Origin of the sequence: Pseudomonas sivasensis, assembly GCF_021391435.1 — a bacterium.
Lineage (GTDB): Bacteria > Pseudomonadota > Gammaproteobacteria > Pseudomonadales > Pseudomonadaceae > Aquipseudomonas > Aquipseudomonas sivasensis.
This window is the reverse complement of the sequence record NZ_CP090029.1, coordinates 5,129,266-5,186,936: the sequence shown is the minus strand read 5'-3', so window position 1 is coordinate 5,186,936 and position 57,671 is coordinate 5,129,266. Positions and strand designations below refer to the sequence as shown.

Here is a 57,671-nt window from a genome sequence, read left to right as displayed (position 1 = left end):
CGTTCGGCGAGGCTGTTCAGGCGCTGGCGCAATAGCGCCAGTTGACGGCCGGGGTGCTGGCCGGCGAGGCGGGTTTCCAGGCGGATCAGGCGCTCGCGACGGGTATTGAGGCTGCGTTCAAACGCACGGCGCAGGCGCATATCCAGATCATCCAGGCGCTGGGCCTGCTGGCGCAGACGTTCGCCGGGGTGGCGCAGGCGACGGGCCATGCCTTCCAGACGCAGGCGGTCATGGGTCAGGCGGTTACGCATCAGCATGACCAGGCGGCGATGCAGATTTTCCACCTGACGCACCAGATGGCTGGCGTCCGGTGCCAGCAATTCTGCGGCGGCGGATGGGGTAGGGGCGCGTACGTCCGCCACGAAGTCGCTGATGGACACATCGGTTTCATGTCCGACGGCGCTGACAATGGGGGTCACGCAAGCGTCCACCGCGCGGGCTACGGCTTCTTCGTTGAAGCACCAGAGGTCTTCCAGGGAGCCGCCGCCACGGGCCAGAATCAGTGCGTCAAAGCCTCGCGCATCGGCCAGTTTCAGCGCGCGGACAATCTGCGGGATCGCCTCGCGGCCTTGCACGGCGGTCGGGATCAAGGTCAGCTCGATGTTCGGCGCACGGCGGCGGAACACGCTGATGATGTCGCGGATCACTGCGCCGGTGGGCGAACTGATAATGCCAATGCGTCGAGGATGGGCCGGCAGTGGGACCTTACGCTTGGCACTGAACAGGCCTTCGGCGCTGAGTTTTTCCTTCAAGGCATCGAAGGCCAAACGCAGCGCGCCATCACCGGCGGGCTCTACGGTGTCGAGGATCAGTTGGTAGTCGCCACGGCCCTCGAACAGCGAGACCTTGCCGCGCACCTTCACCGCCAGGCCATCTTTCAGCGCCTGGCGCACCCGTGCGGCATTGTTGCGAAACAACGCACAACGTACTTGGGCGCCGCTGTCCTTGAGGGTGAAATACACATGGCCGGAGGCTGGGCGGGCGAGGTTCGAGATCTCGCCTTCGACCCAGATATTGGTGAACACGTCTTCCAGCAACACCCGCGCACGGCCGTTGAGTTGGCTGACAGTCAGGACTTCACGGTCCAGGCCCAGGCGGGCAAAGGGGTCTTTAATCATGGGCGGCAGTTTATAGGCATTCGTGCAAGGTTTGACAGAACTGCTCAACCAACCGGCTCGGCGTCGGTGGGCAGGCCAGGGCCACGGTGCTCAGGCAATCCGGATCGGCCAGCGGTAGAAAGTGCACATTGGCGGGAGCAATGTCCTGCATGGATTTTGGTAATAAGGCAATACCAAAGCCGGCCTGGATCAACTGTAGCTGGGTGGTCTTTCGTGACATGACCCGCGCAGCCTTAGGGAAAAATCCGGCGCGCATGCAGAGCTCGGCCGCCAGATAACTCAGGCCGCCACGCTGTGGGTGGGGGATCGAGATAAACGCTTCATCTTTGAGCTGTTCCAGGTCGACGGGCTCGTTGCTACGTGCCAAACGGTGATTCGGCGGCACAGCAAGCAGCAATTGTTCTTTATATAAGGGCTCCACACGTACCCCTTCACGCTGGCGCAACACCGGCAACCGTAGCAGTCCGATATCCAGCCTACCGTCGGCGATTTCCTCCAGTTGCGCCTCGGATGACAGTTTGACGATGTCCATTGATACGCCGGGGCAACGCTCCAACCACGTGTTGATGCCTTGCAACAAAACGCCGCTCATCGGCACGGTGCTCGAATGGCTCAGCCGCAGGGTGCCGAGTTGGCCGTTGCCGACCTGGGTCGCGGTTTCACTGGCCTTGAGTAGCTCGCTCAGCAAATTGCGTGCCCTCGGGTAGAACGCTTCACCGGCGGCGGTCAGGCGTGGCTGACGCGCGGTGCGTTCGAACAACGGCGTTTGCAGCTGTTTTTCCAGCTCCTTGATCTGTCGGCTTAGAGCCGATTGCGCCACAAACAGACGTTCGGCGGCGGCGCTGAAGCTGCCGCTGTCGGCGATTTCAACGAAGTAGCGCAGTTGGCGAGTGGAAATCACGCGTCATGCCTTTTCGAGATGGGTGGAGGGCTTTGAAGATATTAGTCGCAACCTTCGCCGATGGCTAAAGTGATGGTTATCTCTTTCAAGGAAGACTCCATGAGCCCGCTTGAGCTGATGAACCAGTGGTCGTTTAGCGGTGTGGATTGGCTGGTGATCGGCCTGGGTGTCGTCGTGGCGTACATCGTGTTTGGTATTGCCGGCTTCGGGACGGCGCTGGTGGCGGGGCCTATCCTGATTCTGTTTATGCCGCTGTCGAAGATCATTCCGTTGCTGGTGCTGCTGGATTTTGTCGCGGCCTTTGGCGGCCTGCTGCAAACGCGGCGGGATGTGAATACGTCGGAATTGCTGCGGCTACTGCCGTGTATGGCCATTGGTTGCACACTGGGCGTGGTGTTTTTGCTCAATCTGCATTCGGACTTGTTGCTGCTGTTGATGGGGCTGTTTATCAGCGCCTATGCCGTCTACACCTTGGCAGTAAAAGCCCGTCCCACGCAGCTCGGCAAAGGCTGGTCGATTCCCATGGGCACCGTCGGCGGCCTGTTTGGCGCGCTGTTCGGCAGTGGCGGCTTTTTATATGCGATCTATCTGAACAGCCGATTATCCAAGGACGCGGCGCGGGCGACTCAAAGTGCGCTGATCAGTTGCAGTACCGTGGTGCGCCTGAGCCTGTTCCTGATCGCCGGGGTGTATGCGGATGTGCCTTTGTTGCTGTTGGCGCTGTGCCTACTGCCAGCGATGGGCCTTGGGCTGTGGTTTGGGCGTAGGTTGACGATGCGTATGTCGCGTGAGGCGTTTGTGCGGTTAGTGACGTGGCTGGTGCTGGCCAGTGGCATTGCGTTGATTGGACGGTATCTGAGCACTTGACCGGATTTCTTCAGGGATTAAGCTGCCAGCCTCCCGGGCGTCATCGCGGGCAAGCCCGGCTCCCACAGTTGAGCGCATTCCAATATGGGAGCCGGGCTTGCCCGCGATGACGCCAGAAGCCACACCGCAGGACTCTCATGAACTCCCAAAGCATCCTTGTCCCGAAAATCTCCACCTTGCCCGTCCACGAGCCCCGCGCGCGGGCGATCGTGCGTTGGCTGGTGCGCAAGAACATCATCAAGGAAGAACTCACCACTTGCGGGCGCACCGGCAACCGCATGGCCTACGCCCTGGCCGACGGTGCCCGCGCCGTGGTCCGGCACCCCGAAGCGCTGCCGTTCAACGAGCCGGTCAACGGCCTGGAGATCATCTACAAACGCTGCATCTACACCCCGGCCAAGGGCTTTCTCGAAGAAGCCGGCTGCCCGGAATGTCGCAAGGAGGTCGGCGAGGCGCTGTTTGAAAGCCTGGAAGACTGGATGCCCGGCCACACCGACAACTTCACCTGCCCGCTGTGTGGGCATGAAGATGACATCAATGGGTTTCTGTTCCTGCAGGAATGCGGGTTTTCCAACCTGGGATTCATCTTCAATAACTGGGCAGAGGCGGGGTTCAAGCAAAGCTTCATCGACGAATTCGCCGATTGGCTGGACCAAAAGATCAGTTGGGTTAAGGTCGAACTTTAATCCATCTATCAGTATTACCAAGTTTGTCAGAGTTTTACATTGAGCCCGACAGGGTGCATGTATATAATGGCGCGCTTCCATTTTCCCGCTCGGGAGCCCCCGCGATGCTGCGTATCAGCCAAGAAGCTCTGACATTCGACGACATTCTCCTAGTGCCCGGTTATTCCGAGGTGCTTCCTAACGAAGTCAGTCTCAAGACCCGCCTAACCCGTGGCATCGAGCTGAATATTCCCCTGGTTTCCGCTGCGATGGACACCGTTACCGAAGCCCGCCTGGCCATTGCCATGGCGCAGGAAGGCGGTATCGGGATCATCCACAAGAACATGACCATCGAGCAGCAAGCTGCCGAAGTGCGCAAGGTCAAGCGTTACGAAGCCGGTGTGGTGAAAGATCCAATCACCATCGAAGCCGACGCCACCGTGCGTGATCTGTTCGACCTCACTCGTCTGCACAACATCTCCGGTGTTCCTGTGCTGCACGATGGCGACCTGGTCGGCATCGTCACTTCCCGTGACGTGCGTTTCGAAAACCGTCTTGAAGTCACCGTCCGCGAAGTGATGACGCCTAAAGAGCGCCTCGTGACTGTCAAGGAAGGCGCCGACAAGAACGACGTGCGCGAACTGCTGCACAAGCACCGCATCGAGCGCGTGCTGATCGTCGACGACAAATTCGCCCTCAAAGGCATGATGACCGTCAACGACATCGAAAAAGCCAAGGCTTACCCGCTGGCCAGCAAGGATGACCAAGGTCGTCTGCGCGTGGGCGCTGCCGTCGGTACCGGCAAAGACACCGGTGACCGCGTTGCAGCCCTGGTAGCCGCGGGTGTGGACGTGGTGGTGGTCGATACCGCTCACGGTCACTCCAAAGGCGTGATCGACCGCGTACGTTGGGTCAAACAGAACTTCCCTGACGTGCAGGTCATCGGCGGCAACATCGCCACCGGCGCAGCGGCCAAGGCCCTGGCCGAAGCCGGCGCTGACGCAGTCAAGGTCGGTATCGGCCCTGGCTCGATCTGCACCACGCGTATTGTCGCTGGTGTGGGCGTGCCGCAAATCAGCGCCATCGCCAACGTTGCCGCTGCCCTTGAAGGCACCGGCGTTCCGTTGATCGCTGACGGCGGCATCCGTTTCTCCGGTGACCTGTCCAAGGCCATCGTAGCCGGTGCCTCCTGCGTGATGATGGGCTCGATGTTCGCCGGTACCGAAGAAGCACCGGGTGAGATCGAACTGTTCCAGGGCCGTTCGTACAAGGCTTACCGTGGCATGGGTTCGCTGGGCGCCATGTCCCAGGCTCAAGGCTCGTCCGACCGTTACTTCCAGGACTCCTCGGCAGGCGCCGAGAAGCTCGTTCCGGAAGGCATCGAAGGCCGTGTTCCTTACAAAGGCACCCTGAGCGCCATCATCCATCAACTGATGGGCGGCCTGCGTTCTTCGATGGGCTACACCGGCAGCGCCGACATCGAAGAAATGCGCACCAAGCCAGAGTTCGTACGGATCACCGGCGCCGGCATGGCTGAATCCCATGTCCACGACGTGCAGATCACCAAGGAAGCGCCAAACTACCGCGTAGGTTGAGGCTTCCAGCAAAATGTTAAGTAACCGGGGCTGTTCTTCAGCCCCGAGTTGTTTCTGATTCATTAGACGAGACTGACTTCATGGCCCTCGACATTCACGCCCACCGCATCCTGATCCTCGACTTCGGTTCCCAGTACACCCAACTGATCGCCCGCCGCGTGCGTGAAATCGGCGTGTATTGCGAACTGCACCCGTTCGACATGGATGACGAAGCGATTCGCGAATTCGCACCGAAAGGCGTCATCCTCGCCGGTGGCCCCGAGTCCGTGCACGAAGCCAACAGCCCGCGCTGCCCTCAAGCCGTATTCGACCTGGGCGTGCCGGTCTTCGGTATCTGCTACGGCATGCAGACCATGGCCGAGCAACTGGGCGGCAAGGTTGAAGGTTCCGAGCTGCGTGAATTCGGTTATGCCCGTGTAGATGTGGTCGGCAAAAGCCGCCTGCTGGACGGCATCGAAGACCACGTTGACGCCGATGGCCTGTTCGGCCTCGACGTGTGGATGAGCCACGGTGACAAGGTCACCAAGATGCCGGAAGACTTCCACATCCTGGCCAGCACTCCAAGCTGCCCGATCGCCGGCATGTTCAGCGACGAGCGTCGTTACTACGGCGTTCAGTTCCACCCGGAAGTGACCCACACCAAGCAAGGCGGCCGCATCCTGTCGCGCTTCATCCTCGACATCTGCGAGTGTGAAGCCCTGTGGACCCCGTCGAAAATCGCTGAAGACGCCATCGCCAACGTGCGTGCCCAGGTTGGTACCGACAACGTGCTGCTCGGCCTGTCCGGCGGCGTTGACTCCTCTGTGGTTGCTGCGCTGCTGCACAAAGCCATCGGCGACCAACTGACTTGCGTGTTCGTCGACAACGGCCTGCTGCGCCTGCACGAAGGTGAGCAAGTGATGGCCATGTTCGCCGAGAACATGGGCGTCAAGGTGATCCGCGCCAACGCCGAAGACCAGTTCCTCAACAACCTGGCCGGCGAGTCCGACCCGGAGAAGAAGCGCAAGATCATCGGTCGTACCTTCATCGACGTATTCGATGCCCAGTCCAACAAACTGGACAACATCAAGTACCTCGCCCAAGGCACCATCTACCCTGACGTGATCGAGTCGGCCGGCGCCAAGAGCGGCAAGGCCCACGTGATCAAGTCCCACCACAACGTGGGTGGCCTGCCTGAGGAAATGAACCTCAAGCTGGTAGAACCACTGCGCGAATTGTTCAAGGACGAAGTCCGTCGTCTGGGCCTGGAACTGGGCCTGCCGTACGACATGGTCTACCGCCACCCATTCCCAGGCCCGGGCCTGGGCGTGCGTATCCTTGGTGAAGTGAAGAAGGAATACGCCGACCTGCTGCGTCGTGCCGACCACATCTTCATCGAAGAGCTGCGCAAGGCCGACTGGTACCACAAGGTCAGTCAGGCGTTCGTAGTGTTCCAGCCGGTGAAATCGGTTGGCGTTGTCGGCGATGGCCGTCGTTACGCCTGGGTCGTTGCCCTGCGTGCCGTAGAAACCATCGACTTCATGACCGCCCGCTGGGCCCACCTGCCGTACGAACTGCTGGAGACTGTCAGCGGCCGTATCATCAATGAGATCGAAGGCATCTCGCGCGTTACTTATGACGTGTCGAGCAAGCCGCCGGCGACGATTGAGTGGGAATGATTGGACGTCCGGAATTGTCCGGCACGACCTAGCAAGAAATGCCCTGGAGCCCGCGTAATTGCGGGCTTTTGGCTTTTTGGGTCTGGCAAATTCTGGCAGCTTTGTGCATCGCTAAGACAGTTACTTCATCAACGATACTAACGCTGTATCACATTCTTCCAGTGGGGGGCTAAGCCAGTAGATGCAGGGCATTTTCTGCTCCGCCAAATCAAGGATGGAACATTTATGAAAATACGGATCTGGCTCAAAAGCTTCGCGTTGCTAATGCTGGTGGGCCTGGTGTTGAGTACAACGCTTCACTTCGCGCTTTACCTGCCGTTCATTGTGAAATACGTGGGGGTGGGTAGTTCACTCGGCCAGAAGATGCTGATATTCACTGCCATGGACATCCTTGCTTACCTAGTCTGGGTCTTGCCGGCAGGGTTGTTGTTGATATTCAACTTACGAAAGTCCGCCTACGGTGTAATGCTCATCGTAATACTGACCTCCCTGAAATTCCCAGAGGCTCTTGCGCTGGCGCAATTGCTGATGTGGCTGTGGGCTGTGTGTCTGGTGCTGAGGACTGTGTTGCTGGCGGTGTGGCTAAGCGGGTGCAAACTTCGCGACCTTTATAACTATCACCGTTCTAAATGATTGCGACCCCAGCAGGGCTTCAAGCGAGTTAGAAGAATTCATCCAGCAAGCAGTAAAACCTCATGCGCTGCTCATCAGGCTCAATACCGTAACGCTCGAAAAATGGCTTTACCCATTCCGGCCCAAGGTTACGCCCGATGCTGCGTGCCGCGAGCGCCAAGTCTTGGTATCGGTCGCTGATACCCAGGCGCCCGCAGTCGATGAACCCACTGAAACGGCCGCCTTGCGCCATGAAATTTGGCAGGCAGGCGTCACCATGGGCCACTACCGGATCATGGGTGTTTGGCTGAGTCGACAAGAGTTCGGCCAGCACATCTTCCGCGCTGCGTCCGAGTCGTTCGTCGTCGAAGTCTGTCTCATCGACCAGCCCAGCACGAACGCGCTCCCGCGCGAGCCTGATGCGTTGCTTTAGAGGGTGATCGAAGGGGCATTGCGCGAGGGGTATCTGGTGCAAGGTACTCAGGGCCGTTGCCAGTATGTCGATGGTTTGCGCGGCAGACAGCGTGTTGGCGCTGGCCAGGTCCTGTCCCGGAAGGGCGGTCATTAGCACCCAGTGGTGATGGTTTTCTGTCAGCTCAGCCAGCACGATGGGCGCCGGCAAATTAACCTGCTGGAGCCACCGAAGGCGCTCGACTTCATCCGCAAGCTCACCGAACGCTCCCTGGGGCTCGGCCTTCAGGAACAGGTCTGCACCACAGCCCTGGCTCAGGCGAAACACGTCAGCCCGCGATTCACCGATGGCCTGTTGCTCAATCAGCGCTTGCGGGAACTGTTCACGCCACGCGTTCGGAATATTCACTGTGCTTTCCGTTCTCGGCTCAGCGCCGCGCAATATCCGAAAAGTAAAACTTATCCAACGTATGCCGCGACTCGGTGTACTCGAACTGCCGCCCATCCTGCAAAAACGTCTGGTTGCTCACCACGATCACGTGGCTTTGGCCGTCGAGGTCTAGGTGTGTCTGGTCGTCTTTACTGCGGGGCAGGGCTTCGATGGTGCGTTGGGCGTAGCTGATCTGCAGCTGCAAGGTCTGCTCGATAAACGCGTAGATCGACTGCTCGGCAATTGCTTGGTCCAGGCCAGGGATCAGGTCGGCGACAAAGTGGTTGATGTCGAGAATCACCCGTTTACCACCGATGCGCCGCACGCGTTTGATGCGGGTGATCAGGCTGCCGGGTTCGGCTTCGATGTGTTGCTGCAATGAGCCTTCCAGCGGGAACTGCGTGAACTCGACCACTTCGGTGTGTACGTCATCGCCCAGGTCGGCGTGAGTTTCGTGGAAGCTGACGATGCCACCCAGTTGAAATTCGATCGGGTTGGGCGACAGGACGAAGGTGCCTTTGCCGTGGATTTTTTGCGCAAAGCCGCGTTCCTGCAGCTGCTCGATGGCGCGACGTACGGTGCCACGGCTGGCCTGGTAGCTGTCCATCAATTCGGTTTCGGAAGGAAGGCGCGTACCGCGTTGCAGGCGTTCAGTGGTGATGCTGGCAAGCAGATCCGTATAGATCTGGTTGTATTTGCTCATGTGATGGCTGCTCTGTGCCCGGCTTTCTGTAGGTGAACGGTGCGTTCAAGGCAGGAACCTTAGTGGCAGCGGTGGGGTTTGTCCATTGGGCCTTGGAAAGCGGTAAGCCAATATTTTTAAACTCGTCTGTACGAGTTGTTGCTTTAACTCGTACAGACGAGTACTTTTGGCTTCGGCGTGCTGCCAATGACTGCCCTCAAATAAAAAAATCAAAGTGGAAACCAAGCATGAGCCACGACTATTCAACGATCGCCCGCGAGATTCTCGACAACCTCGGGGGGCGCGAAAACCTTGAGCAAGCTGCCCACTGCGTGACCCGCCTGCGCCTGGCGCTCAAGGACCCAAGCCTGGTCAATAACAGCGCGCTGAACCAGGTCGATCTGGTCAAAGGCTCGTTCTTCACCGGTGGTCTGTTCCAAGTGGTCATCGGCCCCGGCGAAGTGGAAAAGGTCTACGCCGCCCTGCGCGAACAGACCGGCCTCGCCGCTGCCACCATCGCCGACGTAAAGAAGAAGGGCGCCGACAAGACCAACGCCATGCAGCGTCTGGTGCGGGTGTTCTCCGATGTGTTCATGCCGATCCTGCCTGCGCTGATCATCGCCGGCCTGCTGATGGGTGTGAACAACCTGATGGGCGCCAAGGGCATGTTCATCGAGGGCAAGACGTTGCTGGAGGCGTATCCGAACCTGGATGGCCTCTGGAGCCTGATCAACCTGATGGCCAACACCTCGTTCGTGTTCCTGCCGGCGCTGGTGGGCTGGTCGGCGGCGAAGCGGTTTGGCGGCAGTGAAATCCTCGGCATCGTGCTCGGGCTGATGCTGGTGCACCCGGACCTGCTCAACGCCTGGAATTACGGCAAGGCGGTGGCGGGGCTCGACGGCCAGAGCCTGCCGTATTTCGATATTTTCGGCTGGTTCAAGATCGAAAAAGTCGGCTACCAGGGGCAGATCCTGCCGATCCTGATGGCGGCGTATGTGATGAGCGTCATCGAGAAATGGCTGCGTGCTCGCGTGCCCAATGCCATTCAACTGCTGGTCGTGCCGATCACCACCATCGTCGTTACCGGCGTGCTGGCGTTGGCGATCATCGGCCCGGTGACCCGTCACCTCGGCATCCTGATCACCGAAGGCGTGGTCACCCTGTTTGACCTGGCGCCCATGCTCGGCGGGGCGATTTTCGGCCTGCTGTATGCACCGTTGGTGATCACCGGCATGCACCACATGTTCCTCGCCGTGGACCTGCAACTGATTTCCACCCAAGGCGGCACCTTTATCTGGCCGATGATCGTGATGTCCAACCTGGCCCAGGGCAGCGCCGCGCTCGCGGTGTTCTACATGACCCGTAATGCGCGGGACAAAAGCATGGCCTCGACCTCGGCGATTTCCGCGTACTTCGGTATCACTGAGCCGGCGATGTTCGGGGTGAACCTGCGCTTCAAGTTTCCGTTCTATGCGGCACTGCTTGGCTCGGCGCTGGGCAGCATTTTCCTGTCGATGAACAAGGTGCAGGCGTCAGCCATCGGGGTGGGTGGCTTGCCTGGGTTTATTTCGATCGTGCCGAGTGCCATTCCGATGTTTGTGATTGGGATGGTGGTCGCGATGGTGGTGCCGTTTGTTCTGACCTGTGCGTTGAGCATGAAGATTGTTCGGCCGGGTTATCGCGTCGCCTGATCGACCGCTATCGGGGGCAAGCCCCTTCCCACATTTGACCGCGCTCCCCTGTGCCGGCGATAGGGCCCAAGAGGCCGGCACACAATTCAACTGAAGGAACCCAGCATGCAAACCTGGCAACACTCGGTGATCTACCAGATCTACCCCAAAAGCTTCCACAGCCACGCGGGTAACGCCACCGGTGACCTGCTGGGCATCGTGGACAAACTCGATTACCTCCAATGGCTGGGCGTGGATTGCCTGTGGATCACGCCGTTCCTGCGCTCGCCGCAACGGGACAACGGCTACGACATCAGCGACTACTACGCCATCGACCCCAGCTACGGGACCATGGCCGACTGCGACCTGCTCATCAGCGAAGCGGCCAAGCGCGGAATCAAGTTGATGCTCGACATCGTGGTCAACCACACCTCCATCGAGCACGAGTGGTTCCAACAAGCGCGCAGCAGCCTCGACAACCCGTACCGCGACTTCTACATCTGGCGTGACCAGCCGAACAACTGGGAATCCAAGTTCGGCGGCTCGGCCTGGGAATACGAAGCGCAGACCGGCCAGTACTTCCTGCACCTGTTTGACCACACCCAGGCCGACCTCAACTGGGACAACCCCAAGGTCCGTGCCGAAGTGTTCAAGCTGATGCGCTTCTGGCGCGACAAAGGCGTAGGCGGTTTCCGGCTGGACGTGATCAACCTGATCTCCAAGCCTGCCGACTTCCCCGAAGACACCAGCGACGGCCGCCGCTTCTACACCGACGGCCCCAACGTGCACGAATATTTGCAAGAGATGCACCGGGAAGTCTTCGAAGGCCATGACCTGATCAACGTCGGCGAAATGTCGTCCACCAGCCTGGAACACTGCATTCGTTACTCTCGGCCTGAGTCGAAAGAACTGTCGATGACCTTCAACTTTCATCACCTGAAAGTGGATTACCCCAACCTGCAGAAGTGGGTAAAGGCCGACTTCGATTTCCTGCAACTCAAGCGGATCTTGTCTGACTGGCAACTGGGCATGCAGGCCGGTGGCGGTTGGAATGCATTGTTCTGGTGTAACCACGACCAGCCGCGAGTGGTCTCGCGCTTTGGGGACGACGGTGAACACCGCGTGGTCTCGGCGAAGATGCTCGCCACGGCGCTGCACTTCCTCCAGGGCACACCGTTCGTTTACCAGGGCGAAGAGTTGGGCATGACCAATCCGGGTTTCGACGCGATCGAACAGTACCGCGATGTGGAGACCCTCAATATCTATCGCCTCAAGCGCGATGCCGGTGAATCCGAGGCGTCGAGCATGGCCGCGATCATGCAGAAATCCCGCGATAACGGACGCACACCGATGCAGTGGAACACGCAGGCCAACGCTGGTTTCAGCAGTGGCGAGCCGTGGATCGGCGTTGCGGCCAATGCGGCGCAGATCAATGTCGACAGCCAGCGTGATGACCCGGACTCGGTGCTGCATCACTACCGCGCGCTGATCGCCTTGCGTCGTCACGAACCGCTGATTCAAGAGGGCGTTTACTGCGAACTGCTGCAAGACCATCCCCAAGTCTGGGCTTACCTGCGCGAGGGCCACGGCGAACGCCTACTGGTGCTGAACAATTTCTACGGGCAGCCCTGTGACATTCAACTGCCCGAGAGCGTGATCAGTGCGGCGAGCGAGCAGCGTCTGTTGATCAGCAATTACCCCGACTGTCCGCGGCGTACGTCTTCGGTGGTGCTGCGCCCTTACGAATCCTTCGTGCTGCACCTCAAGGACTAAGACCCGTTGTAACCCCCGTATGGGAGTGCGGGGGCGCTGCAAAAAAACATAATAAAAATATCGGAGTGCTTCATGAAAACAACAATAAAGTTGGGCCTCGTTGCATCCTGCCTGAGCCTGCCTCTCGGCGCTCAAGCCCTCGAATTCGCCGGCTATTTGCGTAGTGGCGCGGGGACGTCAACCGGCAGTGGCCCGCAGCAATGTTTCCAACTGCCGGGCGCGCAATCCAAATATCGTTTGGGTAACGAATGCGAGCAATACGCCGAACTGGAACTGCGCCAGGACCTGCTGACCTTTGACGATGGCTCGGTGCTTAGCGTCGATGCCATGGCTTCCCTCTACAACAAGTACGACCGCGAGCTGAAATTCCAGGGCGAGAATAACGGCTCGGCGCGCATGCCGCAGATGTATGCGCAATGGTCGAACCTGCCCGCCCTCAACGGCGGTTCGGTGTGGGCCGGTCGGCGTTACTACAAACGTAACGACATCCATATCTCCGATTTCTACTACTGGAACCAGAGCGCCACCGGCGGCGGCATCGAGGACGTGCTGATCGGCGACCTTAAATACAGCTACGCCATTTCGCGCAAGGACAACCTGTACCAGAAGGAATACGCCACCCGTCACGACTTCAACGTCGCGGGCTTCAAGACCAACCCCGGCGGCGAGCTGGAGCTGGGCTTGAGCTATATCGAGAAAGCCGGCGGTCGCGATACCAACAGCGGCTGGGCACTGACAGCGCAGCACGTGCAAAAACCTTTCCTCGGCGGCAAGAACAAATTCGCCCTGCAATACGGCGAAGGCCCCGGCACTGGCCTGGGCTACACAGGCAATACCTTCCTGGATAAAAGCAGCAAAAGTTATCGCGCCGTGGAGTTCTTCGACTGGCAAGTGACCCCGCGCTTTGGTGGGCAGATCGAGGCGGTGTACCAGAAGGATATTCGCCCCGGCAGCCAGGACCAGACCTGGATGTCCATCGGCGTGCGCCCGGCCTATGCCCTCAGCGAGCAATTCAAACTGGTCACCGAGCTGGGCCATGATCAAGTCGATGCCAGCGGCGGTACGCGCAAGTTGAGCAAATTCACCTTCGCCCCGACATGGTCGCCCAAAGGACCGGATTTCTGGGCACGGCCCGAAGTGCGCTTGTACTACACCTATGCCACCTGGAACGAAGCCGCCAAGCGTGCGGCGAATGAACTGGCGGTTGGTTCGGCGTTATCCGACACCGGGTCCTACGGCACCGCGCGGCATGGATCGAACTTTGGTGTGCAGGTCGAGTATTGGTGGAAGTGATCCCTCTTCTGCCCAATGATTTTTACAGAACCAAACAGCAGGTGACGTCATGACCGCAACTCAACCCCTGGAATTGCTGGCGCCTTTATCCGGCGTGCTGCTGGCGCTGGATCAGGTGCCGGACCCGGTGTTCGCCAGCCGCATGATCGGCGACGGCCTGTGCATCGATCCCACCTCGCAGACCTTGTGCGCACCGTTGACCGGGGTGGTCAGCAATATTCAGAACACGGGGCACGCGGTGAGTATCACCGACGACAACGGCGTGCAGGTGCTGATGCATATCGGCCTGGATACCGTGAACCTGGCGGGCAAGGGCTTCACCCGATTGGTCGAAGAAGGCCAGCGGGTGGAGGCCGGCGAGCCGCTGATCGAATTTGACGCTGACTACGTGGCGCTCAATGCCCGCAGTTTGCTGACCCTGATGCTTGTGGTCAGCGGCGAACCGTTCACCCTGCTGGCAAACGGTGCTGTCGACATCGGTCAGCCGCTGTTGCAGGTATCCCCAGGCGAGCCGATTGAAGCTGCAAGCGAGGAGGAGGGTGATGCGCTGTTCTCCAAACCGCTGAGCCTGCCCAACGCCAATGGCCTGCACGCGCGCCCGGCAGCGGTATTTGCCCAGGCGGCGAAGGGGTTCAATGCGAGCATTTATCTGCACAAGCAAACCCAAAGCGCCAACGCGAAATCCCTGGTAGCGATCATGGCGCTGCAAACCGTGCAGGGCGATATCTTGCAGGTGAGTGCGGCGGGAGAAGAGGCTGAGGCGGCCATCAAGGCGTTGGTGGAATTGCTGGCGCAAGGGTGCGGCGAGCCGGTCGCGGCAACGGTGGCGGTGGTTGAGTCGGTGGTGTCTGCGACTGTGCTGCGAGGTGTTTGCGCATCGCCGGGTTCGGCGTGTGGTCATGTGGTGCAGGTGGCTGAGCCTGAACTGAACATCCCTGAAAAGGGCGCGGGCGAAGCGGTCGAGCGTGCCGCGCTGGCGCGTGCGCTGCGGGCTGCTACGGAAGCGCTGCAAACCTTGCAAGCCAAGGCGGTCGGCAGTGCCCAGGCGGAGATTTTCCGTGCTCATCAGGAATTGCTCGAAGACCCGACCCTGCTGGAACACGCCCATGGCCTGCTCGCCGCTGGCAAAAGCGCAGCATTTTCTTGGCACAGCGCCACGGCGGCCACGGTCAAGTTGTTCCAGGGGCTGGGCAATGCGCTGATCGCTGAGCGTGCAGCGGACCTGGCCGATGTGGGCCAGCGCGTACTCAAACTGATCCTGGAAATTGAGGACCGCGCCTGGGATCTGCCCGAGCGCGCCATCTTGATCGCCGAGCAACTGACCCCGTCACAAACCGCCAGCCTCGACACCGGCAAGGTGTTGGGGTTTGTCACGGTCGGCGGCGGTGCGACCAGCCATGTGGCGATCCTCGCCCGTGCTTTGGGTTTGCCAGCGATCTGTGGTGTGCCCGTGCAAGTACTGGCGCTGGCCAACGGCAAACACGTCCTGCTGGATGCCGATAAGGGTGAGCTGCACTTGGAGCCGAACCAGGCTGAGATCGAACAGTTGAAAGCCGCACGTCAACAACAGGCACAGCGACAGCAGCGCGACGTTGCACAGGCTGCGTTGCCCGCCATCACGCGCGACGGCCATCACGTTGAGGTCACGGCCAACGTCGCCTCATTGCAGGAGGTGGAGCAGTCGCTGACTCTCGGCGGTGAAGGGGTCGGCTTGCTGCGTTCGGAGTTTCTGTACCTCGACCGCAACCGCGCGCCGAGCCCGGAGGAGCAGGCCAGCACCTACACGGCCATCGCCCGCGCCCTGGGCGCTGAGCGCAACCTGGTTGTGCGCACGCTGGACGTGGGCGGCGACAAACCGCTGGCCTACGTGCCGATGGAGGCCGAGACCAACCCGTTCCTGGGCTTGCGCGGCATTCGCCTGTGCCTGGAGCGCCCGGAACTGTTGCGCGAACAGTTCCGCGCGATCCTCGCCAGCGCCGGTCTGGCGCGGCTGCATATCATGTTGCCGATGGTCAGCCTGCTGTCGGAACTGCATCTGGCCCGCAGGATTCTCGAAGAGGAAGCGCTGGCGCTGGGGGTGGGCGAGTTGCCGAAGCTGGGGATCATGATCGAAGTGCCCTCTGCGGCGTTGATGGCAGACGTGTTTGCGCCCCATGTGGATTTCTTCTCCATCGGCACCAACGACCTGACCCAATACACCCTGGCCATGGATCGCGACCACCCACGCCTGGCCAGCCAGGCGGACAGCTTTCACCCGGCGGTATTGCGCTTGATCGCCACCACCGTCAAGGCCGCCCATGCCCATGGCAAGTGGGTTGGCGTATGCGGCGCGCTGGCGTCCGAAGCGCTGGCGGTGCCGGTGCTGATCGGGCTGGGGGTGGATGAGTTATCGGTCAGCGTGCCGTTGATCCCGACCATCAAGGCCACCGTGCGCGAGCTGGACCTGGTCGACTGCCAGAGCATTGCCCGTCAGGTGCTGGGCCTGGAAGAGGCCGCCCAAGTGCGCGAGGCCTTGCGTGGCTTTCACGCGGCGACCGTCGAAACCTCATCTGTGCTGGAGAACTGAGCATGTTGGATAAATTGAAGCAGGCGTTCTGGAAAGCCCTGACCCCGGATTTGATTGCCGAAACGGTCGAGGCGCCGACGCAGAGTCTAGTGTCGGCCGACGTGCTGAGTGCGTTGGGTGGCGCGGATAACCTCACGTCGCAACAGCGTGTGGCACTGACGCGGGTTAGGGTGCAATTGCAGGATGTGGGGCGGTTGGATGAGTCAGCGTTGAAAGCGGCGGGTGTGCCGGGTGTGATGGTGTTGGCGGGAGGTGTGGTGCACCTGATCACTGGCCTACAAGACGACGGTGATCGAATGTGAGCCGTTTGAATGGGGTGTAATTTACTTGCTTTGGTGAGCGGGCTTGTCCCGCGCTGGTTGGTGGCGTTTAGAGCTTAGGGTTGTCTTCCGCAGGCTTGGTCTTGTCCACACCTGGCACATGCAGGTTGCCTTCGACCACCTGGTTGCCTTCCAGCTGCGGCTGCGTCACCCACGTCAGAATGTCGTAGTAGCGCCGGATGTTCGCCACAAAGTGCACCGGCTCACCGCCCCGGGCGTAGCCGTAGCGGGTCTTGCTGTACCACTGCTTCTGCGACAGGCGCGGCAGCATTTTCTTCACATCCAACCACTTGTTCGGGTTCAGGCCTTCTTTCTTCGCCAGGGTGCGCGCGTCGTCCAGATGGCCGGTGCCGACGTTATAGGCGGCGAGGGCAAACCAGGTGCGGTCCGGCTCGGCGATGCTGTCGTCCAACTCATCCTTGATTTTGGCCAGGTACTTGGCGCCGCCCATGATGCTCTGCTTGGGATCCAGGCGATTGGACACGCCCATGGCCTGTGCGGTGTTCTGTGTCAGCATCATCAGGCCGCGCACGCCGGTCTTGGAGGTGACCGCCGGTTGCCACAGTGATTCCTGGTAGCCGATGGCCGCTAACAGGCGCCAGTCGACCTTTTCTTCCTTGGCATAGGCTCGGAAGTGTTTCTCGTATTTGGGCAGGCGCTGCTGCAGATGCTGGGCGAAGGTGTAGGCGCCGACATAACCGAGCACATCGACGTGCCCGTAATAGCGGTCTTTGAGACGTTGCAGGGTGCCGTTCTTTTCCACCTTGTCCAGGTAGCTGTTGATCTCGTTGAGCAGGCTGTTGTCTTCGCCGGCGGCCACGGCCCAGCTCTGGTTGCTGGCGTTGCCCAGGTCGAAGGCCACGCGTACGTTGGGGAAGTACACCTGGTTCATCGCGACTTCGTTGGAGTCCACCAGGGTCAGGTCGATTTGCCCCTCGTCCACCATGCGCAGCAGGTCGACCACCTCAACCGCGTCGGATTCTTCGTACTCGATTGCAGGGTTTTGCTTTTTCAGCTCGGCCAATTGCTCGGCGTGGGTACTGCCCTTGAGCACCATGATCTTCTTGCCCACCAGGTCCGCCGCGTTCGTCGGCCGTGACTGGCCGTTGCGGTAGATGACCTGCGGAGTGACTTCAAGGTAAGGATGGGAGAAACGCACCTGTTGCTGGCGCTGCTCGCTGCTGACCAGGCCGGCGGCGGCGAGCACCGGGCCATTGGTCTTGCCCAGTTGGCCGAACAGGTCGTCGAGGTTGTCGGCAGTCTCGATCTCCAGCTTCACGCCCAGGTCGTCGGCAAAGCGCTTGACCAGTTCATATTCGAAACCGGTTTCACCGTTTCGGTCCTGGAAATACGTGGCCGGGCTGTTCCGGGTAATGACCCGCAATACGCCATCCTCCTTGATTCGCTCAAGCGTGCTGGGTTTATCAACACAGGCGCTGAGCATCAGGAAGAGTCCGGTGGCGATGAGCCATTTGGCGCATCGCGGGCGCAAAGCAGTTGGTGAGAACATCTGCGCAGTATACGCAAACGGCCCACGGCGCCATATCTCGACAGCGGGGGACTTGTCTGCTAGCGCCGCCAAAACTGTGCTGCAGCCCGCAGAAACGTGGCTTGGCGGGCAAATGTGACGGTTAAAATAACTACGCGCAATGCCTTGGATAACGCCCCGATAGTGTGCAAACCGTGCCAACTGACGTCCGGCAGCAGCCAGCGATGCCGTTTCGGGTGCCGTTGGCGATGGTTTACGCTAGAATGCACGGCCTCAAAGCACACCCCTTCCCGAGGCTGTCCCGAAGATGTTGATCCTGCGCGGCGCTCCTGCCCTTTCTGCCTTTCGCCACAGCAAACTCCTTGAACAACTGAGCCAGAAGGTTCCAGCGGTTACAGGCCTGTATGCTGAATTTGCTCACTTCGCCGACGTTACCGGCGTATTGACCGCCGACGAACAGCAAGTGCTCGCACGCCTTCTGAAGTACGGCCCAAGCGTTCCCGTTCAAGAGCCGACCGGCCGCTTGTTCCTGGTTCTGCCACGGTTCGGCACCATCTCGCCCTGGTCGAGCAAGGCCAGCGACATCGCCCGCAACTGCGGCCTGGAAAAAATCCAGCGCCTGGAGCGCGGTATCGCCTTCTACGTTGCCGGCCAGTTCAGCGATGCCGAGGCCGAGCTGATCGCCAGCAGCCTGCACGACCGCATGACCCAGATCATCGTCAGCCAGCTCGAACAGGCTGCCGGTCTGTTCAGCCACGCCGAGCCCAAGCCGCTGACCGCGATTGACGTGCTTGGCGGTGGCCGCGCCGCCCTGGAGAAGGCCAACACCGAACTGGGCCTGGCCCTGGCCGAAGACGAGATCGACTACCTGGTCAACGCCTTCAACGGCTTGAAGCGCAACCCGCACGACATCGAACTGATGATGTTCGCCCAGGCCAACTCCGAGCATTGCCGTCACAAGATTTTCAACGCCAGTTGGGACATCGACGGCCAGAGCCAGGAAAAAAGCCTGTTCGGCATGATCAAGAACACCTACGTGATGCACAGCGAAGGCGTTCTGTCGGCGTATAAGGACAACGCCTCGGTCATCGTCGGCTCCGTCGCCGGCCGTTTCTTCCCGGATCCAGAGACCCGCCAGTACGGCGCGGTTCAGGAACCGGTGCACATCCTGATGAAAGTCGAAACCCACAACCACCCGACCGCGATTGCCCCGTTCCCTGGCGCAGCCACCGGTTCCGGCGGTGAAATCCGTGACGAAGGTGCTACCGGACGTGGCGCCAAGCCAAAGGCCGGCCTGACCGGTTTCACCGTGTCCAACCTGCAGATCCCTGGCTTTGAACAGCCGTGGGAAGTGCCGTACGGCAAGCCTGAGCGCATCGTTACCGCCCTCGATATCATGATCGAAGGCCCGCTCGGCGGCGCCGCGTTCAACAACGAGTTCGGTCGCCCGGCTCTGACTGGCTACTTCCGTACCTTCGAACAGTCCATCACCACGCCCCATGGTGATGAAGTGCGCGGTTACCACAAGCCGATCATGTTGGCCGGCGGCATGGGCAACATCCGTGAAGAACACGTCAAGAAAGGCGAGATTCTGGTCGGCTCCAAGCTGATCGTACTGGGTGGCCCGGCGATGCTGATTGGCCTGGGCGGCGGTGCTGCTTCCTCTATGGCAACCGGCACCAGCTCGGCTGATCTGGATTTTGCTTCCGTACAGCGTGAAAACCCGGAAATGGAGCGTCGCTGCCAGGAAGTCATCGACCGTTGCTGGCAGTTGGGTGACAAGAACCCGATCAGCTTCATCCATGACGTCGGTGCTGGTGGTTTGTCCAACGCCTTCCCGGAACTGGTCAACGATGGTGACCGTGGTGGCCGTTTCGAACTGCGCAACATTCCAAACGACGAGCCGGGCATGGCCCCGCACGAAATCTGGAGCAACGAATCCCAAGAGCGTTACGTGCTGGCCGTCGGCCCTGAAGACTTCGCGCGCTTCCAGGCCATCTGCGAACGCGAGCGCTGCCCGTTTGCCGTGGTCGGCGAAGCCACTGCCGAGCCGCAACTGACGGTCACTGACAGCCACTTCGGCAACAGCCCGGTGGACATGCCCCTCGAAGTGCTGCTGGGCAAAGCCCCGCGCATGCACCGTTCAGCGGTGCGTGAAGCCGAGCTGGGCGATGATTTCGACCCAAGCACACTCGAACTGGCCGACAGCATCGAACGCGTGCTGCATCACCCGGCCGTGGCGAGCAAAAGCTTCCTGATCACCATCGGCGACCGCAGCATCACCGGCCTCGTAGCCCGTGACCAAATGGTCGGCCCATGGCAGGTGCCGGTGGCCGACGTTGCCGTCACCGCCACCAGCTTCGACGTCTACACCGGTGAAGCCATGGCCATGGGCGAGCGTACGCCGCTGGCCCTGCTGGACGCCCCGGCGTCGGGCCGCATGGCCATTGGTGAAACCCTCACCAACATCGCCGCGTCGCGTATCGGCAAACTGTCTGACATCAAACTGTCGGCCAACTGGATGTCCGCTGCCGGTCACCCGGGTGAAGATGCGCGTTTGTATGACACCGTAAAAGCGGTCGGCATGGAGCTGTGCCCGGAACTGGGCATCACCATTCCAGTGGGCAAGGACTCGATGTCCATGGCCACCCGTTGGAACGAAGACGGCACCGACAAGAGCGTGACCTCGCCGCTGTCGTTGATCGTGACCGGTTTTGCACCGGTTACCGATGTTCGCCAGACCCTGACCCCGCAACTGCGCATGGACAAAGGCACCACCGATCTGATCCTGATCGACCTGGGCCGTGGCCAGAACCGCATGGGCGCCTCGATCCTCGCGCAAACCCACGGCAAGCTCGGCAAAGTGGCGCCGGATGTTGACGACGCTGAAGACCTCAAAGCCTTCTTCGCCGTGATCCAGGGCTTGAACGCCGACGGCCATCTGCTGGCTTACCACGACCGTTCCGACGGCGGCCTGCTGACCAGCGTTGTCGAGATGGCGTTTGCCGGTCACTGCGGCCTGAACATCGTGCTCGACAGCGTTGCCGAGGATGCATCCGAGATCAACGGCATCCTGTTCAACGAAGAGTTGGGCGCCGTGATCCAGGTTCGCCAGGACGCGACCCCGGACGTACTCGCTCAATTCAGCGCCGCTGGCCTGGACGACTGCGTGGCGGTGATTGGCCAGCCGATCAACAACGGTGAAATCAATATCTCGTTCAATGGCGATACCGTGTTTGCCGGTCAACGCCGTCTGCTGCAACGCCAGTGGTCCGAGACCAGCTACCAGATCCAACGCCTGCGTGACAACGCCGATTGCGCCGAGCAGGAATTCGACGTGATCCTGGAAGAAGACAACCCGGGCCTGAGCACCAAGCTCAGCTTCGACGTCAACCAGGACATCACCGCGCCGTACATCAAGAAAGGCATTCGCCCACAAGTTGCTGTGCTGCGTGAGCAGGGCGTCAACGGCCAGGTGGAAATGGCGGCGGCGTTCGACCGTGCCGGCTTCAATGCGATTGACGTGCACATGAGCGATATCCTCGCCGGTCGCGTTGACCTCAACGAGTTCAAAGGCCTGGTCGCTTGCGGCGGCTTCTCCTACGGCGACGTGCTGGGTGCCGGTGAAGGCTGGGCCAAGTCGGCCCTGTTCAACAGCCGTGCCCGCGATGCGTTCCAAGGCTTCTTCGAGCGCAACGACAGCTTCACCCTGGGTGTGTGCAACGGTTGCCAGATGATGTCCAACCTCAGCGAACTGATCCCGGGCAGCGAGTTCTGGCCGCACTTTGTGCGTAACCGTTCCGAGCAGTTCGAAGCCCGTGTGGCCATGGTGCAGGTGCAGGAATCCAACTCGATCTTCCTGCAAGGCATGGCCGGTTCGCGCATGCCGATCGCCATCGCCCACGGCGAAGGCCATGCGGAGTTCGCGAGCGAAGAAGCCTTGCTCGAAGCCGACCTGTCCGGTTGCGTGGCCATGCGCTTCGTCGACAACCACGGCAAAGTCACCGAAAACTACCCTGCCAACCCGAACGGCTCGCCGCGCGGGATCACCGGCCTCACCAGCCGCGACGGCCGCGTGACCATCATGATGCCGCACCCGGAACGTGTATTCCGCGCTGTGCAGAACTCGTGGCGCCCGGAAGAGTGGAACGAAGACGGTGCGTGGATGCGCATGTTCCGTAACGCTCGCGTTTGGGTGAACTAAGGTCGTGTACAAGCTTGCCTTCTTTGTGCCCGACAGCCATGTAGAGACGGTGAAAACCGCCGTCTTTGCAGCTGGCGGCGGGCGCATTGGCGACTACGACAACTGCGCCTGGCAAGTGCTGGGCCAGGGCCAATTCCGCGCGTTGGACGGCAGTCAGCCGTTTATCGGCCAGGTTGGCCAAGTCGAAGTCGTCGAAGAATGGAAGGTCGAGTTGGTGGTGGCGGATGCGCTGATCGTGGCTGTTGTGGCTGCGTTGAAGCTGAGCCACCCCTACGAGACACCGGCGTACGAGGTATGGCAGTTGGCGGATTTTTGATTCGTTGACGGCATAAACAAGAAACCCGCTGGCCAGTTTGGTCAGCGGGTTTTTTGTTGCCTGGATTACGGCGCGGGCGTCAGTTGTACCTGGGCGCGTACGGCGTCGATCAAGGTGGTCTGGTAGAGGAAGCGCTGCTGCGCCATGCCCCAGCGATCGATGTAGAACAGGCCCTGGTCATCGACCTGGATCGGGGTCGAGACGATTTCGCCGCTGCGGGATTTGTGCAGCAGGTTGCTTTCGGCCATTGACGGGTGTTCGACCAGAAAGTGGCCGGACACTTTCAGTCGGGTGCGGTCCAGCGGTACGAATGCGGCAGGCTCACGCATGCCAGCCACGCCGACCTTTAGCGTGAAGTCGCTGCGCAGTGCCGTCCAGCGGGTTTCCAGACCTGTCTCCCAGCGGCCGGGGTGGATGGGGGACGCCAGGTTGGGCGCAGCATCGCGGATATGCAGGCTGGCGGCGCCTTGCAGCTCGGCCAGGCCGGGCACTTGCAGGTTGGTGTTGGTGTGGGCGCTGCCGATGAACGCCACCCATTTGTGTGGGCCGTGCGCCGCCTGGTCAGCGTCGATCACCCGTGACGCGAAGTAGCTGAACATCTGGTTGCGCGCCTCTGTGTTTGCGCCCTTGACGTGGTAACTGGCGGTGCAGTCGAGTGCGCGTACACGCAACCCATATTTGTTGGCTTGCTGGATCACTTCGAAGTAGGTGTTGGCGCCACTGTAGAGCGGCATGTGCCCGGCATCCTGGCGTTTGAGGTAGTCCTTGAGCGCGGGCGAAAGGCGTTTGGATTGGCGGAAGGCATCCAGCTCGGCCTGGTGCAGGTCGGTGAGCAAATGTTCGACGTACAGCGTGTCGAACTTGAGCGCCTTGAGTTGCTTCATGTGTTTGATCAGAAACGCCTTGCTCGTCTGCGCGCTGTGGGCCTCGCCGATGACCAGCCCCGCCAGCCGGCTTTCGCTGACAGCGCGCAGAAACGGTTCCGGCTGCGTCTGCCCGCTGAGTCGCGACAGTTCCGGGCGAGCCGGCAGGGTGTGCTGGCTGAAGTACTGCTGTGCATCTTGGGTCAGACGCTCCCGCGTTTTCTTGAACACTGAAAACGCCTTGCGGTGCTCGGGGGCCGGCAGGAAATGACTGTCCAGGCCGTGGGACTGGTATGACTGGGTCTGGATGCTTTCGCGCAGTTCGGCAGCGATATCGTAGTCGCTGTAATGCGTGACCGTTGCCGCACCACTCGACGGGGCTGGGGATTCTACGGTTCGTTCAGGCCCGCGCACGGCCAGGGTGTAATCGGCGGAAGCGTCGCTGGCGTCGATGCGCAAACCCACGGCATGGTCAGCGCCGACATTTTCCACGCGCACAGCAACTGCCTTGTGCAGATCGGCCAAGCCCGGGACTTGATCGGCCGCGCGCATGCGCGCGGGGTCCAATAGGGCAATCCAGCGCTCATCGGGCAGGGCGTCGCTGTCGCCTTGCAGGACTTTGTGCGAGTAGAAGTTGCGCAACGCGGTGCTGCGCGTTGTGGTGGGTGGGGTGTCGCCGAGGTTAAGGGCATCATCCAGGTCGTAGCAGGTCGAGGCGTCCAGTGCCTTGATCTTGATGCCTTTGGCCGAAGCCTTGCGTACCAGCGCCACGTAGGAGAATTCGGCGTTGTCGGCAAAGCCCATTGCCTTGTCGACGAGCTTCAGATGCCGCTCGATGTGCTTCCAGGATTTGCCGCTGTTGAGCTTGTCCAGTTTCAGGCGAAACACATCACCGGGCAGGTATTCGATGTACAGGCGCTTGAAGCCTTTGTTGAGCAGCGCGTCGATGTTCTCGATAAGCACCTGCTGGCCGACACCGCTGCCGGGGATGGCGCCAATGATCAGGTTCGGTGCGCGGCTAAATGCGGGGTTATCGGTGAGCGTGGCCAACGATGTCTCCCGCGTTACGGTAGGTACCTCGGCACGGGGCGCGACGGGCGGCTGCTGGCGGAAAAAGTCCTCGGCGTCGCGGGTCAATTGGCTGACTTGTTGCTGATACACATCGCGCACCGGCTGCAATTCCCGGGACGCCGCAGCGACGGTGACGTGCGGGTTTTGGTACACCCAGTCACCCTGTTGGCGCAGTTGCGCCGTGAGGTCGGGGTTGAGCACCTGCTCCAGTTTGTCCGCGTACTGGGCGGGCATCTCGTAGTGCTTGAGCGCATCGGGGGCCTGCGGGACTTTTTGATACTTCGGCGCGCCGCCAGTCACACCGGTACGGCGCCATACACCTTGGGCATCCGGTGCGGCGAGGCGGGTGGTGGAGACCAGCTTGCCGGTGACCGGGTCGAGGCGATAGAGCAAATAGCGTCCGATCGGGTCCGGAGTCTGATGAGCCCAGAGATATTCGCCATTGAACAGCACCGATTGCATCCCCGCAGGCTTGAGTGGCGCCGGTTCCACGGCGCTGATCAACTGCAGTGTCGGGCTCTGTACTAGGCGCCTTGGGGCCTGGCGCACGGCGAACTGTTGCAAGGTGCCGAGGGCCGGGCGCAGGTCGGTGAACAGCCCGCCGGCGCTGTTGAGCAGGTAACCCATCAAGTGTTCCAGGGCCTGGGCGTTGTCGCCCTGGTGGTAAGCGTGCAGAGCCAGCATGGCGTCCTTGAACGCCAGCGCCAGACCGATGCTCAGGCTCAGCACTGGAAAAGGCGCGGTAGCGATGGCGGCAACCCATTCCACACAGGTCCAGGCGATGCCGCTGATCATCTGAGTGCGGTTGACGGTAGTCGCGTGAACATCATCAATGGTGCGTTGCAGCTTGAGGTCATACACCTCGCGCCGCAGGTCCTGGATCTGGGTTTGCGCGCGTATCGGGTCATAGCGCGGCGGGCTGATGCTGGTTTTATCCAGCCCTTCAGGCAACTGGTGCCGGGCGTCCTCCAGGAATGTGCGCACTCGTCCCTGGGACTGCACCGCGACGCGTTGCACCAGGTAACCGAGCATGCCGGGCAGTTTTTTCAGCAAGTAGTTGAACTGCCTGGCTTCGCGCACGCTGATGCCGTCCGGAGCATTGGGGGTGTAGAGCAGCGTTGGGTCATCGGCATGGGTGAACAGATAGCAGCCGATCACCCAGTCGCCGTCGATGACCAGGCGGTGGATCCCATGGTCGCGGCGGATGGCCGGTGCCGTCTCGCCCATCTTCGCAATACTGCGCTCCAGCCATTCCCGGTCGATGGACGCGATATCCCCCTGCAAGTGAGATTCCAGAGCGGCACTGCGCAATTGCCATTGAGTAATGGCCAGTGTGGTATCGCGGCGCAGCTTGTAGTCCGGGCTGCCGACGTTCAGTAGGCGTGTCTTGATCTCATCGATGTAGCGCTGGCCGATCCAGACGCCGGTGACCGAGCGTGCGACTTTTTCGGCGGTCAATGGGCTCAGGTCGATGCCTTCGGGGCCTTTGAAGCGTGCCGAGCGCGAGAACTTTTCGTCGAGAAAACCGATGCCATCGGCATAGCCGTCGCGATACAGCTGGGTGTAGTTGATGGGCGCAGCCTTAGCCGACCCCGGTGAGTAGGCCCAAACAGTGTCGGGGTCGACATCGTTGCGTGGGCGTCCCAGCAGCTCATTCAGACGGGCGCGCGCCTGCTCATGCAGGTAAGCGCTGAAGCCCGGCACTTGCGCCTCGGACAACGAATAATCGTTGTAGGCGCGCAGACCGCCTTTGGTGTCGTCCGCCAGTTTCATCAGGGTTCGCCGCGTGGTCAGCGGCGCCGCGCGGAACCAGGTAGGCGTGCTGAACTCATCGTCATCCAGGCGCGTGGCCAACACATGGGTGGCCATGGCCTTGAGGCAATCGGCATGGCTGCCGGCGTGTCCGAAGCTGATTTCGCGGTGTTCCTGGGCGTGAAACTTGTAGCTCAGTCCGCTGAGCACCTGTTTCATCTTGGCCCGAAAGCGCAGGGCGACGCGGCTGATCAGGTAATCGGTGAGGGTACCTGGCGGCGATTTGAGGCCATTGTCCAAAGTCCAGCCGAGGATGTGATTCTGGCAGGCAATTTCACTGTCGAACGCCTGGAACTGTCGCTCGCGCGGAGCCTGCGGCGTACACAGCAACACGCGGTCGACGGCGCCGCTGGCGTCGCGCCGGAGCAGCACCCACAGGTCTTGCAGTTGGGCCTCGTGCAGCGCCAGGGTCGTGGCGCTCAGCAATGGATCGCTGCCTTGGCGCACGCGCTGGATCAGTTCGAAATCGTCAGCAGTGAGATGCCCCTGCAGCATTGCGGTGCAGGCCAGCGCGTTGATTCTGTGGTCGAGCATGGCTTCGATGGCCTGGCACAGCTCGGTCTTGGCATGCAGCTGCTTTTGCAGGTCCCTGAAGTCGATACGCGGTTGCAGCGTGCCCATTTGTTGCGCGAGCCAGGCCGGTGTCAGCGCGGCGTAGGTGTCGGGCAGTGGCGCGCCGTCGTAGCTGAGGCTGGTCTTTTCGAGGAAATCGGAACCGGCGTTTTCATCGTCGGGATGCAGGCCGCGCAAGGCCAATTCGACCAGGTCGCGTTTGTGGCTGTATTCACCGATCGGTGTGACGGCGCGGCGGGTGGTCACCAGCAAGCGTTGTGGTTCCAGGTCGTGGATATCCAGGTCATCGCTCAGGCGCTCCAGCCATTGGTGGCGTGCCAGGGTGTACGGCGTGGCCAGGGCGCCGAACATTTGTTCCAGGCGCTGCCGGGACTGGTCGTAATGCTGCAAGTGTTCGGCGAGTCGTGCGCGTTGGGTGTCTGAGGCGCTGCGGTACCAGTCTGGCGCGCTGTGCCGCAACCATCGGTCGAGCAGCAGTTGGGCGCGCCATTGCAGTCGCGCGCCGAGGTCGGGCACGGCGTCGACGATGGCCTGCTCCAGCGCATTGATCAGTGCATGCGCGTCAGTGTGCGGGTTGTCCACCAGGCTCAGGGCGCGGTCGATGTCGGCACTGCGCTTGGCGATCAGTTGGTTGTCGAGGTGCTCGAACAGTGGCCGTTCGCTGATCGGGGTCAATGCCAGCGGCCAGATGGCTTGCGGCGTCAGTGCGCGGTAGTCGGTCGCCAGCATGCCCATGAAGTGAGCGCGCTCGGCGGCGGCGTCCAGGCGTTGGAACAGATCGCTGTTGAGGTCGGCCAGGGAGGCGAAAAATTCAATCCCGCGCGAGGGAGTGAACAGTGCCACGCGGCCAACCGGCGTGCTCGATTGAAGCTCGCTTACCACCGGGCTTGAATGTTCGGTCAGCACAAACGCACCGGCCAGTTCGATGGTTTGCCCCTGGTATTCAAAGGTCAGTGCATACAGGCCGGGGCGTTGCGTGACGCCCAGTGGTACGCGGTCCAGGATCGCCTGCTCTTGAGGGTGGAACAGGCGATCGGCGACCGCGAGTGCGGTTTCGTGGGTCAGTGCGATGTAGCCGGCTTCAAAGGTCATGAAGGATTTGCGCGCTTTGCCGTCGATCTGCTCGCGGCTATCCATGTCCAGCAATTGCGTGTTGAGCGTGGCCTTGAGCGTGGTCAGCAGGGCCTGACCTTCAGTACTGCGCAGATCGCTGTTGTCCAGGTTCTGGTACAGCACGCGGCTGTTTGTCAGGAACTGCTGGCGGTAGTTTTCCAGATGGGTATTCAGGCGCTCCAGGTACGCGAGTGGAGGCGACGCCGGCTGCGTCGGCAGCAGCGGTGCATCGATGTCGAGCAGGTGATGGCCGATCAAGTTGAGTGAGCCTTTGATCTCGTCAAAGGTCAGGGGTGGGGTGGAAGTGCTCACGGGCACAGGCTCCATGCTGAGGATTGGAGCCCTCAGCATGGGCACGACCGCCCCGAACAGGGCGGTAGATAGGTAGGTCAGGCGCCGGCGCGGACTGGCTGGCGAGAGGTCAGGGTCTTGAGTGCGGCGCTTAAGCCTTGGGCCTGCTCGCCGACCAGCAGGTGCCACACACCGGCGTCGATCCGGCTGACACCCTGGCAACCGAGTGCCGTGAGCTGCGCCTGGGACAGCGCGTTTTCGTCGGCCAGGTGCAGGCGCAGGCGGGTCATGGCCACGCATTCCAACTGCACGACATTGGCCTGACCGCCCAGCGCATCCAGCCATTGCTGCGCCACGGTCGAGGCAACGTTGCTGGCTTGAGTCGGCGCAGTGGCGCTGGCAGGTGATGTGCTGACGGAGGTCGGCATCGCCAGACGAATCTCATCGGCAATGCTGTCTGCAAGCGGCCCGACCACTACCTGCAAACTGCCGCCGTTGCCCGGCCGCACGATAGCCATCGCCCCCAGGGCTTTGAGCTCGGCATCCACTGCCTTGTTGCGGTCAACCATGTCCAGGCGCAGGCGAGTGGTGCAGGCACCGACGCTCAGCAGATTGTCCGCGCCGCCCAAGGCACTGATGTACGCCGTGGCGCGCTGGTTGTCGCTCATTGCTTCGGCCGGTGCCACTTGGCCGTCTTCACGGCCCGGGGTTTTCAGGTTGAAGCGGCGAATGCAGTAGCTGAAAACCGTGTAGTAGATCGCCGCGTACGCCAGCCCCACTGGCACTACCAGCCAGCCATTGGTGGACTTGCCCCAGCCCAGCACCATGTCGATAAACCCGCCGGAGAAGGTAAAGCCCAGGTGGATATTCAGCATATTGGTCACGGCCATCGACAGACCGGTGAGCAGCGCATGGATCAGGTACAGGAACGGCGCGAGAAACATGAATGCGAATTCAATCGGCTCGGTCACGCCGGTGAGAAACGAGGTCAGCGCCATCGACAGGAAGATCCCGCCCATCACCTTGCGCCGTTCCGGCAGGGCGTTGCGGTACATCGCCAGGCACGCGGCGGGCAGGCCGAACAGCATCACCGGGAACATGCCGGTCATGAATTGGCCACCTTTGGGGTCACCGGCAAAATAGCGGGTCAAGTCGCCGGTCACTACGGCGCCGGTGGCCGGGTCGGTGAAGCTGCCGAACACAAACCAGGCCATGTTGTTGAGGATGTGGTGCAAGCCGGTGACGATCAGCAGGCGGTTGAACACGCCGAACACGAACGCGCCGATGCTGCCGCTTTCCATCAGCAGCACGCCGAAACTGTTGATGCCGTGCTGGATCGGCGGCCAGATCAGGCCAAAGATCACCCCCAGCCCAACCGCTGAGAACCCGGTGACAATCGGCACGAACCGTCGCCCGCCGAAGAAGGCCAGGTACTCAGGCAGCTTGATGTCCTTGAAACGGTTATACAGCGCACCGGCCATCAAGCCGCTGGCGATCCCGGCGAGCATGCCCATGTTGATGCTGGTGTCCATCACCTTGAGGGTAGAGATCATCACCAGGTAGCCAATCGCACCGGCCAGCCCGGCTGTGCCGTTATTGTCGCGGGCAAAGCCCACGGCGATACCGATGGCGAAGATCAGCGCCAGGTTGGCGAAGATCGCCTGGCCGGCATCGTGCATCACTGCGATGTTGAGCAGGTCGGTATCGCCCAGGCGCAACAGCAGGCCGGCAATCGGCAGGATGGCGATAGGCAGCATCAGCGCGCGGCCCAGGCGTTGCAGGCCTTCGATGAACAGTTGGTACATGGCGGGTCTCCTTTTTCTTGTTGTTGTCAGCTCAGCGGCCAGTGGTGTTGACAGGCTTGGCGTACGGCTTTGGCGCTGCTCAGGTCGAGCAGGCTAAGGCTCAGTTGCCGGCATTGCGCCGCATCCAGGTGGCGGACGCGGTCCTTGATTTCTGCGATTTGCGGCGGGCTCACCGACAGCTCGCTGACCCCCAGGCCGATCAGTGCGGGTGTGGCCAGCGGGTCGGACGCCAGCGCGCCGCAGACGCCAACCCAGCGCCCATGCTTGGCTGCGCCATCGCAGGTTTGTGCGATCAGCCGCAGCAGCGCCGGGTGCAGCGCGTCGACCCGCGCGGCGAGGCCGGCGTGGTCGCGGTCCATGGCCAGGGTGTACTGGGACAGGTCATTGGTGCCGATGGACAGGAAGTCCGCATGTTCGGCCAGTTGTTCGGCCATCAGCGCTGCGGCGGGAACTTCGATCATCACCCCCAGTTCAGGGCGCTGGGTCAGCTTTAGCTGCGCACACAGTTCATCCAGGCGCTGGCGGATCTCCAGCAGTTCGTCGACTTCGCTGACCATCGGCAACAGGATGCGGCAGCGCGCCAACGGTGTGAGTTGCAGCAGCGCGCGCAGTTGCTGGTCGAGCAGTTCGGGACGCACCTGGGCCATGCGAATACCGCGCAGGCCCAAGACCGGGTTGGCTTCGACGGGCAGGGGCAGGTAGTCGAGTTGTTTGTCGCCGCCCACATCGATGGTGCGGATGATCACCGACTTGTCGCCCATGGCATCCAGCACGGCTTGATAGGCCTGGCGTTGCTCCTGTTCATCCGGCGCGGTGCGGCGGTCGACAAAGAGGAATTCGGTACGCAGCAGGCCGACACCATCGGCGCCGTTTTCAAACGCTGTCTGGGCTTCGGCGCTGGAGGCAACATTGGCGGCCACTTCAATGCCTACGCCGTCACTGGTGCGTGCCGGCTGGTGAGCCTGGGCCTGTTGCTGTTGGCGGCGCAGTTTTTGCGCGTCGCGAATCTGGTGCACTTGAGCGTGACGGGCTTCGCTGGGCGCCAGTTCCAGGCGACCGTTGGCGGCGTCCAGTACCACCCGCTGGCCTTGCGGTACGTCGAGGACTTCGCTGCCCAGCGCGACCACGCAGGGCAGGCCTTTGCCGCGCGCCAGAATCGCCACATGGGAGGTCGCCCCGCCTTCGGCCATGCACAAGCCGGCGGCCTGCTGCGCGCTCAGTTGCAGCAAATCCGAGGGCGTCAGTTCATGGGCGCTGACGATGGCGCCAGCGGGTAACTCGAAGTGCCAGGCTTCACCCAGCAAGGTGCGCAGCACGCGTTGTTGCAGGTCGCGCAGGTCGTTGGCGCGCTCGGCGAACAACGGCTTGCCCAATGCCAGCAGCACTGCGCACTGCGCCTGGATCGCATCGCGCCAGGCATGGGTGGCGGCGCTGCCTTGCTCGATGGCACCCGAGGCGGCTTCCAGCAGGGTCGGGTCTTCCAGCAGGGCCAGATGGGCGGCGAAGATGTCTTCTTCCTCGACGTTTTTACGCTGGCGGGCGTGCTCCAGGGTGTTGCGAATTTCACCGCGCACCTGCTCCAGCGCCGTGTCCAGACGTTGCAGTTGTTCGTCGGCCGAATGCTGGCCCGTGTCTGCGGGCAGCTCGATACTGCTCAGGCGAAACAGCGGCCCGCAGACCAGGCCGGGCGCCGCGCAGACGCCTTGCAATACACCGGCTTCGGTATTGGCTCGGCGTGGCGTAACGGCGGCAGGCGCGTGATGTTCTTCTTTCATCGGTGCAGACAGCGCGGCAACCAAGGCCTGCAACGCCGCCTCGCAGTCCTTGCCCCGGCAAGTGACGCGCACTTCGTCGCCTTCGCCGATGCCGAGCCCCATCAAACCGATCAAGCTGTCGCAGGCGGCCGACTTGTCAGCGTAGTGCAAGCGCGCCTGGCTGCTGAATCCCTGGGCCGTCTTGCGGATCAGCGCTGCGGGCCGAGCATGCAAGCCGCCTCGATGGGTGATGTGCACACGGGCGCTGGCTTCTTCGATGGAGTTATCCACAGCCGTCTGAGCGGGCGCTGTCGACCGCGCGATGACCTGCATCAGTGGCTCGCCGACGTTGACGGTTTGCGACGCCAGAGGCAGCACGTCGAAGTGCTCGCCATTGGTTAGGATGATCAGGCTGATAAGGCTCTTGCACTGGCGCGCAATGCAATCCAGGTCAAACCGTACCAGCGCCTGGCCCAGGCTCACCCGGGCGCCCTGTTTGACCAGCAGCGCAAAACCTTCGCCCTTCAGCTCGACGGTGTCGATGCCCAGATGCATCAGCAGCTCGGCGCCATTGTCGGCGCGGATTGTCAGCGCGTGGCCGGTACGCGCGACGTGAATGATCTCGCCGTCGCAGGGCGCATGCAGGCAGTTATTAAGCGGGTCGATCGCAAGGCCGTCGCCCATGGCACCGCTGGCGAATACCTCGTCGGGGACGTTGCCCAGGGTCAGCACCGGCCCACTGAGGGGGGCGCTGAGGGTCACTGCATTATTGTTGTTAGACATGGGCACGGTACTCATCAGGAAAACACGGCACACCACTCAGTGAGTGCGGGTGACTTTGCTCAGGTGGCGCGGTTGGTCCGGGTCCATGCCGCGGGCGACCGCCAGACCGGCGGCCATGACGTAGAAACTCTGGATCGCCAGCACCGGGTCCAGGCTCGGGTGTTCGGCGCGGCTCAGGGTCAGGTCGCGTTCGGCGATATCGTCCGGCGCGGCCAACAGCACGCGGGCACCGCGCTGGCGCATATCGGCGGCCAGGCTCAACAGGCCTGCCTGCTCGGCGCCGCGCGGGGCAAACACCAACAGTGGATAGTTGTCGCCGATCAAGGCCATCGGCCCATGGCGCACCTCGGCGCTGCTGAAGGCTTCGGCCTGGATCGCCGAGGTTTCCTTGAGCTTGAGTGCGGCTTCCTGGGCAATGGCAAAACCGGCGCCACGGCCGATCACCATCAGGCGCTGACTGTCGCGCAGGGCGTCGATGGCGCGGCTCCAATCCTGGCGGGCCGCTTCACGCAGGCCATCGGGCAACGCCTGGCAGGCTTGCAGCAGGTCGGCTTCCTGATTCCAGTGGCCGACCAACAGCGCGCTGGCGCTGAGGGTGGCGATAAAGCTTTTGGTCGCGGCCACGCTGAGTTCCGGCCCGGCGCACAGCGGCACGTGGAATTCACAGGCGGCTTCCAGCGGCGAGTCTTCGGCGTTGACCAACGAGATGCTCAAAGCCCCGCGCTTACGCAGCAGGCGCAGGCTGTTGACCAGGTCCGGGCTTTGGCCGGACTGCGAGAAACCGAACGCCACCTGGCCGCTGACCTTCAACGGCGCTTGCAGCAAGGTCACCACCGACATCGGCAACGACGCCACCGGAATGCCCACATGTTGCATGGCCAGGTAGGCGAAATAGCTGGCGGCGTGGTCCGAGCTGCCACGGGCGATGGTCATCGCCACTTGCGGCGGCTGGCGGCGCAGGCGGCCGGCGATTTCTTCCAGTGCCGGGTTCAGGCGTTGCAGTTGCGCCGCGACGGCGTCACAGGAGGCCAAGGCCTCTTCAAGCATTTTTGAAGACAATGGTTTCTCCTTCGACCATGACGTCGGTGAGTTGCAGGGAGCGGTCCAGGCGCACGCAGTCGGCAAAGCTGCCGGGTTGCAGGCGGCCGCGTTCTTCCAGGCCCAGGTAATCCGCAGGAAATTGCGACAGGCGTTGTGAGGCTTCGCTGATAGGCAGGCCGATCTTCACCAGATTGCGCAGCGCCTGGTCCATGGTCAGCGTGCTGCCGGCCAGGGTGCCGTCGGCCAGGCGTACGCCGCCCAGGCATTTGGTCACGGTGTGGCTGCCCAGCTTGTATTCGCCATCGGGCATGCCGGCGGCGGCGGTGGAGTCGGTAACGCAATACAGGCAAGGGATCGACCGTAGCGCCACGCGTATCGCGCCGGGGTGCACATGCAGCAGGTCCGGAATCAACTCGGCGTACTTGGCGTGGGCCAGCGCGGCGCCGACGATCCCTGGCTCGCGGTGATGCAACGGGCTCATCGCGTTGTACAGATGGGTAAAACTGGTGGCGCCCGCGGCGAGGGCGGCGACGCCTTCTTCATAGCTGCCCAAGGTGTGGCCGATTTGCATGCGTACGCCGCGCTCGCTGAGGGCGCGGATCAGGGCCTCGTGGCCGGCGATTTCCGGGGCGATGGTGATCACTCGGATGGGCGCCAGGCGCAGGTACGCCTCGACTTCTTCCATCAGCGCGGTGTGGGCGAAGTTGGGTTGGGCGCCAAGTTTGCCTGGGTTGATGTAAGGCCCTTCCAGGTGCACGCCGAGTACTCGGGCGCTGCCGGCAGGGCGCTGCTCGCAAAAGCCGCCGAGTTGACCGAGCACGCTGGAGATTTCATCCACCGGCGCGGTCATGGTGGTGGCCAGCAGCGAGGTGGTGCCAAAGCGCACGTGGGTGCGGGTGATGGTCTCGAAGGCGTCGATGCCTTCCATGATGTCCTTGCCACCGCCGCCGTGCACATGCAGGTCGATAAAGCCCGGCAGCAGGTAGGGCAAATCGTTTTGCGTCGGGTCGCAAGGCACGCCTTCAATGGCGGTCACCTTGCCGTGCTCATGCACCAGGCGGCCGCGAATCCAGCCGTGGGGCGTGAGGATATTATCTTCGGACATGGGCAGTTCTCTAAGGCCGCTACTCGGCGGCAAAGTCATATCGACGCAGCTCTGCGACAAAGTCGTAGTAGTCGTTGCGGCAGTAGGTGTCGGTGATTTCAATCGGCGTGTTGTCGGCGGTGTAGCCCACGCGGGTCATCAGCAGCATGGCGGTGCCGGGGGCGATGCCCACCAGGGCGGCGAACTCGTCCGAGGCGTTGACCGCCTGGATATGCTGCAGGGCACGGACGATGGGCTTGCCGATACTTTCCAGGTACTCGTACAGCGAGCTGCCGATGGCTTGCGGTTGCGGCAGCACCGAGGCGGGCATGGTGGTCATCTCAATGGCCATGACGGTGTCGTCGGCTTTACGCAAACGCTTGAGGCGCGCCACTTTGTCGGTGGGCGACAGGGCCAGGCGGATCAGCTCTTCATGGGTCGGCGGGGTGATGTCACGCTCTAGCCATTGGGAGCTGGGCACAAAGCCCTTGAGGCGCAACATCTCGCTGAAACCCGACAGGCGTGAGAGCGGCTGTTCCAGGCGAGGCGTGATAAAGGTACCGGAGCCCTGGCTGCGGCGGATCAGGCCTTGGGCAAACAACACTTCCAGCGCCTTGCGGGCGGTAACTCGCGAGATGCTTAGTTGCTCGCTGAGGACGCGTTCAGACGGCAATGCCTGTTCGGATTTCCACTCGCCGGCATGGATGGCCGCTTCCAGCTTGCGGGCCAATTGCAGGTAAAGCGGCGTGGATTGTTTGTCGTCAGGGCGCAGGGCCAGGATGGGATTCATCTGTCAGGTTTCCGATGCGTTATTGGAGTGTTGTCGCCCGGTATTGGCCGGAAATTAATACCACTTAAATACCATGTCAATGCGGCGAAAACGGTGCAAATCCGGTTTTTATGGCCCTATAACGGGGCTTGGTCTTAAGTGGTATTAGAGAGGTCTTTATAGCGCGCAGAACGGCGCAGCCCGCGCGGTGAACTGGTATTCACCGGCGGGCGCTGTTGAAGGCGGGAAAAATTTTCGAATTATTTTACGAACGGTCGACGATTACGGCCGAATCTCGATCAGGGTGCCGTCTTTGACCAGGGTCCAGACTTCACGCATATCGACGTTGCGCATGGCGATGCAGCCGTCGGTCCAGTCCAGGGTGTGGAACCACTGTTCGGGGTAGTCTTCGGTGTCAGGCGTGCCGTGGATCATGATCATGCTGCCGGGCTTCACGCCTTCGCGGCGCGCGCGGGCGGCGTCGCTGATATTGGGGTAGGAGATGTGCATGGCCAGGTTGAAGCGGTCGCTGGTCTTGCGCCAGTCGATCCAGTACAGGCCTTCCGGGGTGCGGCGGTCGCCCTCTATCAGCTTGTGGCCCTTGGGGTTTTTGCCCAGGGAAATGCGGTAAGTCTTGATCGGCTTGCCGTCGTTGATCAGTTGCAATTGATGGGCGGACTTGAGCACCAGGACTTTTTCGACGGTTTTGCCGCCCAGGGTCTCCACGGTAGAAGCCGGCGAAAGGGTAGCGAACGACAGGCAGAGCAGAGCAAGCAACCAACGCATTAAAACGATTTCCCTTGATGCCGGATTATTATTGGGCGGGCTTGCCCATCGGCGGCACAGCCTCGCTGCGCACCGGGTAGGACTCAAGTCTGCGGTCAGCGAAAAAGCATTCTAAGGTACGTCCCACCGTGCGGAAAGCCAGCTCGGACCAAGGGATGTCGGCTTCGTCAAACAACTGCACTTCAAGGCTTTCGGGGCCTGCGGCGAAGTCCAGGTCGACCAGTTCGGCGCGGTAGAAGATATGCACCTGGTTGATGTGCGGCACATCGATCAGGGTGTAAATCGCCAAGTTGCGCACGCGGGCGCAGGCTTCTTCCTGGGTTTCGCGCGTGGCGGCCTGCTCGACGGTCTCGCCGTTTTCCATAAAGCCCGCGGGCAGGGTCCAGTAGCCGAGGCGCGGCTCGATGGCGCGTCGGCACAGCAGCACTTTATCGCCCCACACCGGCACGGTCCCGGCGACGATATTGGGGTTCTGATAGTGAATGGTCGAGCAATGATCACACACAAAACGCAGGCGCCCGTCGCCTTCTGGAATGCGTTGGGTGACCGGTTTACCGCACTGGCTGCAGAATTTCATGCTGGGGTTCCTGGAAAGTGCGCCTATCTTGGCGTGGCGGGCAGGGGCCTGCAAGTTGTCGTTTAGCGACACCCGCCGGGTTTTGGGGTTGGGCGCCCGCACGCTTTGGTGCATGATGCATGGTAGCCAACAGACCGAGATGACTCATGCTGGACGAGCTACTTCGCCGGGTAAGCAACCACACCCCCCACACGCTGGAAACCGACGGGCGTTTCCCCGAGGCCGCGGTGCTGGTGCCGATTACCCGCAGTGATGAACCCGAGCTGATCCTGACCCTACGCGCCAGCGGCCTGTCGACCCACGGTGGCGAAGTGGCGTTTCCCGGCGGTCGTCGCGACCCCGAAGACCCGGACCTGATTTTCACCGCCCTGCGTGAGGCCGAAGAGGAAATCGGCCTGCCGCCTGGCTTGGTCGAAGTGATCGGCCCGTTGAGCCCCCTGATCTCCCTGCATGGTATTCGCGTCACACCTTATGTCGGCGTGGTCCCTGATTACGTCGAATACCTGGCCAATGATGCAGAGATTGCCGCCGTTTTCAGCGTACCCCTGGACTTTTTCCGACAGGATCCGCGCGAACATACCCACAGAATCGATTACCAGGGCCGCAGTTGGTATGTGCCCAGCTATCGGTTTGGCGAATACAAGATTTGGGGGCTGACTGCGATCATGATCGTCGAGTTGATCAACCTGCTCTATGACGACGCCCAGATCAGCCTGCACCAGCCGCCCAAGAGCTTCATCAATATCTAAGCCATCGTTTGAATGGCAAGCCGTGAGGACACACCATGAAATACCGCCTGGGCGACGCCCGCGTCGAGACGCATCCCAACAGCTGGGTGGCGCCGAACGCCACGCTGGTGGGCAAGGTCAAGCTGGAAGAGGGCGCCAACGTCTGGTTCAACGCGGTATTGCGTGGCGACAACGAACTGATCCTGATCGGCAAGAACAGTAATGTGCAGGACGGCAGCGTGATGCACACCGATATGGGCTATCCGCTGACTCTGGGCACGGGCGTGACCATCGGCCATAACGCCATGCTGCACGGCTGCACCGTGGACGATTACAGTCTGATCGGCATCAATGCAGTGATCCTCAACGGCGCGAAAATCGGCAAGCACTGCATCATTGGCGCTAACTCGCTGATTGGCGAAGGCAAGGAAATTCCCGATGGTTCGCTGGTCATGGGCTCGCCGGGCAAAGTGGTGCGGGAGTTGACCGACGCGCAAAAGCGCATGCTCGAAGCCAGCGCCGCCCACTATGTGCATAACTCACAGCGCTATGCCCGCGACCTGGCTGAGCAGCAAGAATGAACCCGATTGAACGCCCCGTTGGCTCGCCGTGCGTGAGCATTTGCGCGCTGGATGATGACGACATCTGCACCGGCTGCCAGCGCACCGTGGATGAAATCACGCGCTGGAGCCGCATGGACAACGCCGAACGCCGGGTGGTGTTGGGCTTGTGCCACGAGCGAGCGGTGGCGGCTGGGCTGGTGTTTATGGCTTCTGGTAAATCCGGCGCCTGATAGATCGCCATCGGGGGCAAGCCCCCTCCCACACTTAACCGCGTTTAATCTGTAGGAATACGGTCAAAATGTGGGAGGGGGCTTGCCCCCGATGAGGCCCTCCCAGACGACATATTTCAAAATGTGAAGTACCCTGTGCCCCTTGTTCACAGGTCTCTCGCCCCATGCTCTTCCTGATCGCCTACATCAGCAGCGTCGTGCTGATCAACTTCGCTTTCTCCACCGCCCCGCACCTTGACGTGATCTGGTCCGCCTGGGGTGGCCTGGTATTTATTCTGCGCGACATGGTGCAAACCCGCTTCGGTCATGGTGCGATCATCGCCATGTTGGCGGCGCTGGTACTGTCCTACGTCACTTCCGACCCTGCCATTGCCCTGGCCAGTGCCACGGCATTCGCGGTGTCCGAATGCATCGACTGGCTGGTGTTCAGCATCACCAAGCGCCCGCTCCACGATCGCCTGTGGATAAGTTCGGCGCTGAGCATTCCTCTCGACACGTTTATCTTCTTCGGCCTGATCGGCGCGCTGACGCCGGCGGTGGTGGGTACGGCCTTGGCATCGAAATTCGCCGGGGTCACGGTGGTGTGGCTGATCATGGCCTGGCGTATCCGCAAGCGGGCCGTCGCCAACTGAGGCCAATTTTTACAGTTCATGTAAAATGCCGGCCTTTCTCCCCATGATCCGCTCCCCTGAGGACCTGAGATGACCCGAATCGGAACTCCATTGTCGCCAACCGCGACCCGCGTTTTGCTGTGTGGCTGCGGTGAGCTGGGCAAGGAAGTGGTGATCGAACTGCAACGCCTGGGCGTTGAAGTGATTGCCGTGGATCGCTACGCCAATGCGCCGGCCATGCAGGTTGCCCACCGTAGCCATGTGATCAACATGCTCGACGGCGCCGCCCTGCGTGCGGTGATCGAAGCGGAAAAACCGCACTTCATCGTGCCGGAAATCGAAGCCATCGCCACCGCTACCCTGGTGGAGCTGGAGGCCGAAGGCTTCACCGTGATCCCGACCGCACGCGCCACGTCGCTGACCATGAACCGCGAAGGCATCCGTCGCCTGGCCGCCGAAGAACTGGACCTGCCGACCTCGCCGTACCATTTTGCCGACACCTTTGAAGACTACAGCAAGGCTGTCCAGGATCTGGGCTTCCCGTGCGTGGTCAAGCCAGTGATGAGCTCGTCGGGCAAAGGCCAGAGCTTGTTGCGCAGCGCTGACGATGTGCAGAAGGCCTGGGATTACGCCCAGGAAGGCGGGCGGGCTGGCAAAGGCCGCGTAATCATCGAAGGTTTTATCGACTTCGACTACGAAATCACCTTGCTGACCGTGCGCCATATCGGCGGCACCACCTTCTGCGCGCCAGTCGGCCACCGTCAGGAGAAGGGCGACTATCAGGAATCCTGGCAGCCACAGGCCATGAGCCCGGTTGCCCTGGCGGAATCCGAGCGCGTTGCCAAAGCCGTGACCGAAGCCTTGGGTGGCCGTGGTCTGTTTGGCGTGGAGCTGTTCATTAAGGGCGATCAGGTGTGGTTCAGCGAAGTGTCGCCGCGCCCGCACGACACGGGTCTGGTGACCTTGATTTCCCAGGATCTATCGCAGTTTGCCCTGCACGCGCGCGCCATTCTGGGCTTGCCAATCCCGTTGATTCGCCAGTTCGGGCCTTCGGCCTCGGCGGTGATTCTGGTGGAAGGGCAGTCGACCCAGACCGCATTCGCCAACCTCGGCGCTGCACTGAGCGAGCCGGACACCGCGTTGCGTCTGTTTGGTAAGCCAGAAGTGAATGGCCAGCGCCGCATGGGCGTGGCGTTGGCGCGGGATGAGTCGATTGAAGCGGCTCGGGCCAAGGCGACCCGTGCTTCCCAAGCCGTTGTCGTAGAGCTCTAAAAGCATCGGGGGCAAATCGAATCTTCGCACCGCCCCTCCCACACTTGACCGCGTTTAATCTGTAGAAATGCGCTCAAAATGTGGGAGGGGCGGTGCGACGATTCGACTTGCCGCCGATAGCGGTCTATCAGGCAACCTTGTTCAAATCATTATCCCGCGTCTCTTTCAGGCACAGCACAGCAATCAAGCTGAGCAACGCTGCCGCCGACACATACCCGCCGACATAACTGAGCCCGCCCATCGCCACCAGCTTGGTTGCGAAAAACGGTGCCGCCGAAGCGCCCACAATTCCACCCAAGTTATACGCCGCCGAAGCGCCGGTATAACGCACGCGGGTTGGGAATAGCTCTGGCAGCAGGGCGCCCATCGGTGCGAAGGTCACACCCATCAGGAACAGCTCCAGCGCCAGGAACAGTGCCACGGCCCAGGTCGAGCCGTGAGTCAGCAGTGGCTCCATGGTGAAGCCGGACAGGATCGCCAGGACTGCGCCGACGATCAGCACCGGCTTGCGCCCGTACCGATCACTGGCCAAGGCAGCCAACGGTGTGGCCAAACCCATGAACAGCACCGCGAAGCACAGCAGGCCAAGGAATGTCTCGCGGCTGTAGCCCAGGGTCGACACGCCGTAGCTCAGGGAGAACGCCGTGGTGATATAGAACAGCGCATAGCACACCACCATCGATGCGGCGCCCAGCAGCACCGGCAGCCAATGCTGGCTGAACAATTCCACCAGCGGCACCTTTACCGGTTTTTCCTTGGCCACGGCGTTGGCGAACACCGGGGTTTCATGCAATTTCAACCGCGCGTACAGGCCGACCATCACCAGTGCTGCGCTGAGGATGAACGGGATGCGCCAGCCCCAGCTACGGAATTGCTCGTCGTTGAGGCTCATGGCCAGGATCAGGAACAAGCCGTTTGCGGCCAGGAAGCCGATCGATGGGCCAAGCTGCGGGAACATGCCGAACCAGGCGCGTTTGCCCTTTGGCGCATTCTCGGTAGCCAGCAGCGCCGCGCCGCCCCATTCCCCGCCCAGGCCAAGGCCCTGGCCGAAACGCAGCACGCACAACAGAATCGGCGCCCAGGCCCCGATGCTGTCATAGCCGGGCAGCAAACCGATCAACGTGGTGCACACGCCCATCAGCAGCAGTGAAGCCACCAGCGTCGACTTGCGGCCGATACGGTCGCCAAAGTGGCCGAACAGCGCTGAGCCCAGAGGGCGGGCGATAAAGGCGATACCGAAGGTCAGGAATGACGCCAGCATCTGCGCGGTGCCGGAGGTTTGCGGGAAGAATACCGGGCCGATCACCAGGGCAGCGGCGGTGGCGTAAATATAGAAGTCGTAGAACTCGATGGCGGTACCGACGATGCTCGCGGTGGCGACTCGTGCAGTCGAGTTGGTCGGGGCGGCGGTCGCAGCCTCGTTATAGGTGGTGCTCATTGAGTTATCCCTGACAGTCATTGCGCGTTTGGACGCGGATTATTATTGGTCGAACACCCCTGGATCAGGGGTGTGCGCGGGGCGGCTCGGGATGGGAGCGTACACCGGTCAGACGGGATGCTGCGGTGCCTGGACGCGCTCAGTGCGGATAGCACACGGTCGGGCGGGGCTTGGGTAAGCCGACCCGATTATAGGAAGGGGGTTGCGCATCGAACAAGCGGATTAAACGGCCACCGGCACTCGACTGGTGTGCCAGATCAGTACCTTGCTCACCCGGTTGTCCTCGGTTTCGAGGATTTCCAGGCGGTAGCGGCCGATCTTCAGGCACACCGCGCAATCCGGAATGGTCTCCAGGGCTTCGGTCACCAGGCCGTTGAGCGTCTTGGGGCCGTCGCTTGGCAGGTGCCATCCCAGGCTCTTGTTCAGTTCGCGGATCGAAGCGGCGCCATCAATTATGTAGCGGCCATCGGGCTGCGCTTCGATATGCGGGTTGTCCGTACCCTGTTCACTTTCGAACTCTCCGACGATTTCTTCGAGGATGTCTTCCAGAGTAACGATGCCCAGCACTTCGCCATATTCATCCACCACCATGCCCAAGCGCCGCTGCTGTTTGTGGAAGTTAAGCAGTTGCAGCTGGAGGGGCGTGCTTTCCGGTACGAAGTAGGGTTCGTAGGAGGCCTCGAGCAAAGCTTCCTTGGTCAGGCTGGCGTCCGGCAGCAGATGCTGGATCAGTCGGGTGTTCAGTACGGCTTCGACCTGATTGATGTCACTGTGGAACACCGGCAGGCGAGTGCGCGGGGAGGTGCGCAGTTGCTCGATGATTTCTTCGATCGAGTCATCCAGGTTGATACCGTCCACTTCGCTGCGGGGTACCAGGATGTCATTGACGGTGATGTTGTCCAAGGCGTGGATGCCCGGCATGCGAGGGGTGCGGCTGTCGTCGGCCTCGGGCTGCGGCTCATCGTCGTGGTCGGGCTGTGGCTCGTCGCTGTTTTTCACCACGCCGGGCTTTCGGGCAAACGGGCGTAGCAGCAACAGGCTGATGCCATTGAGCAGCCAGGCGGCGGGATAGAGGATTTTCAATGGCACGCCCAGCAGCGTGTTGCCGAAGCCCAGCACCGCTTGCGGATGGCGGGTTGCTAGGGCGCGTGGCAGGTAGTCGGCCAGGATCAGTAGAACAGCGCAGGAGATCAGCCAGCCGAGCCACGGGCCGTTCTGTGCCCAGGCATAAATCGCCAGCAGGGTGCAGAGGATTACCACGGCCGCACGGCACAGGCTGTTGCACAGGATCAGGCTGTGGCGCGGGAAACTCAGGCGGGCGGCAGCCTTGTCGCCCTGACGTGTACCGGGGCGCAGGGCCAGCAGGTGTTGTTGTGCGGCTTCGATGGCGGTAAACAGCGCCGCCCATAACACCAGCAAGGCGATTACCGCGAGCATCGGCCCAAGGGGCAAGTTGTCCATGATTGCTGCCCGTCAAATATGCAGGATGTATTCGCGAACCAGCTTGCTGCCGAAATAGGCCAGCATCAGCAGGCAGAAACCGGCCAGGGTCCAGCGGATCGCCTTGTGCCCGCGCCAGCCGAGGCGATTGCGGCCCCACAGCAACACGCTGAACACCACCCAGGCCAGGCACGCCAGCAGGGTCTTGTGCACTAGGTGCTGGGCAAACAGGTTCTCGACGAACAACCAGCCGGAGATAAGCGACAGCGAGAGCAACGTCCAGCCGGCCCATAGGAAACCGAATAGCAGGCTTTCCATGGTTTGCAGCGGAGGGAAATTCTTGATCAGGCCGGAGGGGTGCTTGTGCTTGAGCTGGTGATCCTGCAGGAGCAGGAGCAGGGCCTGGAACACCGCGATGGTGAACATGCCGTATGCCAGGATCGACAGCAGGATATGGGCGAGGATGCCGGGTTCTTCGTCAATCACCTGCACCGTGCCGGTGGGCGCGAACTGCGCCAGCAGCACCGTCAGTACGCCCAGGGGGAAGAGCAGGACCAGTAGGTTCTCAACGGGGATCCGGTAGCAGGCCAGCAGCGTCAGCGCGATGACCGCTGCAGCGATCAGACTGGCGGCACTGAAAAAGTCCAGGCCCAGGCCGACCGGCGTCATCAGGTGGGTGAACAGGCTCGCGGCATGAGCCAGCAGGGCGAGTACGCCCAGGCCGACCAGCAGGCGTTTGTCCGCCTTGGTGCCTTGGGCAAGACGAGTGCCCTGATAGAAGGTCGCAGCGGCATATAAGAGGGCGGCGGCGAGACTGGGTAGCAAACTGGGTGACAAGGGGACCATAAATCCTGATAGACAAGCCCGAAAGGCGCTGAGTTTGGCATACACCTGCGTTCCACGAAAGACTCCCGGACCAGACAGCGGGTGTGCATGGGCGCAGTCTTCGCTATAATCCGCGACCTGCCCACGCCGCAGGCTCGCCGAGCGCTGTTTTTAATAGCGATTTACCACAGCCTGGGCCGCCATTACCTCGGTCTACAATGCATTTCGATGAATAGGGCCTGAAAGGATCGCGCATGTTTGAAAACCTGACTGACCGTCTCTCGCAGACGCTGCGCCACGTAACCGGCAAGGCCAAACTGACCGAGGACAATATTAAAGACACCCTGCGTGAAGTACGCATGGCGTTGCTGGAAGCCGACGTGGCCTTGCCTGTGGTCAAGGACTTCGTCAACTCGGTCAAGGAGCGTGCGGTCGGCACTGAAGTGTCCCGCAGCCTGACCCCGGGCCAGGCCTTTGTGAAGATCGTCCAGGCCGAACTCGAAAGCCTGATGGGCGCCGCCAACGAAGATTTGAACCTCAGCGCCGTGCCACCGGCCGTCGTGCTGATGGCCGGTCTGCAAGGTGCGGGTAAAACCACCACCGCCGGCAAGCTGGCGCGCTTCCTTAAAGAGCGCAAGAAAAAGTCAGTAATGGTTGTGTCGGCCGACGTGTACCGTCCTGCGGCCATCAAACAGTTGGAAATGCTGGCGGGCGAAGTGGGCGTAACCTTCTTCCCGTCCGATCTGAGCCAGAAGCCAGTCGACATTGCCAACGCAGCTATTAAAGAGGCCAAGCTCAAGTTCATTGATGTCGTAATCGTCGATACCGCCGGTCGCCTGCACATTGATGAAGAGATGATGGGCGAGATCAAGGCGCTGCATGCCGCGATCAATCCGGTCGAGACACTGTTCGTGGTCGACGCCATGACCGGCCAGGATGCGGCTAACACCGCCAAGGCTTTCGGTGATGCGCTGCCGCTGACCGGCGTGATCCTGACCAAGGTCGATGGCGACGCCCGTGGCGGTGCTGCGCTGTCGGTACGCGCCATTACCGGCAAGCCGATCAAGTTCATCGGTATGGGTGAGAAGAGCGAAGCGCTCGAACCGTTCCACCCTGAGCGTATCGCCTCGCGTATCCTCGGCATGGGTGATGTGCTCAGCCTGATCGAACAGGCCGAAGCCACCCTCGACAAGGACAAGGCCGATAAACTGGCCAAGAAGCTGAAGAAGGGCAAGGGCTTCGACCTCGAAGACTTCCGCGACCAGCTGCAACAAATGAAGAACATGGGCGGCCTCGGCGGCCTGATGGACAAGCTGCCGAACATCGGCGGTGTGAACCTGGCGCAAATGGGCAATGCCCAAGGCGCGGCAGAGAAGCAGTTCAAGCAGATGGAAGCCATCATCAACTCCATGACCCCGGCCGAGCGCCGCGACCCTGAGCTGATCAGCGGTTCGCGCAAGCGTCGGATCGCCATGGGTTCCGGCACCCAGGTGCAGGACATCGGTCGCTTGATCAAGCAGCACAAGCAGATGCAGAAGATGATGAAGAAATTCTCCGCCAAAGGCGGAATGGCCAAGATGATGCGCGGCATGGGCGGTATGTTGCCCGGCGGCGGCATGCCGAAAATGTAAAGAATTCGAGCGCAAGTTCGCTTGCGCTCCGACCCACAGGGATGTGGGATCTCCAGCAAACCCGCCGTTGGCGGGGGCTGACCTGCCGTTTTAAACGACGGCTCTATAGCAGATCTGAATGGCACGCTGATAGGCGCCAGAAAAAGACATTTGCAAAAGTCCGGATATTCCTTAGAATATGCGGCCTTTCGGGCACCTATGCCCGCTGTGCATTTAGATTTGCAGCACCGACTACAGGAACGATCTTCACATGCTAACAATCCGTCTTGCCCTCGGCGGCTCCAAAAAGCGCCCGTTTTACCACTTGACCGTAACCGACAGCCGCAACCCGCGCGACGGTTCGCACAAAGAACAGGTTGGTTTCTTCAACCCTGTTGCTCGTGGTCAAGAAGTTCGTCTGTCCGTGAACCAAGAGCGCGTAGCCTACTGGCTGAGCGTTGGCGCACAGCCATCCGAGCGCGTTGCAAAACTGTTGAAGGACTCGGCTAAGGCCGCAGCCTGAGCAATATGAACGCGACGCCAACTGTTGCTGATGATTTGATCGTTATCGGCAAGATTTATTCTGTTCATGGCGTTCGCGGCGAAGTGAAGGTGTATTCCTTTACTGATCCGACAGAAAACCTGTTGCAGTACAAAACCTGGACGCTCAAGCGCGAAGGTAGTGTGAAACAGGTCGAGCTGGTCAGTGGGCGCGGGAGCGATAAGTTCCTGGTCGCGAAGCTCAAGGGTCTTGATGATCGTGAAGAAGCTCGTCTTCTGGCTGGTTATGAGATCTGCGTGCCGCGCAACCTGTTCCCTGAATTGACCGACGGCGAGTACTACTGGTACCAGCTGGAAGGTCTGAAGGTTATTGATCAACTCGGGCAATTGTTCGGGAAAATCGATCATCTTCTGGAAACCGGCGCCAATGATGTAATGGTGGTCAAGCCTTGTGCTGGCAGCCTGGATGATCGCGAACGCTTGTTGCCCTATACGGAGCAATGCGTGCTGGCTGTTGACCTGGCAGCGGGCGAGATGAAGGTGGAATGGGACGCGGACTTCTAAGCGTGGCTAATTTGCGCATTGAAGTGATCAGTTTGTTTCCCGAGATGTTCTCCGCCATCAGCGAGTACGGCATCACCAGTCGGGCGGTGAAACAGGGGCTGTTACAGCTCACCTGTTGGAACCCGCGAGACTACACGACGGATCGACATCACACTGTGGACGATCGCCCATTTGGCGGTGGCCCGGGCATGGTGATGAAGATCAAGCCCCTGGAAGACGCGTTGGTTCAGGCCAAGGCAGCTGCTGGGGAGAAGGCGAAGGTAATTTACCTGTCCCCTCAAGGCCGTCAGCTGAAACAGGCGGCGGTACGCGAACTGGCGAATGAGGAAGCATTAATCCTGATTGCCGGTCGCTATGAAGGCATTGACGAGCGCTTTATTGAGGCTCATGTCGATGAAGAGTGGTCGATTGGGGACTATGTCCTGTCTGGCGGCGAGCTGCCGGCGATGGTCCTGATAGATGCGGTTACACGACTGCTGCCTGGAGCTTTAGGGCATGCGGACTCCGCGGAGGAAGATTCCTTCACGGATGGTTTGCTGGATTGCCCGCACTACACCCGTCCGGAGGTGTATGCGGATCAGCGTGTTCCCGACGTATTGCTAAGTGGCAATCACGCACACATCCGGCGTTGGCGTTTACAGCAGTCCCTTGGTCGGACCTATGAACGACGCGCCGATCTTCTGGAAAGCCGCTCGCTTTCTGGAGAAGAGAAGAAGCTGCTCGAGGAATACATCCTCGCGCGGGACGATAGTTAACAACGTATCGATGGTAGGTCCATTGACTTACCTTAGGAGCACAGCATGACTAACAAAATCATCCTTGCACTCGAAGCAGAGCAGATGACCAAAGAGATCCCTACCTTTGCCCCGGGCGACACTATTGTCGTTCAGGTGAAAGTGAAGGAAGGCGACCGTTCGCGTCTGCAAGCGTTCGAAGGCGTGGTAATCGCCAAGCGTAACCGTGGTGTGAACAGTGCTTTCACTGTTCGTAAAATCTCCAACGGTGTTGGCGTAGAGCGTACTTTCCAGACCTACAGCCCGCAAATCGACAGCATGGCCGTTAAGCGTCGCGGTGACGTACGTAAAGCCAAGCTGTACTACCTGCGTGACCTGTCCGGTAAAGCAGCTCGCATCAAGGAAAAACTGGCTTAAGTCCAGCTTTCCGATGCAGAAAAAAGCAGCCTACGGGCTGCTTTTTTGTGCCTGAAATTTGTCCATTTTCCGGTATTTGCCCATGACTACTCGCCTCGAAGAAATTCAGCGCCGTACTGACCTCTCTGTCACCCATGTGACCAAGGCTGTATTCCCGCCGACGACCAACCACCACAACACCTTGTTCGGCGGCACTGCACTGGCCTGGATGGATGAAGTATCGTTCATCACCGCCACGCGTTTTTGCCGTTTGCCGTTGGTGACGGTTTCTACCGACCGCATCGACTTCAATCATGCGATCCCGGCGGGTTCCATCGTTGAGCTGATCGGCCGTGTGATCAAGGTCGGCAACACCAGTCTCAAGGTTGAGGTGGAAGTGTTCGTCGAGAGCATGAGTGCCGATGGCCGTGAAAAGGCGATCCAGGGCGTGTTCAGCTTTGTCGCGATTGATGCGGACAAGCGCCCAGTACCTGTGCTGCCGGGATTTGCAAACTGAAACATCCTTTTGTAGGAGCCGGCAAGCCGACTTCTACATGCGGTAGCATCCCCCTATTCTTTTCTGCTTCGAGCCCTCATGCCTGCTATCGACCACCCCCTGATCGACCGCTTCCTCGACGCCCTCTGGCTGGAAAAAGGCCTTTCGGACAACACTCGCCAGGCTTACCGCAGTGACCTGGCGCTGTTCAACGGCTGGCTGCAGGAGAATAACCTTGAGCTGGTCAGCGCTGGCCGTGAGCTGATCCTCGATCACTTGGCCTGGCGCCTGGATCAGAATTACAAGCCGCGCTCCACTGCACGTTTTCTATCTGGTGTACGTGGCTTTTATCGCTATCTGCTGCGAGAAAAGCTGATTGCCCTGGACCCGACCTTGCAGGTCGACATGCCGCAACTGGGCAGGCCATTGCCCAAATCCCTATCGGAAGCCGACGTCGACGCCTTGCTCGCCGCCCCTGACCTGAGCGAAGCCATCGGCCAGCGTGACCGCGCGATGCTCGAAGTGTTGTACGCATGCGGGCTACGGGTTACCGAGCTGATCAGCCTGACCCTGGAGCAGGTTAACCTGCGTCAGGGCGTGCTGCGTGTGATGGGAAAGGGCAGTAAGGAGCGGCTGGTGCCGATGGGAGAGGAGGCGATTGTGTGGGTCGAGCGTTATATGCGCGATGCCCGTGGCGAGTTGCTTGGTGGGCGCCCCAGCGATGTGCTGTTTCCCAGCCTGCGCGGTGAGCAAATGACCCGCCAGACTTTCTGGCATCGCATCAAGCACCAGGCCAAGGTCGCCGGAATTGGCAAGAGCCTGTCTCCCCACACGCTACGCCATGCATTTGCCACCCATTTGCTCAACCACGGTGCGGATTTACGCGTGGTGCAAATGCTGCTCGGGCACAGCGACTTATCCACCACCCAGATCTACACCCATGTGGCGCGTGCGCGATTGCAGGATATGCACGCCAAGCACCACCCGCGAGGCTGAAAACCGCCAATTTATCCCGCCGCGGGCTGCCCTGCGGCCCAACTGTGGTAGGCTTTGCCGGTTAGCAAAGGTGACGGTCCCGACCCGTGTCTACAGAGACAGCGGTGTTCCTTCCCGTCCCTGCATCTGCCTTCAGGAGTTCCCATGCGCTTGACCCAGATTATTGCCGCCGCAGCCATTGCGTTGGTTTCCACCTTTGCCGTCGCCGATGATGCTGCCGAGCAGACCATCCGCAAGAGCCTGGCCAACCTGCAACTTGATACCCCGATCGAAAGCATCAGCGCCAGCCCGATGGCCGGCCTGTATGAAGTCAAGCTCAAGGGTAGCCGCGTGTTGTACGCCAGTGCCGATGGCCAGTACATCGTCCAGGGTTACCTGTTCCAGTTGAAAGACGGCAAGCCGGTCAACCTGACTGAGAAAGCCGAGCGTCTGGGCGTGTCCAAATTGATCAATGGCATTCCGGTGGCCGAGACTGTGGTGTACCCGGCCATCGGCGAGACCAAGACTCACATTACCGTGTTTACGGACACCACCTGCCCGTACTGCCATAAGCTGCACGCCGAAGTGCCTGCGTTGAACAAGCTGGGTGTGGAAGTGCGCTACGTAGCGTTTCCGCGTCAGGGCCTGGGTTCGCCGGGTGACGAACAATTGCAGGCGGTCTGGTGCTCGGCCGACAAGAAAGCGGCCATGGACAAGATGGTCGACGGCAAGGAAATCAAGGCCGCCAAGTGCGCCAATCCGGTCTCCAAGCAGTTCGCATTGGGCCAGTCCATTGGCGTGAACGGTACACCGGCTATCGTTTTGGCTGACGGCCAGGTTATTCCGGGCTACCAGCCGGCGCCACAAGTTGCCAAACTGGCGCTGAGTGCCAAATAAACCAGCATCGTCGAACCTTTGACGATCATGGCTCGTTGATCAGTCGACGGGTCATTAATTGAAAGCCGCAGTTGTGCGGCTGTTTTCCACGGCCGACCTAGCGTCGGCCGTTTCATGGGGAGTTCTTCAGTGAAACCGGTCAAAGTAGGCATCTGTGGTTTAGGGACCGTCGGTGGCGGCACCTTCAACGTACTTCAGCGTAATGCTGAAGAAATTTCCCGCCGTGCAGGGCGCGGGATTGAAGTGGCGCAAATTGCCACGCGTTCGCCAAAGCCTCAGTTCGAAACGACCGGTATTGCGATTACCAACGATGTCTTCGCCGTGGCCACCAATCCGGAGATCGATATCGTCATCGAGCTGGTAGGCGGCTATACCGTTGCCCGTGAGCTGGTGCTCAAAGCCATCGAGAACGGCAAGCACGTGGTCACTGCCAACAAGGCGCTGATCGCCGTGCACGGCAACGAGATCTTCGCCAAGGCGCGTGAGAAGGGCGTGATCGTAGCGTTCGAAGCCGCAGTAGCCGGTGGTATCCCGGTGATCAAGGCGATCCGTGAAGGCTTGTCCGCCAACCGTATCAACTGGGTGGCCGGCATCATCAACGGCACCGGTAACTTCATTCTCACCGAAATGCGTGAGAAGGGCCGTACCTTCGAAGACGTGCTGGCAGAAGCCCAGGCTCTGGGTTACGCCGAAGCCGACCCGACTTTCGACGTGGAAGGGATCGACGCGGCCCACAAGCTGACCATCCTGGCGTCCATCGCCTTTGGTATCCCGCTGCAGTTCGACAAGGCCTACACCGAAGGCATCACCAAGCTGACCACGGCCGACGTGAACTACGCCGAAGCCCTGGGCTACCGCATCAAGCATCTTGGCGTAGCGCGCAGCACCCCGGCTGGTATCGAGCTGCGTGTGCACCCGACGCTGATCCCCGCCGATCGCCTGATCGCCAACGTCAACGGCGTGATGAACGCAGTGATGGTCAACGGTGACGCTGCGGGTTCCACGCTGTTCTACGGCGCCGGCGCTGGTATGGAGCCGACCGCTTCCTCGGTGATCGCCGACTTGATAGACGTGGTTCGCGCCATGACCAGCGACCCGGAAAACCGCGTCCCGCACCTGGCCTTCCAGCCTGATTCACTGTCGGCCCACCCGATCCTGCCTATCGAAGCGTGCGAAAGTGCCTACTACCTGCGCATCCAGGCCAAGGATCATCCGGGCGTGTTGGCCCAGGTCGCCAGCATCCTGTCGGAGCGCGGTATCAACATCGAGTCGATCATGCAGAAGGAAGTCGAGGAGCAAAATGGCCAGGTGCCGATGATCCTGCTGACCCACCGCGTGCTTGAGCAGCACATCAACGACGCCATCACCGCGCTGGAAGCCTTGCAAGGCGTTGTCGGCCCGGTCGTTCGTATTCGTGTTGAACACCTGAACTAACCGATTGTTCCAGGGGCCCCGCGCGTTCGGCGGCCTCTGTTCGAGAATGTTTTAGAGGAGCCAGTCATGCGTTACATCAGCACCCGCGGCCAGGCACCGGCCCTGAATTTCGAAGACGTTTTGCTGGCAGGCCTTGCCACTGACGGCGGCCTGTATGTGCCGGAAAACCTGCCACGCTTCACTCAGGAAGAAATCGCCTCCTGGGCCGGGCTGCCGTACCACGAACTGGCGTTCCGAGTGATGCGTCCATTCGTCACCGGCAGCATTCCAGATGCGGACTTCAAGAAGATTCTGGAAGAAACATACGGCGTGTTTTCCCACAGCGCCATCGCGCCGTTGCGCCAACTGAACGGCAATGAGTGGGTGCTGGAACTGTTCCACGGCCCGACTCTGGCGTTCAAGGACTTTGCCCTGCAACTGCTCGGTCGCCTGTTGGATTATGTGTTGGAGAAGCGCGGCGAGCGCGTTGTGATCATCGGCGCTACCTCAGGTGATACCGGTTCGGCCGCCATCGAAGGTTGCAAGCACTGCGAAAACGTCGACATTTTCATCCTGCACCCGCACAAGCGTGTGTCGGAAGTTCAGCGCCGTCAGATGACCACCATCTTTGGCGAGAACATCCACAACATCGCCATTGAAGGCAACTTCGATGACTGCCAGGAAATGGTCAAGAACAGCTTCGCTGACCAGAGCTTCCTCAAGGGCACCCGCCTGGTCGCGGTGAACTCGATCAACTGGGCGCGGATCATGGCCCAGATCGTTTACTACTTCCACGCATCCCTACAGTTGGGCGGCCCGGCGCGTTCGGTGTCGTTCTCGGTGCCGACCGGCAACTTCGGCGATATCTTCGCCGGTTACCTGGCGCGTAACATGGGCCTGCCGATCAATCAGTTGATCGTCGCCACCAACCGCAACGACATCCTGCACCGCTTCATGAGCGGCAATCAGTACGTCAAGGAAACCCTGCACGCTACCCTGTCGCCTTCCATGGACATCATGGTCTCGTCGAACTTCGAACGCCTGCTGTTCGACATGCACGGTCGCAACGGTTCGGCGATTGCCGGCTTGATGGACACCTTCAAGAGCGGCGGCGGTTTCAGCGTTGATGAGGAGCGCTGGACCGAAACCCGCAAGCTCTTTGACTCCCTGGCCGTGGACGATGCACAGACCTGCGAGACCATCGCCGAAGTCTATGCCCAGACCGGCGAACTGCTCGACCCGCACACCGCCATCGGTGTGAAGGCCGCCCGCGAATGCCGTCGCAGCCTGGATATTCCAATGGTGATCCTCGGTACCGCGCACCCGGTCAAATTCCCGGAAGCGGTGGAGAAAGCCGGTGTCGGCAAGGCGTTGGAGCTGCCGGTGCACTTGACCGACCTGTTCGAGCGCGAAGAGCGTTGCACGGTGTTGGCCAATGACTTGAAAGCGGTGCAGGCGTTTGTCAGCCAGCACGGCAATCGTGGTAAGCCGTTGTAAGGCAGACCGCGTACACAAAAACGCCGCTCTCCCTTGCTTGGGTCAGCGGCGTTTTTTGTTTTTTGGCAGCGCTCATTAAGTAAAGGGGCGACCTGCGATAGCGCCCGGCCAAACCCCAAACCACCGCCCATTGCGCAAGCATTTATGTGTCGCCGTTTTTTGCTTGTCATATTGCAAGCGCATGCTGGAAACCTCATCCCCCGGTAACCCCCGTAAATACGAAAAAGCGAACTTTCCTACGTCATAACCAGTCACTTAGGATAGATGCAGTTCCCGTTGAAACGATTGTTCCCGAACTATTGAGTGGTGATCGAGATGGAAAGTATCAGCCTATTGCTCGAAGAAGCACTGACCCCTTATCAGGTTACGCTGACCACTGCGGGTGTTCAGGACGAGTGCTTGGTGACAGTAAAGAATCCTACTGGCGCTATTGTGGTCGAGCGTGAAGTTGACCGTGCCCAATTGATGGATAAACGCGTGCTAGTGGACGTAGTGGACTGCCTGCTGCGTGACATCAAAATTGCAGAAGGCCGATTGGAACCCTCGGTCATTGCCGCCTTACGCAATGCCGCCCAGACCCGTGGCATTGCCCGCGCATGAAGAATTGTTCATCGATGGAAACTTCCTACGGCATGGCCGGTCAGATTTCGTAACAGCAAGAGCAAACATTGTGCTCCGGTGTTTGTGGCTTGCTGTACTGGTCTTTGTTGGCCACGTTTAACCCTGAAGTGTCTCCCCACGCTTCGGGGTTTCTTTTTGCCCGCGATTTGTCAGGGCGTAGTCGCGTCTTGGTAAAACTGGACATGGTCGGTCAGATATTGCGCGCGCAGCGCCGGGTCGAGCCAGGCTGCATAGGCGTGCAGTAGTGGAGCCTGGGGCAGCCCGTTCAACACTTGGTTGATGTGTTCAATTGCCTGGTGGCCCTCAGGCGTATCGGAGCAGCCGATATGCACACGCTGGTAGGGCATGACGCCAGCAATCGGATAGAACGCCAAAGTCAGCGGATCAATCCCCTGGCGCAGGGCGTGATAGCGAATTTCAGTCCAGTAGCCCAGCACGGCTTCCAGGCGACCCAATCGCTGCATTTGCAGCAGGCTGCCCAGGGCGTCGTTTCCGTAGTGCAGCACGCGGGTGGGCGCATCCGTTTGGTCCAGCATTTCATCGATGAGCGTCCCGTAGCTGCGCTCGGCCACCACGCCCAGGCGTGCGCGCTTATCCAGCAGGAGCGCCGCGAGGTCCACCCTTTGCTGTGCGACAAGCGGCGCGAGCACGTCACGGCGGTCCTGACGTACCACCACCCCATTACTGACCATGGAAAAAGCCGGGCGCGAATACACCACCCACTTGGCCCGTTCTGCGGTCCATAGCATGGTGGGGTCGCAGGTCAGTGCGGGGGTCTGAAGTATCTGCAGGCCGCGTGCACGGTTAACGTGCAAAATCTTGTGTTGGTACTCGGGCAGGCGCTCCATCAGCATCGGCAGCAATTCGTCGATGACGCCCTGGCCCTTTTGCGGGCCGTCGAGGATGGTCATCGGGGGCAGGTCGCGGATTAACCAGGTCAAGGTGTCCGCTGCCTTGGCAGACAGCGGCAGAAGCCCGAGCAACGGTGCACAAACACCCAGGAGCCAACGCCGCGCCATTATTGCGAGTGCGCCATCAGATCGCGCCTTGTTCACGTAGCCGGGTGATCGCGGCCGCGTCGTAACCCAGCTCGTTAAGCAGCACGTTGGTGTGCTCGCCCAACTGCGGCCCGACCCACTCGCAGCTCCCGGGCGTGTCCGACAGCTTGGGCACGATGCCCGGCATCTTAAAGTCCTTGCCGCCTGGCAGTTGCGCCTTGAGGAACATCTCCCGCGCCAGGAATTGCGGATCGCCAAGCATGTCCTCGGCGCTGTAGATCCGGCTGGCGGGTACCTCGGCCTTGTTCAGTTGCTCCACCACCTGCTCCAGTGACAGCGAATTGACCCAACGATCAATCACGCCATACAGCTCATCACGGCGGGTATCACGCCCGTCATTGCTCGCCAACTGCGCATCATTCGCCAGGTCTTCACGGCCAATGGCACTCATAAACCGTTTGAAGATTGCATCCCCATTTGCGCCGATCTGCACATGCTTGCCGTCCGCGCTGGTATGGATCGACGACGGTGTAATGCCGGGCATGATGTTGCCGGTGCGCTCACGGATGAATCCGAACACGTCAAACTCAGGAATCATGCTTTCCATCATGGCGAAGATAGCTTCATACAGCGCCACATCCACCACTTGGCCTACGCCGCCATTCACTTCGCGATGACGCAGCGCCATCAATGCACCGATTACTGCCCACAACGCAGCGATGGAGTCGCCAATGGAAATCCCTGTGCGCACTGGCGGGCGGTCCTCGAAACCGGTGATGTAACGCAGCCCGCCCATGGATTCACCGACGGCACCAAACCCCGGCTGGTCTTTCATCGGTCCGGTCTGGCCAAAGCCCGAGAGGCGCACCATCACCAGTTTCGGGTTCAGCGCGTGCAGGGTTTCCCAGCTCAGGCCGAGCTTCTCCAGTACACCGGGGCGAAAGTTCTCGATGAGAATGTCGGCGTCCGTCAGGAGTTGCTTGAGAATCTCCAGACCGTCCGGGTGCTTTAGGTTCAGCGTCAGGGATTTTTTGTTGCGTGCCTGCACGAACCACCACAGCGAGGTGCCCTCGTACAGCTTGCGCCATTTGCGCAGCGGATCGCCGCCATTCGGGGATTCGACCTTGATCACTTCTGCACCAAATTCAGCGCAGATACGCGAAGCGAACGGGCCGGCGATCAGGGTGCCGAGTTCGATGACTTTCAGGCCGGCAAGCGGTTTGGCATTAAACGACATGGGGATCCTTGTCTGCGCGGAGCGGGTGTGTGATGCCTTTTAACATAGGCGAGCGGCCAGGGATAAGCGTGAAACAGCGCAGGATTCGTTGAATGGCACCACCATCAGTTAGACTGGCCGCCTTTCCCTGTCTCTAGAAGCCCGTTCATGGCCCAGCCGTCCACGACCTACAAATTCGAACTCAACCTCACCGACCTCGACCGTTCGGTGTACGAGAGCGTCAAACAGACCATCGCTCGCCACCCTTCGGAAACCGAAGAACGCATGACTGTGCGCCTGCTGGCCTACGCCCTTTTTTACAATGAGCAATTGGCATTCGGTCGTGGCCTTTCAGATGTAGACGAACCGGCCCTGTGGGAAAAAAGCCTGGATGATCGGGTTTTGCACTGGATCGAAGTCGGCCAGCCCGATGCCGACCGCCTGACCTGGTGCTCGCGCCGTACTGAACGTACCAGCCTGCTGGCTTATGGCAGCCTGCGTGTATGGGAAGGCAAAGTGGTGCCGGTGGCGAATAATCTGAAAAACGTACACATCGCTGCGGTGCCCCAGGAGATTCTGGAGGTTCTGGCCAAGGACATGCCCCGCGTAATCAAGTGGGACGTGATGATCAGCGAAGGCACGATCTTCGTCACTGATGACCGTGGCCAGCATGAAGTGCAACTGCAATGGCTGGTCGGCGAGCGCGGTTGAATACTGCGGGGAGGGCTTGCCCCTTCCACATGTGCCCCGTGTTGCCTTCAGCGTTGTCGTTTAACCGTCGTATCAAAGAGAAGCGCCCATCACCCCATGCGTATCGATCCTCGTCCGTTGCCCGCTGTCCTGCCATTTCTCGGTGAATTGCCACCGCTGTTGACCCGTCTTTATGCCGCACGCGGGGTGCAGTCCGAGGCCGAGCTGGATAAAAGCCTGGCAAGGTTGATTCCCTATCAACAGCTCAAGGGCATCGACGCCGCCGTAGACCTTTTGGTGACGGCCCTGGAGCAACGCCAACGCATCCTCATCGTTGGTGACTTCGACGCCGATGGCGCCACCGCCAGCACTGTAGGCACCCTGGGCCTGCGTTTGCTCGGTGCCGCCCATGTCGATTACCTGGTGCCCAATCGCTTCGAATACGGCTACGGCCTGACGCCTGAGATTGTCGCCGTGGCCCTGCAGCGCGAGCCGCAGTTGCTGATTACCGTGGACAACGGCATCTCCAGCGTCGAAGGCGTGGCCGCAGCGAAGGCGGCGGGGTTGCAGGTGTTGGTCACCGACCACCACTTGCCCGGTGACGAGTTGCCGGCGGCAGACGCCATCGTCAATCCTAACCAGCCGGGCTGTGAGTTTCCGAGCAAGGCGTTGGCCGGTGTTGGCGTGATTTTCTACGTGCTGATGGCGCTGCGCGCGCGCTTGCGTGATCTGGGCTGGTACGCGAACAAGCCGCAGCCGAATATCGGCGATCTGCTCGACTTGGTCGCCCTGGGCAGTGTCGCCGACGTGGTGCCGCTGGACGCCAACAATCGCATCCTGGTGCACCAAGGCCTGGAGCGTATCCGCGCAGGTCGCGCACGGCCTGGGATCAAGGCGATCCTTGAAGTGGCCAAGCGCGATGCGGCGCGCATCACCTCCACCGACCTAGGCTTTATTCTCGGGCCGCGGCTCAACGCCGCCGGGCGCCTGGACGACATGAGCCTGGGTATCGAATGCCTGCTCACCACGGATTTCGCGGCGGCGCGGGAAATGGCGGCGCAACT

48 protein-coding genes (2 of these 48 only partly in view) are annotated in these 57,671 nt (G+C 60.8%); 30 read left to right on the top strand and 18 right to left on the bottom strand.

Features of this window, described 5'->3' with window-relative positions; translation table 11 throughout:
* Both xseA and LRO94_RS23445 read right to left on the bottom strand, forming a co-directional pair.
* On the bottom strand, positions 1–1,118 hold the 5' portion of the coding sequence (gene xseA, locus LRO94_RS23450; protein WP_179179900.1) for an exodeoxyribonuclease VII large subunit. Its footprint begins 262 nt before the window's first position; 1,118 of the gene's 1,380 nt are visible here — the first part of the coding sequence; the start codon lies at positions 1,116–1,118; its stop codon lies beyond the left edge, outside the window.
* Between the two features lie 10 nt (positions 1,119–1,128).
* On the bottom strand, positions 1,129–2,019 hold the full coding sequence (locus tag LRO94_RS23445) for a LysR family transcriptional regulator (RefSeq protein ID WP_179179901.1): 891 nt from the start codon (positions 2,017–2,019) through the stop codon (positions 1,129–1,131).
* A gap of 99 nt (positions 2,020–2,118) precedes the next feature.
* On the opposite strand from LRO94_RS23445, the gene LRO94_RS23440 reads away from it, so the two are divergent.
* The 5 genes from LRO94_RS23440 to LRO94_RS23420 all read left to right on the top strand — a co-directional run bounded on the left by LRO94_RS23440 (position 2,119) and on the right by LRO94_RS23420 (position 7,437).
* Positions 2,119–2,886, top strand: coding sequence for a sulfite exporter TauE/SafE family protein (locus LRO94_RS23440; protein ID WP_099602722.1), 768 nt, complete (start codon positions 2,119–2,121; stop codon positions 2,884–2,886).
* A 137-nt stretch (positions 2,887–3,023) separates the two neighbouring features.
* Positions 3,024–3,572: a hypothetical protein gene (locus tag LRO94_RS23435; protein WP_032890730.1), complete on the top strand. Its 549-nt coding sequence runs from the start codon at positions 3,024–3,026 to the stop codon at positions 3,570–3,572.
* A gap of 104 nt (positions 3,573–3,676) precedes the next feature.
* Positions 3,677–5,146, top strand: coding sequence for an IMP dehydrogenase (guaB, locus tag LRO94_RS23430; RefSeq protein WP_003209646.1), 1,470 nt, complete (start codon positions 3,677–3,679; stop codon positions 5,144–5,146).
* Positions 5,147–5,226: 80 nt separating this feature from the next.
* Positions 5,227–6,804 (top strand): glutamine-hydrolyzing GMP synthase, encoded by a 1,578-nt coding sequence (gene guaA / locus LRO94_RS23425; RefSeq protein ID WP_032890732.1) that lies wholly within the window; start codon positions 5,227–5,229, stop codon positions 6,802–6,804.
* 225 nt (positions 6,805–7,029) lie between these two features.
* Positions 7,030–7,437 carry a hypothetical protein gene (locus LRO94_RS23420; protein WP_032890734.1) on the top strand — a complete coding sequence of 136 codons (408 nt, stop codon included), beginning with the start codon at positions 7,030–7,032 and terminating at the stop codon, positions 7,435–7,437.
* 28 nt (positions 7,438–7,465) lie between these two features.
* Here the strand turns inward: LRO94_RS23420 and LRO94_RS23415 are convergent, their stop codons facing one another.
* Both LRO94_RS23415 and treR read right to left on the bottom strand, forming a co-directional pair.
* Positions 7,466–8,236, bottom strand: coding sequence for an APH(3')-II family aminoglycoside O-phosphotransferase (locus LRO94_RS23415; RefSeq protein WP_218777324.1), 771 nt, complete (start codon positions 8,234–8,236; stop codon positions 7,466–7,468).
* 19 nt (positions 8,237–8,255) lie between these two features.
* The gene (gene treR, locus LRO94_RS23410; RefSeq protein WP_032890738.1) at positions 8,256–8,960 is read right to left on the bottom strand and encodes a trehalose operon repressor; all 705 of its coding nucleotides are present in this window, start codon (positions 8,958–8,960) and stop codon (positions 8,256–8,258) included.
* Between the two features lie 227 nt (positions 8,961–9,187).
* Between treR and treP the strand changes: the two genes are divergently transcribed.
* The 5 genes from treP to LRO94_RS23385 all read left to right on the top strand — a co-directional run bounded on the left by treP (position 9,188) and on the right by LRO94_RS23385 (position 16,543).
* Positions 9,188–10,630 carry a PTS system trehalose-specific EIIBC component gene (treP, locus tag LRO94_RS23405; RefSeq protein WP_032890740.1) on the top strand — a complete coding sequence of 481 codons (1,443 nt, stop codon included), beginning with the start codon at positions 9,188–9,190 and terminating at the stop codon, positions 10,628–10,630.
* A 105-nt stretch (positions 10,631–10,735) separates the two neighbouring features.
* Positions 10,736–12,382 (top strand): alpha,alpha-phosphotrehalase, encoded by a 1,647-nt coding sequence (treC, locus tag LRO94_RS23400; RefSeq protein WP_122753163.1) that lies wholly within the window; start codon positions 10,736–10,738, stop codon positions 12,380–12,382.
* Between the two features lie 72 nt (positions 12,383–12,454).
* Positions 12,455–13,675, top strand: coding sequence for a maltoporin (locus LRO94_RS23395; protein WP_179179903.1), 1,221 nt, complete (start codon positions 12,455–12,457; stop codon positions 13,673–13,675).
* Positions 13,676–13,724: 49 nt separating this feature from the next.
* Positions 13,725–16,241: a phosphoenolpyruvate--protein phosphotransferase gene (ptsP, locus tag LRO94_RS23390; protein ID WP_179179904.1), complete on the top strand. Its 2,517-nt coding sequence runs from the start codon at positions 13,725–13,727 to the stop codon at positions 16,239–16,241.
* A 2-nt stretch (positions 16,242–16,243) separates the two neighbouring features.
* On the top strand, positions 16,244–16,543 hold the full coding sequence (locus LRO94_RS23385; RefSeq protein WP_122756099.1) for a PTS transporter subunit EIIB: 300 nt from the start codon (positions 16,244–16,246) through the stop codon (positions 16,541–16,543).
* 67 nt (positions 16,544–16,610) lie between these two features.
* Here LRO94_RS23385 and mltF read toward each other — a convergent pair whose 3' ends face one another.
* A complete protein-coding gene (gene mltF / locus LRO94_RS23380; protein ID WP_032890750.1) occupies positions 16,611–18,071 on the bottom strand; it encodes a membrane-bound lytic murein transglycosylase MltF in 1,461 nt (486 codons plus the stop codon).
* 286 nt (positions 18,072–18,357) lie between these two features.
* Here mltF and purL point away from each other — a divergent pair, with 286 nt between their 5' ends.
* Both purL and LRO94_RS23370 read left to right on the top strand, forming a co-directional pair.
* On the top strand, positions 18,358–22,254 hold the full coding sequence (purL, locus tag LRO94_RS23375) for a phosphoribosylformylglycinamidine synthase (protein WP_095185811.1): 3,897 nt from the start codon (positions 18,358–18,360) through the stop codon (positions 22,252–22,254).
* 4 nt (positions 22,255–22,258) lie between these two features.
* A complete protein-coding gene (locus LRO94_RS23370; RefSeq protein ID WP_095185810.1) occupies positions 22,259–22,570 on the top strand; it encodes an NGG1p interacting factor NIF3 in 312 nt (103 codons plus the stop codon).
* A gap of 65 nt (positions 22,571–22,635) precedes the next feature.
* Here LRO94_RS23370 and LRO94_RS23365 read toward each other — a convergent pair whose 3' ends face one another.
* From LRO94_RS23365 to LRO94_RS23330, 8 genes are all read right to left on the bottom strand, one after another.
* Positions 22,636–28,314 carry a membrane-targeted effector domain-containing toxin gene (locus LRO94_RS23365; RefSeq protein WP_179179905.1) on the bottom strand — a complete coding sequence of 1,893 codons (5,679 nt, stop codon included), beginning with the start codon at positions 28,312–28,314 and terminating at the stop codon, positions 22,636–22,638.
* Positions 28,315–28,391: 77 nt separating this feature from the next.
* Entirely contained in the window at positions 28,392–30,098 is a 1,707-nt protein-coding gene (gene nagE, locus LRO94_RS23360; RefSeq protein ID WP_179179906.1) for an N-acetylglucosamine-specific PTS transporter subunit IIBC, read from the bottom strand.
* Positions 30,099–30,124: 26 nt separating this feature from the next.
* Positions 30,125–32,635: a phosphoenolpyruvate--protein phosphotransferase gene (ptsP, locus tag LRO94_RS23355; protein ID WP_179179907.1), complete on the bottom strand. Its 2,511-nt coding sequence runs from the start codon at positions 32,633–32,635 to the stop codon at positions 30,125–30,127.
* Positions 32,636–32,671: 36 nt separating this feature from the next.
* The gene (locus LRO94_RS23350; protein ID WP_032890762.1) at positions 32,672–33,682 is read right to left on the bottom strand and encodes an SIS domain-containing protein; all 1,011 of its coding nucleotides are present in this window, start codon (positions 33,680–33,682) and stop codon (positions 32,672–32,674) included.
* Entirely contained in the window at positions 33,675–34,781 is a 1,107-nt protein-coding gene (gene nagA / locus LRO94_RS23345; RefSeq protein WP_179179908.1) for an N-acetylglucosamine-6-phosphate deacetylase, read from the bottom strand. The genes LRO94_RS23350 and nagA overlap by 8 nt, the downstream gene beginning before the upstream one ends.
* Before the next feature lie 19 nt (positions 34,782–34,800).
* Positions 34,801–35,550, bottom strand: a complete 750-nt coding sequence (locus LRO94_RS23340) for a GntR family transcriptional regulator (RefSeq protein WP_032890767.1) — start codon at positions 35,548–35,550, stop codon at positions 34,801–34,803.
* Positions 35,551–35,811: 261 nt separating this feature from the next.
* Entirely contained in the window at positions 35,812–36,315 is a 504-nt protein-coding gene (locus LRO94_RS23335; RefSeq protein WP_095185804.1) for a L,D-transpeptidase family protein, read from the bottom strand.
* A gap of 28 nt (positions 36,316–36,343) precedes the next feature.
* Complete coding sequence (locus tag LRO94_RS23330; protein WP_032890771.1) at positions 36,344–36,892, bottom strand: NUDIX hydrolase; 549 nt, start codon at positions 36,890–36,892, stop codon at positions 36,344–36,346.
* Positions 36,893–37,038: 146 nt separating this feature from the next.
* On the opposite strand from LRO94_RS23330, the gene LRO94_RS23325 reads away from it, so the two are divergent.
* From LRO94_RS23325 to purT, 5 genes are all read left to right on the top strand, one after another.
* Entirely contained in the window at positions 37,039–37,641 is a 603-nt protein-coding gene (locus tag LRO94_RS23325; protein WP_032890773.1) for a CoA pyrophosphatase, read from the top strand.
* Between the two features lie 35 nt (positions 37,642–37,676).
* A complete protein-coding gene (locus tag LRO94_RS23320; RefSeq protein ID WP_032890775.1) occupies positions 37,677–38,201 on the top strand; it encodes a gamma carbonic anhydrase family protein in 525 nt (174 codons plus the stop codon).
* Positions 38,198–38,413, top strand: a complete 216-nt coding sequence (locus tag LRO94_RS23315) for a DUF1289 domain-containing protein (RefSeq protein ID WP_032890777.1) — start codon at positions 38,198–38,200, stop codon at positions 38,411–38,413. The genes LRO94_RS23320 and LRO94_RS23315 overlap by 4 nt, the downstream gene beginning before the upstream one ends.
* 164 nt (positions 38,414–38,577) lie before the next feature.
* Positions 38,578–39,045 (top strand): VUT family protein, encoded by a 468-nt coding sequence (locus LRO94_RS23310; protein WP_032890779.1) that lies wholly within the window; start codon positions 38,578–38,580, stop codon positions 39,043–39,045.
* Positions 39,046–39,114: 69 nt separating this feature from the next.
* Positions 39,115–40,296, top strand: a complete 1,182-nt coding sequence (purT, locus tag LRO94_RS23305; protein WP_003193969.1) for a formate-dependent phosphoribosylglycinamide formyltransferase — start codon at positions 39,115–39,117, stop codon at positions 40,294–40,296.
* Between the two features lie 127 nt (positions 40,297–40,423).
* Here purT and LRO94_RS23300 read toward each other — a convergent pair whose 3' ends face one another.
* From LRO94_RS23300 to LRO94_RS23290, 3 genes are all read right to left on the bottom strand, one after another.
* On the bottom strand, positions 40,424–41,734 hold the full coding sequence (locus LRO94_RS23300; protein WP_032890781.1) for an MFS transporter: 1,311 nt from the start codon (positions 41,732–41,734) through the stop codon (positions 40,424–40,426).
* A 222-nt stretch (positions 41,735–41,956) separates the two neighbouring features.
* Entirely contained in the window at positions 41,957–43,195 is a 1,239-nt protein-coding gene (locus LRO94_RS23295) for a transporter associated domain-containing protein (RefSeq protein ID WP_099602734.1), read from the bottom strand.
* Between the two features lie 12 nt (positions 43,196–43,207).
* Complete coding sequence (locus LRO94_RS23290; protein WP_032890784.1) at positions 43,208–44,020, bottom strand: cytochrome C assembly family protein; 813 nt, start codon at positions 44,018–44,020, stop codon at positions 43,208–43,210.
* Between the two features lie 233 nt (positions 44,021–44,253).
* Between LRO94_RS23290 and ffh the strand changes: the two genes are divergently transcribed.
* From ffh to LRO94_RS23235, 11 genes are all read left to right on the top strand, one after another.
* On the top strand, positions 44,254–45,630 hold the full coding sequence (ffh, locus tag LRO94_RS23285; RefSeq protein ID WP_003193965.1) for a signal recognition particle protein: 1,377 nt from the start codon (positions 44,254–44,256) through the stop codon (positions 45,628–45,630).
* 250 nt (positions 45,631–45,880) lie between these two features.
* Positions 45,881–46,132 (top strand): 30S ribosomal protein S16, encoded by a 252-nt coding sequence (rpsP, locus tag LRO94_RS23280; RefSeq protein ID WP_003175899.1) that lies wholly within the window; start codon positions 45,881–45,883, stop codon positions 46,130–46,132.
* 5 nt (positions 46,133–46,137) lie between these two features.
* Positions 46,138–46,674: a ribosome maturation factor RimM gene (gene rimM, locus LRO94_RS23275; protein ID WP_027605457.1), complete on the top strand. Its 537-nt coding sequence runs from the start codon at positions 46,138–46,140 to the stop codon at positions 46,672–46,674.
* A complete protein-coding gene (gene trmD, locus LRO94_RS23270) occupies positions 46,656–47,429 on the top strand; it encodes a tRNA (guanosine(37)-N1)-methyltransferase TrmD (RefSeq protein WP_024077235.1) in 774 nt (257 codons plus the stop codon). Before rimM ends, trmD begins: the two co-directional genes overlap by 19 nt.
* A 45-nt stretch (positions 47,430–47,474) precedes the next feature.
* Positions 47,475–47,825 (top strand): 50S ribosomal protein L19, encoded by a 351-nt coding sequence (gene rplS, locus LRO94_RS23265; protein ID WP_003175895.1) that lies wholly within the window; start codon positions 47,475–47,477, stop codon positions 47,823–47,825.
* An 82-nt stretch (positions 47,826–47,907) separates the two neighbouring features.
* Complete coding sequence (locus tag LRO94_RS23260) at positions 47,908–48,321, top strand: acyl-CoA thioesterase (RefSeq protein ID WP_032890787.1); 414 nt, start codon at positions 47,908–47,910, stop codon at positions 48,319–48,321.
* A 78-nt stretch (positions 48,322–48,399) separates the two neighbouring features.
* Positions 48,400–49,296, top strand: a complete 897-nt coding sequence (gene xerD / locus LRO94_RS23255) for a site-specific tyrosine recombinase XerD (protein ID WP_032890789.1) — start codon at positions 48,400–48,402, stop codon at positions 49,294–49,296.
* A gap of 144 nt (positions 49,297–49,440) precedes the next feature.
* Positions 49,441–50,172: a thioredoxin fold domain-containing protein gene (locus tag LRO94_RS23250; protein WP_003175893.1), complete on the top strand. Its 732-nt coding sequence runs from the start codon at positions 49,441–49,443 to the stop codon at positions 50,170–50,172.
* 129 nt (positions 50,173–50,301) lie between these two features.
* Positions 50,302–51,606 (top strand): homoserine dehydrogenase, encoded by a 1,305-nt coding sequence (locus LRO94_RS23245; protein ID WP_179179909.1) that lies wholly within the window; start codon positions 50,302–50,304, stop codon positions 51,604–51,606.
* A 66-nt stretch (positions 51,607–51,672) separates the two neighbouring features.
* On the top strand, positions 51,673–53,082 hold the full coding sequence (thrC, locus tag LRO94_RS23240) for a threonine synthase (protein ID WP_032890793.1): 1,410 nt from the start codon (positions 51,673–51,675) through the stop codon (positions 53,080–53,082).
* 315 nt (positions 53,083–53,397) lie between these two features.
* Entirely contained in the window at positions 53,398–53,682 is a 285-nt protein-coding gene (locus tag LRO94_RS23235) for a DUF3509 domain-containing protein (RefSeq protein ID WP_032890795.1), read from the top strand.
* Positions 53,683–53,852: 170 nt separating this feature from the next.
* Here the strand turns inward: LRO94_RS23235 and LRO94_RS23230 are convergent, their stop codons facing one another.
* Positions 53,853–54,722 carry a TIGR02285 family protein gene (locus LRO94_RS23230; RefSeq protein WP_179179910.1) on the bottom strand — a complete coding sequence of 290 codons (870 nt, stop codon included), beginning with the start codon at positions 54,720–54,722 and terminating at the stop codon, positions 53,853–53,855.
* Positions 54,723–54,738: 16 nt separating this feature from the next.
* Positions 54,739–55,938 carry a CaiB/BaiF CoA transferase family protein gene (locus tag LRO94_RS23225; RefSeq protein WP_099602737.1) on the bottom strand — a complete coding sequence of 400 codons (1,200 nt, stop codon included), beginning with the start codon at positions 55,936–55,938 and terminating at the stop codon, positions 54,739–54,741.
* 147 nt (positions 55,939–56,085) lie between these two features.
* Between LRO94_RS23225 and LRO94_RS23220 the strand changes: the two genes are divergently transcribed.
* Complete coding sequence (locus tag LRO94_RS23220) at positions 56,086–56,628, top strand: YaeQ family protein (RefSeq protein ID WP_032890801.1); 543 nt, start codon at positions 56,086–56,088, stop codon at positions 56,626–56,628.
* A gap of 96 nt (positions 56,629–56,724) precedes the next feature.
* On the top strand, positions 56,725–57,671 hold the 5' portion of the coding sequence (recJ, locus tag LRO94_RS23215) for a single-stranded-DNA-specific exonuclease RecJ (protein ID WP_179179911.1). It continues 763 nt past the right edge of the window; 947 of the gene's 1,710 nt are visible here — the first part of the coding sequence; its start codon is at positions 56,725–56,727; its stop codon lies off the right edge, out of view.

What these genes read in the sequence shown, in the direction of transcription:
- LRO94_RS23440 (WP_099602722.1), top strand. Translation starts at nt 2,119, where the DNA reads ATGAGCCCGCTTGAGCTGATGAACCAGTGGTCGTTTAGCGGTGTGGAT.
- LRO94_RS23435 (WP_032890730.1), top strand. Translation starts at nt 3,024, where the DNA reads ATGAACTCCCAAAGCATCCTTGTCCCGAAAATCTCCACCTTGCCCGTC.
- guaB (WP_003209646.1), top strand. Translation starts at nt 3,677, where the DNA reads ATGCTGCGTATCAGCCAAGAAGCTCTGACATTCGACGACATTCTCCTA.
- guaA (WP_032890732.1), top strand. Translation starts at nt 5,227, where the DNA reads ATGGCCCTCGACATTCACGCCCACCGCATCCTGATCCTCGACTTCGGT.
- LRO94_RS23420 (WP_032890734.1), top strand. Translation starts at nt 7,030, where the DNA reads ATGAAAATACGGATCTGGCTCAAAAGCTTCGCGTTGCTAATGCTGGTG.
- treR (WP_032890738.1), bottom strand. Translation starts at nt 8,960, where the DNA reads ATGAGCAAATACAACCAGATCTATACGGATCTGCTTGCCAGCATCACC.
- treP (WP_032890740.1), top strand. Translation starts at nt 9,188, where the DNA reads ATGAGCCACGACTATTCAACGATCGCCCGCGAGATTCTCGACAACCTC.
- treC (WP_122753163.1), top strand. Translation starts at nt 10,736, where the DNA reads ATGCAAACCTGGCAACACTCGGTGATCTACCAGATCTACCCCAAAAGC.
- LRO94_RS23395 (WP_179179903.1), top strand. Translation starts at nt 12,455, where the DNA reads ATGAAAACAACAATAAAGTTGGGCCTCGTTGCATCCTGCCTGAGCCTG.
- ptsP (WP_179179904.1), top strand. Translation starts at nt 13,725, where the DNA reads ATGACCGCAACTCAACCCCTGGAATTGCTGGCGCCTTTATCCGGCGTG.
- LRO94_RS23385 (WP_122756099.1), top strand. Translation starts at nt 16,244, where the DNA reads ATGTTGGATAAATTGAAGCAGGCGTTCTGGAAAGCCCTGACCCCGGAT.
- mltF (WP_032890750.1), bottom strand. Translation starts at nt 18,071, where the DNA reads ATGTTCTCACCAACTGCTTTGCGCCCGCGATGCGCCAAATGGCTCATC.
- purL (WP_095185811.1), top strand. Translation starts at nt 18,358, where the DNA reads ATGTTGATCCTGCGCGGCGCTCCTGCCCTTTCTGCCTTTCGCCACAGC.
- nagE (WP_179179906.1), bottom strand. Translation starts at nt 30,098, where the DNA reads ATGTACCAACTGTTCATCGAAGGCCTGCAACGCCTGGGCCGCGCGCTG.
- ptsP (WP_179179907.1), bottom strand. Translation starts at nt 32,635, where the DNA reads ATGTCTAACAACAATAATGCAGTGACCCTCAGCGCCCCCCTCAGTGGG.
- LRO94_RS23350 (WP_032890762.1), bottom strand. Translation starts at nt 33,682, where the DNA reads ATGCTTGAAGAGGCCTTGGCCTCCTGTGACGCCGTCGCGGCGCAACTG.
- nagA (WP_179179908.1), bottom strand. Translation starts at nt 34,781, where the DNA reads ATGTCCGAAGATAATATCCTCACGCCCCACGGCTGGATTCGCGGCCGC.
- LRO94_RS23340 (WP_032890767.1), bottom strand. Translation starts at nt 35,550, where the DNA reads ATGAATCCCATCCTGGCCCTGCGCCCTGACGACAAACAATCCACGCCG.
- LRO94_RS23335 (WP_095185804.1), bottom strand. Translation starts at nt 36,315, where the DNA reads ATGCGTTGGTTGCTTGCTCTGCTCTGCCTGTCGTTCGCTACCCTTTCG.
- LRO94_RS23330 (WP_032890771.1), bottom strand. Translation starts at nt 36,892, where the DNA reads ATGAAATTCTGCAGCCAGTGCGGTAAACCGGTCACCCAACGCATTCCA.
- LRO94_RS23325 (WP_032890773.1), top strand. Translation starts at nt 37,039, where the DNA reads ATGCTGGACGAGCTACTTCGCCGGGTAAGCAACCACACCCCCCACACG.
- LRO94_RS23320 (WP_032890775.1), top strand. Translation starts at nt 37,677, where the DNA reads ATGAAATACCGCCTGGGCGACGCCCGCGTCGAGACGCATCCCAACAGC.
- LRO94_RS23315 (WP_032890777.1), top strand. Translation starts at nt 38,198, where the DNA reads ATGAACCCGATTGAACGCCCCGTTGGCTCGCCGTGCGTGAGCATTTGC.
- LRO94_RS23310 (WP_032890779.1), top strand. Translation starts at nt 38,578, where the DNA reads ATGCTCTTCCTGATCGCCTACATCAGCAGCGTCGTGCTGATCAACTTC.
- purT (WP_003193969.1), top strand. Translation starts at nt 39,115, where the DNA reads ATGACCCGAATCGGAACTCCATTGTCGCCAACCGCGACCCGCGTTTTG.
- LRO94_RS23300 (WP_032890781.1), bottom strand. Translation starts at nt 41,734, where the DNA reads ATGAGCACCACCTATAACGAGGCTGCGACCGCCGCCCCGACCAACTCG.
- LRO94_RS23295 (WP_099602734.1), bottom strand. Translation starts at nt 43,195, where the DNA reads ATGGACAACTTGCCCCTTGGGCCGATGCTCGCGGTAATCGCCTTGCTG.
- LRO94_RS23290 (WP_032890784.1), bottom strand. Translation starts at nt 44,020, where the DNA reads ATGGTCCCCTTGTCACCCAGTTTGCTACCCAGTCTCGCCGCCGCCCTC.
- ffh (WP_003193965.1), top strand. Translation starts at nt 44,254, where the DNA reads ATGTTTGAAAACCTGACTGACCGTCTCTCGCAGACGCTGCGCCACGTA.
- rpsP (WP_003175899.1), top strand. Translation starts at nt 45,881, where the DNA reads ATGCTAACAATCCGTCTTGCCCTCGGCGGCTCCAAAAAGCGCCCGTTT.
- rimM (WP_027605457.1), top strand. Translation starts at nt 46,138, where the DNA reads ATGAACGCGACGCCAACTGTTGCTGATGATTTGATCGTTATCGGCAAG.
- trmD (WP_024077235.1), top strand. Translation starts at nt 46,656, where the DNA reads ATGGGACGCGGACTTCTAAGCGTGGCTAATTTGCGCATTGAAGTGATC.
- rplS (WP_003175895.1), top strand. Translation starts at nt 47,475, where the DNA reads ATGACTAACAAAATCATCCTTGCACTCGAAGCAGAGCAGATGACCAAA.
- LRO94_RS23260 (WP_032890787.1), top strand. Translation starts at nt 47,908, where the DNA reads ATGACTACTCGCCTCGAAGAAATTCAGCGCCGTACTGACCTCTCTGTC.
- xerD (WP_032890789.1), top strand. Translation starts at nt 48,400, where the DNA reads ATGCCTGCTATCGACCACCCCCTGATCGACCGCTTCCTCGACGCCCTC.
- LRO94_RS23250 (WP_003175893.1), top strand. Translation starts at nt 49,441, where the DNA reads ATGCGCTTGACCCAGATTATTGCCGCCGCAGCCATTGCGTTGGTTTCC.
- thrC (WP_032890793.1), top strand. Translation starts at nt 51,673, where the DNA reads ATGCGTTACATCAGCACCCGCGGCCAGGCACCGGCCCTGAATTTCGAA.
- LRO94_RS23235 (WP_032890795.1), top strand. Translation starts at nt 53,398, where the DNA reads ATGGAAAGTATCAGCCTATTGCTCGAAGAAGCACTGACCCCTTATCAG.
- LRO94_RS23230 (WP_179179910.1), bottom strand. Translation starts at nt 54,722, where the DNA reads ATGGCGCGGCGTTGGCTCCTGGGTGTTTGTGCACCGTTGCTCGGGCTT.
- LRO94_RS23225 (WP_099602737.1), bottom strand. Translation starts at nt 55,938, where the DNA reads ATGTCGTTTAATGCCAAACCGCTTGCCGGCCTGAAAGTCATCGAACTC.
- LRO94_RS23220 (WP_032890801.1), top strand. Translation starts at nt 56,086, where the DNA reads ATGGCCCAGCCGTCCACGACCTACAAATTCGAACTCAACCTCACCGAC.